This is a genomic window from uncultured Dokdonia sp., assembly GCF_947492815.1.
Lineage (GTDB): Bacteria > Bacteroidota > Bacteroidia > Flavobacteriales > Flavobacteriaceae > Dokdonia.
The window spans coordinates 57,672-115,342 of sequence record NZ_CANLOB010000013.1; the positions used below are offsets into that span (position 1 = coordinate 57,672).

Here is a 57,671-nt window from a genome sequence, read left to right on the forward strand (position 1 = left end):
AAGCCTTAGAAGTAGCTCTTGAAAATGGGAAATTAAATCCTAGTAAAGGAACGCACAAAGTGATGGCTGTAGATGCTTTTGTAGGATTACAACAACTTATAGACGAGCAACAAAAATTTGATATTGTTGTGATTGACCCTCCTAGTTTTGCAAAAAGTGCTAGAGAGATAGAAAGTGCTAAGCATAGTTACAGTAGATTAGCTTCTTTAGGCGTACAATTAGTCACTAAAAAAGGTATTTTAGTACTAGCTTCTTGTTCTTCAAGAATTACAGCACAGCAATTTTTTGATATTTCAGAACAGGCTATCGCAAAAAGTAAGCGTTCCTTCAAAGTAATAGAAAAAACATTTCATGATAGTGATCATCCTATTAGTTTTCCAGAAGGAGCATATCTTAAATGTGGGTATTACCATTTAGATTCATAAATTAGTAGTTTTTACCTATGAGAAAATATACATATATCATTGCTATTTTAGTATGCGTTTGTATACGCTGTACTCCTGATAAACCAGACGTTTTTATATCATTGGAAGAACGTTCGTTACTTCCGTATCCTAATGAGTTAGCAACATCTGAGCAAGGATTTCTGGTAGATGCCAATACAGTTATTTATGCCGGGGCTAGTTTAGAAAGTCAGGCAGTAGCACAAGGGTTTGCTGATCGATTTAAAAATGCTAGCGGATTTACATTACAAACGATACAGGAAAGTAAACTGGCAACCAATAGTATTCATTTTGTATTAGATAGAAATGCTAATAATATTTCTAATAATGAAGGGTATATTCTCAAGGCATCTAAAGATCGTGTTATCATTAGAGCACGTGCAATGGCTGGGTTGCATATGGGAGTTCAAACATTGTATCAATTACTTCCTGATCAAATTGCTAGTAATACAGTAATCCCTGAAACCGTATGGGCAATTCCTGGTGTTGAGATACAAGATGCTCCTACCTACGCTTATAGAGGGGCAATGCTAGATGTAGCAAGACATTTCTTTTCAGTACAAGATGTAAAACGATATATAGATTTAATCGCTAGTTATAAAATTAATAAACTACACCTACATCTTACTGATGATCAAGGATGGCGTATAGAGATCAAATCATGGCCTAAACTAACAGAAATTGGAAGTACAAGCGCTGTAGGTGGTGACCCAGGTGGGTTTTATACACAGGCAGAGTTTAGAGATATTGTGGCTTATGCAAAACTGCATCATATCACAATCATTCCAGAAATTGACATGCCTGGGCATACCAACGCTGCATTAGCGTCATATCCAGAATTAAATTGTGATGGAAAAGCAAGAGAACTATATACAGGTATGAGAGTAGGATTTAGTACACTTTGTGTAGATAGCGATGTTACCTATGAGTTCCTTGATGATGTTATTAGAGAATTGTCAGAACTTACCGATGGAGATTATATTCATTTAGGAGGAGACGAATCCCATGTTACTTCAAAAGAAGATTACAATGTGTTTTTGACAAAGGCACAAGCTATCGTAAAAAAATACGGTAAGAATGTGATGGGATGGGAAGATATTCAAAGTGCAGGTATTTCTGATGAAACGATTGTACAACATTGGACCAATAGTGAAATTGCTATCAAAGGAGCAAAACAAGGAGCTTCTGTGGTATTATCTCCAGCACCAAAAACGTATCTTGATATGAAGTATAGAAAAGATACTAAAATAGGACTTACGTGGGCGGGAGTAACACCTATTGATAGTGCCTATATATGGAATCCTCGTATGATATTAAAAGAGGTGCCTTCATCACAAATTATAGGTATAGAATCTCCTTTATGGACAGAAACAGTGAGAGATATGGATGCTATTGAATACTTGGTATTCCCTAGGTTGATAGGACATGCAGAATTGGGTTGGTCTAGCGAAGATAATATAGGTTGGGAATCTTATCTCATACGACTCAAAACACATTTGAAAAGATTAGAAATAAAAGAAGTAAACTACTATAAATCTCCGCTTTTAGAATAATATATTTTCATGTTAATGAGGTAATCCATTTTAAGGCACTATCTAATGAATAAAAATTACGGATTTTATGACCAAACATTTTCTTCTCACTCATAAAATTCATGAGACCACTTTTATTATAAGTAACAATGGCTAGTGCTTTTAAAGAGAAACCTTCTTTATAAAACTTTTTCCAATCGTCATATTTTATGTCATAGGTATTGTACCTATTTGATATTAATGAGAGGTTTATTTTTCTTCCGTAGTGGTCTATAGCAATATCTATAAGCTCTTGCGCTCTTTCCCAAGTAATATATTCTCCTTCATTTATCTGAGATATAATAAAGTCTTTATAAAAATGAAATGTGCCACATTGTAGAATATACGTTTGTTCAAAGTGGGGTAAGGCTTTGTAATCAACTGTTTTCATATAAGAAAAGTACAATTAATGTTTTTCTATATGCACTAGACTATGAGTAGAAAATACAATGCTAGATGAACGGCATTTTTGCATAGTTCAAATACAAAATTGGCACATAAAATATGATTACAATCTATTTTTTTGCTATCCTACCATGGAGGTATCCCTAATAGTAGGTTTATGTGTAGTTACCCATTCGGCAGCATCGTATAAATTTTCAAATGTCTTGATCTTAGATTTGAAAAATATTTTTTCCATCATCACATTAATCAAGCCACTCTTAGAATAAGTGACAACAGCAAATGATCTAAGCGTATGTCTTTTTTTGAAAAACTTTAACCAATCTTGTGCTTCAATAGAGTAAGAGTAAACTCTATTAGAAATATAAGATATTTTTGAACCACTTCCGTAGTGATTTAATGCAAGTTCTATAATATCTTGTGCAGATTCCCAATTAAAATGAACCCCCTCATTAATCTCAGAGATTATGAAGTTTTCAAAGAAATAGAACACACCTGAAGAAAGGATGTATACATCTTCTAATTCATATTTTAGGTTTGATTCAGCGACTAACATAGTATAAAGCTACAGATGATATCTGATATGATAGATGAAAAATACCCATTTTTCAATCAAAAAAGATGAAATGCATTTTTTTTTCGTTAAAATACACAAACAAACGTTAGTTTATTGACATCCACTACTAAAGCCAGTTGCATCAAAAGTAGCTTCTACAACGCCTGTTCTTGTATTTGATAGTGCTTGAATAACAAGATTATTCATCCCGCTACCATCACGTTTTGGGCTACAGTATTCGAATAAATAAAAACTATTTGCTTGATTAGCTACATTATTAGAAACTTGATTAAATACGGTTTCTAATTCAGAACTATCAGTAGCAAAAACACTTCCTGAAGTTCCTATTTGTGAAAGTGTATTTTCATCTATTTCATTACCTAATCCAATTGTGAAAAACGAAATATTCTCATCTGCATTTGCTACAGCAGTAAGGGCTTCTTGTTCTGTAAAACGAGCCGCTTGATCTGTACCATCTGTAAAAATAACAATAGATGCCGCTCCAAAAACATCTTGCGCTTCGGCATTTGTGATGAGGTTTTCAGCTACTTGTGTCGATTTGATGACAGCTCCATATAAGTCTGTAGATGGATCATTACTAATATCTGGTGTAATACTATTAATAGCATCTTGTAATACTGTAGCGCTAGAGGTTGGCGGTTGTAATTCGTGTAATATATCTTCTCCGTCAAACCAATAAATACCCATTTGAAAAGAATTTGTGGGAATAGATGGTACTACATTCGTAATAAAACTTATAGATGCATCTTTTAATTCTTGCAAACTTGAGCTCAACACACTATTACTTAAATCGAGTACTAAGATGGTATTATTTACAAAAATCTGTGAATTAGGAGAAATTTCTGCAGAAGATTCTGAACTTGATATTTCATTAAAACAAGCATCATTACGTCCTTGTTCAAAAATTCTAAAATCTGAAGGATTCAACCCAGGAACTCCATTGCCATCTAGATCTGTAACTCTAAAAAATACAGATACTTTAGAAGGAAGTGTTGTAAAGGAATCTTCTATAGTAAGGGTTAGTTCTTGTGCGCCTAAGTTAAGGCATTCTATACCACTAGTAGAGTTACCATCATCATCACGCGTACTACATGCCGTGGTTATAAATACTAAAAGTGCTAAAAAATAAAAAATGTTGATTTTCATAAAGGTTCGATTTGATTGATGCTAGCATAACGCTTCACATTCCTTTTTTATTTTAAACACATTCTGTTAAGAGAAGCATAATTTTACGACCTAATTAAAAAATATAGATCTATTGATACATGGTTTTGGTACAAAACTTGTTAATGAATATGTTAAGTATCACCCATTATTAAGACACATTTATTATCTTTACTCATCAAATAATTATTTTGAAAACTACACTTAAGACATCTATTTTAAAAAGCTCTCTAATATTACTTGCATTATTTTGCATGAGTGTAGGGTATACACAAGTAGATGCACCTCGTAAATCTATTAAGATAGATGGAACACAAAATAATGAAGCTCCAAAACCTATTTTGGTTTCTCCAGAGAATGCTTCTTCAAGTATTTCTTCCAATACATTATCTGTAAAGAGTAAAGTAAAATTAGGACAACCTGAAAGCGGTACGAAAAAACGTGAAGTTCGTTTTATGGAAGGTGAAGAGTTTGCAAAAAAAGATTATACAGCACTAGAAAATAAGCTTAATAACAAGAATAATTACACGAAAGATGCAGGTTTAAAACCAGAATATTATAACGATCAGCATTTTGGTGATTTTAAAAGTGGTTCTAAATTTGTACGTTTCTTATACAGAGATCACGAGTATGTAGATGGTGATAGAGTAAGTGTCGCTGTAAATGATACGATTATCCACCCTAATATTCACTTAGCTGGTGAATTTCAAGGGTTTTATATAGATCTTAAAACGGGATTCAATAAAATAGATATTACTGCTTTAAATCAAGGTACTTCAGGACCAAATACAGCTCAGTTTGTCATGTATGATGATAATAGACAAGTCATATCTTCTAATATCTGGAATCTAGCGACAGGTGTTAAGGCTACAGTAATTATCGTAAAAGACTAATTGTAGTACTATTCATTTTTTACACGCTTTCGCGAAAGCGTATAGAACCACACATCATTTTTAATTTATGAAAATAACCTTACTATCATTGTTTGCATGTGTAAGTATGATCTCATCTACTTTTGCACAAGAGAAAGAATTATTATTATCGATAGATGGACCCTGGCGAAGTGAGCAATTAACATTTCCTATCGCATTTGCACCATCCTTAGATTACAAAGGAATAGAAGAAGTACGTTTTGCAAAAGGGTGGGGAACACCAGAGAGTGAGGAGTTTTGGACTTATACATTCTTATGGTATCTGGATGAAGATCCAAGTGTAACAGCAACTCATTTAGAAAAGGATATTGAAGCTTATTTTAACGGACTAATGGCTTTGGTAGGTAAAGGAAGCGGACTAACTGATATTCCTAATGCAAACGTTGTTTTTGTACCAGAAAACAGTAATGAAGGATCGTATATAGGAAAAGCAAAGATCTTTGATGCCTTTTTTACAAAAGACATACAAACGCTAAATATAAAGGCAGTATCAGGTTTTTGTGAAAAAACAAATAAGTATACTGTACTTTTTACATTTTCACCAAAAACATTTGATCATTCTATTTGGAAAACATTAAATGGTATTACACTTTCTAAAACTTGTAAATAGGAATCATCTATTTTTCTGGTATATATACACCAGAACTTGGCAGTTCAAATAATTCTAAATCAAAATAAGAAATTGAAGCTAAAAAATGATCGAAGATATCGGCTATGATATATTCATAATTTTGCCATCGTTTATCACTGCTAAAACAATAGACTTCAAGGGGAATTCCATGTGAAGTAGGAGCTAACTGACGTGCCATAATCATCATATCCTTATTAACTGCAGAATGTTGTCCTATATACGTTTCCATATATTTTCTAAACACTCCAATATTAGTAAGATTACGTCCATTTAATTGAAGTTCTCTAGAAATTCCGAGAGCAGTATTTGAAGCCTCTATTTTTTCCTGACGACCTGAAAGATAGGTTGTAATGAGTTCGATTTTTTTAAGCTTTTCAATATCTTCTATTGATAAAAACTTAATGCTGTCTTGCTTAATATAGAGCGCTCTTTTTATACGCCTACCGTCAGAATCATTCATTCCTCGCCAGTTTTTAAAACTATCTGATATCAATGCATAGGTAGGTATAGTTGTAATGGTTTTGTCAAAGTTTTGAACTTTTACAGTGGCGAGATTAATTTCTATCACATCTCCGTCAGCGCCATATTTATCAAAGGTTATCCAATCACCAATACGTACAATATCATTGGTTGCTACTTGAATACTCGCTACAAAGCCTAGTATGGTATCTCTAAAGACTAAGATAATAACAGCAGAAATGGTTCCTAAACCAGCCAAAAATTTCCATAAATCAATATCAGAAACAACGGCTAATGCTAGGAATACTCCAGCAAACCAAGCAAAAATCATAAAGACCTGAATGTAACTATCTATAGGCTTGTCTTTAAGTCTTGGTTTTGTTTTAAAATAACTCTTAAGTGAATTTAAGAAAGCACGTGCAATACGTAATACGAGTACAATCCCTAGTAATTGTAAAAATTTAATGGCAAAAATCTCTAAATCTTTAAAATCTTGAAAAATATGTGGTACTGTCCAATAGGCAATAAGCAGTGGAATTAAATGTCCTACACGTCTAGGAACTCTGTTTTCTATGAGTAAGTCGTCGAGTCTGGTTTTTGAAGCTGCAGCAATCCCATTTGATACTTTGCGTAATATTTTTCGCGAAAGCATATCTACTATGAAAAGTACAATAACTAATAAAATACATAAAACAATCACATTGACATACGAAGCCACGCTGATTGATAGGCCTTTATCAATTAGAAAATTATAGAGCCAATGACTTATTTGTTTCATAAAGATGAATAACGATTTATGCAAAAATAGTATTTATTATATAGGGTTTTGATAAGATGTGTTATTAAAAAGAACAGGCAAGTAGATAGCTACTTGCCTGCGTGTAAAATTATAAAGATTGATTTTTACTGTTGCACAAATGATTTACCTATAATACACCTTATAATATATCCTCCATTTGCACACCCACCATTATTTGGGTCTATTAGATAGGTGCTTTCTAATACATAGGCAGTATATTCTTTTCCTTGATGAGAAAATGTTGTAGGCTTTCCTGTAGTTAACGGTATCTCTTTTCCGTTTGCAATAATTAGTAACGGAGCAGGGATATAACCAGACTCTATAGAAGATGTGCTCACTTGCTGTTGTATAATACGAAGGTTATTTTTTGTTTCATAAGCAAATGGGGTCATTTTAGTACCCCAAAAAAATGCGGTATCTAAAAGGTCTTGATCTACTATTTCTACACTTTTATTAGCGCCTTCTGGGCCACTTAAATTTGTATAACGTAATTGCGCATTTTCGAGAGCATAGTTAGCAGTAAATTCAATGCTATTAGGTAACGCATATTGTATCGTAAATGAACTATTCTCATGCTTTATATCAAGTATTCCTCTTTTACTTTCTTTTGTAATTGTTACTGGAACAAGAGTTCCCTCTGTAAGTACTTGATTTTCATTATTCAAAATATTAAAGTCTAGTGCAAATACTTGACTGTTGGTAGGTTTTGTGTCCTGATCATTTTTTATAGTTACAGGTTTTAATACTGGATTTAAAGGACCTACAGTTACATTTCCTTCAAAAAGATCATTGGTGTTTTGGTTTTGTTGTGCGGTCATAGCGCAGATAAAACAACTCGTTATGACGATGTATATATATAATTTCATGATGTTTAAAATTTAAAGTTACTAAATCAATTATTATTCCAGCTACTTCCAGAGGCTCTAAAGTCTAATCGAATAGCACCCCACTCATTATAATCTATAGAGATGTCTGTAGTATTACTGTCATTATTTAGGTTGATAGCACCTGTATTTGTGGTAGATCCATTACCATTAAAATCTAATCCTAAATTATCGCATATACCATTAGCTTCTGTAATATTATTTTCATTTAACGTTGCTAGCATCCCTTGCGAAAATCCAAAAGCATTGTCAGATGTTAAGTCGCAATCTGTAGATACAGCAGGAAATTGATACCTATAATTCATACTAGAAGGTTGATTTACTTTAAAAGTCTCATTCCAATCAACAGGAGTGAGACAAGCACCTCCATGACATAAATTTAAATTATGACCTAGTTCATGTATAAAGGTACCTACTTGATTTCTGGGTGTAGCAAAGGCTTGCGCGCCAGTAAAATTTGCAAAGGTGACCATAAAGTCATTGCCAAATACTTCTCCTCTTCCAGAAGATCCATTGGGCCTTGCTCTACCAAATATCCCATAATGGAATAGCTCTAGTCTATCTGTATTAAAGCTAGCCGCTTTATAGGTATAAAAATCAACATATCCTGTACTTGTATTCGTGCCAAAATCCATAGATGTATGATCTGTTAGTATGGTGCCACCACCAGTAAAAACACCTCCTTGACCTCTATCTAAATGCATTTCAATACCACTACTTCCATCTGGATTTAGAATAGGAGCTTGGTCAAATACAGCTTCTATTGTTGCCCAAATACTTGGATCTGGAGTCGCAGCAGTAACCCAATCTACTTCTACTAAAAGATCTTTGCGTTTTGGATCACAACCTAATGCTTTTAGGTCAATAACAGTACCACTGGCTGCTGTATATCCGTTTTCCTCCCAAGTATCTAATAATCCATCATTATCACTATCTACAGTAGCATTGCTACTTGGAAAGGTATAAGATTGTTGAGGACTTGTACTTCCATCATGATTACGTAAAGCCACTTGTATGGTACTTCCCCAATTCTGGTCCTCCAAAATTGCTATGTGTAAACTATAATGATATACAGGGTATCCATACGTAGCAGGCACATGGCCATTAAAGTAATCTGTAGGAATGGCAGATGTGAAAATAGTTGGAACATCAGTTCCATTAATCGTTACAATAGCATCTGCATCTCCATTAGCTACAGAAATAGCAAGAAGGTAATTTGCATCTATTGAAGTTTGCTCTGCTATATTATTAATCATAATTTCTTCTATTCTTGGATTTGGCCAAGTACCAGAAGGTGTTAATACATTTACATTAGTTACAGTATTAGAAGTTCCTTTAGAAGTTCTCAATGCAATAGGATGATTACCACTACTAGCGGCATCTGGTAATTGAAAATACCTTGCAGAGAGAAAAGCAGTATTTAAGTTTGTTTCGCTTGGTAAATTGTGATCCCATACCGCACTTGCTGCAAATAAACCACTTCCTTCTGTGCTTAAAATCTGTCTTGGATATGCTGTAGAAGGTTGAATAGCTGTTAGTGTAGGTCGCGAACAACTATAGAGCATTCCCAACAATAGCATACATACGAATACGTACTTTTTTTGTGTTGTTTTCATCGTCTTTGGTTTTATGTTTTGAGTTTTTCCAAAGCAAAACTAGACGAATCATATATTTGAATAAACAGGCATTCGACTGTTTATTAACACTTTAAAGACTATTTTTTTTTAAGCTAATATGGTATATAGCTATGCTATTAATTATATCTTTAACCATGGGAAACAAAATGACAAATGCGATACCTTCAAAAAACATAGAAACGCAACGTTTATGTCTTCGTGCGCCAAGACTAGAAGATCGGGAGACTATTTTTTATATGCGTTCAGCTCCTGAAGTAAATACATATATACAGCGTGTTCCCCCTACATCTTTACAACAAATAGATCTTTTTATTAAAGATCGTTTGCTAGATAGGCAAGTAGGCGCGAGTATCTATTGGGTGATTACCTTAAAAGAAGATCCAGATCAATATATAGGAGCTATCTCACTTTGGCAATTTTCAAAAGATCGGAAAACTGCCGAAGTTGGATATGATTTACATCCAGATTATCAAGGAAAAGGGTATATGAAAGAGGCATTAAATGCTGTTGTAAACATTGGGTTTGATACATTGGACTTACACGCTATAGAAGCATATACCCATCAGAATAATCAACCTTCTAAAAAACTACTAGAAAAGTTTGGCTTTTTACTTACAGATAAGAAAGATGATGGGGTAAAAGAAAACGTGGTGTATCTAATTAAAACCAAAAAAGCATTTTAAAAATTAACAATGACAATACCTGAAGATTTTACTGATTTCCTTTATTGGGTTAAAGAACGTACAGAAGCTTTTTGGAGTGTGAATCCTAAAAGTAATGATACTGAATTCGTATGTGAAGATTGGGCATATGGAGCTAAATGGATCGGAATGACAGATTCTGAAATAGACAAAGCTGAGAAAAAATATGCTATTAAATTCTCCAAAAATCATAAAGCGTTTTTAAAAATTTTACATACTATAGATAGAAAAAAATATATTCCTGATTGGGACTTTGACGAAGATGGAAATGACATCTCTACAGAATTTCCATTTTTTTATAATTGGAATGAAGATCATAAAGAGCTACAAGAATCTTTTAAATGGCCTTTTGAATCATTACGTAATGATTCAAAAGATCACTTTTGGTTAAAATCTTGGGGAGATAAACCAAGTTCTACTAAAGAAAAAGAAAAGATTTTTACTGATTGGTATTATCAAGCACCAAAATTAATTCCATTACGTAGTCTTAGATATGTTATTAGTGAACCTATAGATACTGATAATCCTATTTTATCCATTTATGGTATAGATACAATTATTTATGGAGGAACCTTTAGACAGTATTTATTAAATGAATTACAAGAAGAATTAGGCTTACTCGATTTCGTTTATGACAAAGAAGAAGATGTTTGGCATACAGAGCCAAAGAAAGAATTTAAGAACATCTACGATGCAGGATATACGTCTCTGAAAAATAGAGATATACCTGTTTGGAAAGAATTTTTAATTGCAAACGGAGCAAACGTTTATTTAAAAAAGTAATTTGATTATTCTTTCTGATCTAAAAAATCTCCTAATTGATCTAGTTTAGTATCCCAGAATTTTTCATAAAAATGTAACCAGTTTTTTACTTCCTGCAGAGGTTGGGCTTCTGCTTTACAAAACCGTTCTCTCCCCGAGGTAGTAATCGTAATTAAGCCTGCATTTTCTAATGTTTTTAGATGCTTTGTAATTCCTTGTCTAGTAATATTAAACTGTGCAGAAACCTGTGTAATAGGCAAAGCTGTTGCAGCAATGACTAAGGCGTGAAATAATTCACGCCTTGTAGGATCAGAAATCGCTTTTAATATTTTTGTAATATTATCCTGCATGTACGATATTTTTTAAATAGTTAGTAAGTCCTGCTAAACAACTGTCCCACCCAGCATTAAAACTCAGAAACATATCAATAGCAGTCTCTCCGTGATAGTTTGAAATTCCAGAATGTTCTAAATATAATTTTGTACCACCATCTACTTCTTCTAATACCCATTTTACAATAGTTTTCATAGGGTTTTCTGTAACAATCCAAGAGTAGATAAGGGTGTAAGGTGTTGCTTCTAACACTTCACCTCGTATAGGAGAACAGTCTCCTCCAGAAGCGTTAAATGTGTATTGAAATCCTTTTTCTGCTTTAAATGTAGCTGGAATAAACCATGTTGATATTTGCTCTTGATGGGTAATTGCATCCCATACTTTCTGAATAGGATGATTAAATAACTGTTCTTTTGAAATAATGTCTTTCATTGTTCTTGATTTTTTGATTAATGCAACTAATTGGTTGCTAATATACAAAAACTATTCTAATGTGCAACTTTTCGGTTGCATATTGTGATTATTATATTTAATAGCTTCGTTGTAGCCTTTTCTTTTTAGATAGAAGGGGAGTGGTTTTAATACTTTATCGATATGAATATTTTTTATAGGCTCATCATACTTTGTATATGTATTAGTATCACTAGCTGTAAAAAGCAAAAAAGTATAGGTAATTATAACCATTCTATTGTTCCTGTGCCGCACGAAATTGCTTTTACAGGAGATTTTATAGATCTTTAAAAACTTCTAAAAGAGCAGCATACAGCTGTTAAAAAATTTGGAGATTATCAGTATTTACTAAACCAAATTATCTTTAATCCCAATGCTTCATACCCTATCTTGGAAAGTCAACTATCAAGTAGGCTCGTACTTTCCATTGATATTCCAATGCCTGAAGAAGCCTATAAACTTGTTATTTCTGACGATGCTATTGTCATACAAGGCGGTAGTGATCGTGCTGTGCGTTATGGGATTATAACCTTATCTCAGCTTTTAGTAGAAACAAATAAAAGTCTTCTACTTCCTAAAGGAATCATTACAGATCAACCTGATCATGAATATCGTTCGTTAATGATTGATTTATCTCGTAATTGGCATTCGGTAAATACCTTGAAACAGCTTATTGTTTTAGCTGGGTTTTATAAGGTAAAATATGTGCATTTACATCTTACCGATGATGGTTTATTTACTTTTTCTAGTGATGCATTTCCAGAGTTACGTACTGAGAAGCATTATTCTAAAGAAGATTTGATGGTTTTAAACGCTTTCGCGAAAGCGTATGGAGTTACCTTAATTCCAGAAATTGATATGCTTGGACATTCAAACGCTTTTATTCGTGCTGATGCCCAACGTTGGGGTATTGAAAATAGCAAAGAAAACTACTATACGTTAAATATGGGAAGTGAGCAGGTGTATGAAGGTATTCAGACTTTGTTAGAAGAAGTTGCCGAAGCATTTCCTGAAAGCCCGTATATCCATATTGGAGGTGATGAGGTATATATGGGCGGGTTTGAGAATGACCCACAAGTAGAGGCGTATATGAAAGCACACGAATTAGAATCATTAACAGATCTATACCATCATTTTATTGTTCGCGTAGGAACGCAAGTGAAAGCTATCGGAAAAACTCCGATGATTTGGACAGGTTTTGAATTGGAAAGTGAGGTGAAGATTCCGAAGGATTTTGTGATTATGGCGTGGAATATGACCGATTATACCCCTCAAAAATTGGCACATGATGGGTATATTGTCATTAATGCTTCTTGGCAACCTCTATATGTTGTTAATAATCGTAAATGGTCTCCAGAAACAATCTATGATTGGTCACCTAACCAATGGAAAGGCGATCAAACACCTAAAGAATTACCAGGACATCGCGTTAAAGACAGTACATCTATGATTATTGGAGGAATCATGTGTGCTTGGGAACAAGGACAGTATAAAGAATTAATCACTTTACGAAAACGTTTAGCAGCTATGAGCGAACGTTTATGGAATACAAATGCCACTGATTATGGTACATATGCTTCTAGAAATCAAAAATCTGACCAACAGTTAGAAGCGATTTTGTTTCCTTTTACACTGACTGAAAGTGGATTAACTCAAGGGGATTGGGACGATGCAAATCGTTATGAGAATTTTGAATTTGAAGATCTATTGTCATTGCACATTAAGTCGGCTCACAATGACATAGAAGTTCGTTATACTCAAGATGGACGTATACCCACAAATACGGATCGTATGTATTCTTTACCTATAATATTAAAAGAATCGGGACTGGTTTCTTTTCAAGCTTTTAGAAATGGTACGCCTATCGGACAAACGTTAGAAAAGAAGTATTTCTTAGCACCTATTCAGGCTAAGGTTACAGGAATTGTTAATGATTTACCTCCTCATAGTTGGGAGAATCATAAGTTTGCCGATACAGCAACCTTTCATTTTTCTTCAAAACGCGATGGGGTTTTACGATATACTACAGATGGAAGTACACCTACAGTGACAAGTAGTATATATACAGATTCTATCCTACTTAAGGATTCTAAAACAATAAAGGTTGGCTTGTTTGATACGTCTGGTGATCAGATAGGTGCTTCTTGGTATGAAGAATACGTACAATTAGGATTAGAAACGAGTTTAACCACAGGGAAACCAGTGAGTACCTGTCATGGTGATAATGAGTTAGGTGTTCCTTCCCTTATCAATAATGGAGAAATTGCCCGCTGGGATCATTGGGGAACACATACCAATGGTGATAATTGGGTAATCATAGACTTAGAACAAGCTCATGAACTTACACGTTTTAAAACCTATACCTTTTGGGATGGGTATCGCTACTATGAATATACGATTGATGTATCATTAGATGGTATATCATGGAAACAAGTAGTAGATCAAAGTGAGAACAGAAAACTATCAGTCTCTGAAGGGCAAGAAGATATTATAAAACCCACAAAAGCTCGATATGTTCGTCTTAACTTGATTCGTAATAGTGCTAATCCAGGATTGCATCTAGTCGAATTTCAAGCGTTTGCGGATTAAATGGTACTAATTTTGGATTCTAGCCTTTTCACTATCGGCGCTAGATCTACTATTTCCTTCTTTTACTTTTGTATTTCCAAACGGATATGAGAAACTGAGTCGCCAGATACTTGATACGGCAGATTCTGGTAAAAAACGCACATCAAATACATTATCATAGGCTTCTCGTGTAAGATCACCTACTTGTGACTTAATATCAATGCTTTTAAAGATATCGGTGACACTTAGTTGTAAACTACTTCCATTTTTAAATTCTTTTTTAAGTCCTGCATTTACAGTTCCAAACCCTTGCACAGTGGCACTTCCATTAAAATGCTTTGATGTATACCATCCTGAGACTTCTAAAGATATTTTTGATGGGAATTGTATCGTCTGACTTCCATTAAAATTATAATGCACATAATCATGTGTGAGTTGCTCTCTTGTATGGAGTAATTTAAATTGTCGTACACCAATGGTTCCATTTACATTTAATTGCCACCAATTATTTATTTTGACAGGAATATTAGATTGGAAGTCTATACTATTCTGATATTTCAAGTTTTGTGGAGCAATAATAGCAAGATCACTTCGGTCATCTTCAGTAACCTGAAAACGCGCTAATGGATTATCTTCCTGTGTTGCTATTACAGAAAAACTATAGGCTTTATACGCATAGGTAATTGTGAGGCTATTGGTAATAGCAGGTGAGAGTTGCGGATTTCCACTAAAAACAGAGGTGGGGCTATTGTAACTTAAAAAAGAAGCAAGATCATTATAGCTTGGTCGTGTAATTCGGCGGTTGTAAGCGAGGTTCCAGCTTTTTGTATCTGAAAGTGTCTTGGTAACAAATACAGACGGGAATAATTGTCCAAAACTGCGATCTAAGCTTGCATCATCAAACTCTTGATTCCAATATTCATAACGTACACCTAATTGTGCATTTATAGAATTACTAAGAGCGTAATTTGCAATTCCGTAAATAGCACCAATCTGTTCTGTATTTTCATTGATATTTACAAACCTAAGATCGGTAATAAAAGTGTCGCCTTCTTGTATCTCAATACGTGCATTGTTGGTTGTTTTTGAGAGAGAGCCTTTTACACCTCCTTCTAAGGTGAGCTTTTCATTGATAGGTCTACTATAATCTATTTTTAAAACACCTACATCTATAGAAGTGCTATTGGTTCCTCGATTTCCATTGTTATAAATCTCACCTTCAGGTTGAAAAGGCATACCATTTTCATCAAGATATATGCTTTGTACGTTGTTTGGGGTATCATTCTTATAGTTTATATAATCTGCCGTAATACCAAAAGTATGATTGTCATTTTTAGTTTCATAGAAAGCAGAGGTATTGTAATTTTTCCATTGGCCATTAGCTCTAAGATTGATACGTGCATCCAGAAAAGGATTGATGGGGAAATTATACAGACCACGGTTATCTGTTCGAATAGATGGATTTGATTGATTGTAGGTGATACTTGCTCCAAAAAGCGAGGCCTTATTGAGTTGATATTCGATACCCGATGTTAGGTTATGACTTCTATTGAGTTGGGAGGTTTCACTGGTGAAATCAATAAATGTTTCTCCCCCAAATACGGGAATATTGGTACTCCCAAGACCATTCCAAGTACTATAGGTATCGTCATATGAGAATGAATAAGAACCATATAGCGTTGTTTTTTCGCTACCATAATTAAGCGATACACTTGATGTTTGTTTTACTCCTTCTCCATATCCTGCAGAAACGGTAGCATTACCACGTGTACCTAATGCTTCATTTTTAGTCATAACAATATTGATAATACCTGCATTCCCATCGGCATCATAACGAGCAGAGGGATTGGTGAGCAATTCTATTTTCTGAATATTGTCGGCACTCATTCCTTGTAACAGTGTAATAAGATCTGAAGTTGGGATGCGTTGTGTTTTTCCGTTGATCATAATGGTAGTGCCACTCTTTCCATTTAGAGAAAAACTATTGTTACGTTGATCTAAAATGACTCCTGGTGAACGTTCTAATACTTGTAAAGCAGAGCTTCCCTTGGTCAAAATACTACTTTGCACATTAATGACACTCCCTTCTTGAGTGCGTTCTATGAGTTTCTTTTTGGCGACAATAGCCACTTCGTCCAGTGCGGTTGCTTCCTCTAAAAGTATGATGTTTGGGAATGTTTTTGTATCCGCTTTCGCGAAAGCGAACGACTCTGAATTCCATGTTTGATATGAAATCAAATGTATTTGTACGGTATAATGTCCATCTGGGATATCATCTATATAAAAAGCACCAGTTTCACTAGTGATGACACCTTTTGTAAGTTCTTTTGTGAGGTCATTATAGAGTATCACATTGGCAAATGGAATAGGGGTGTTATTGGCATCTATAACTTGGCCACTTATTTGACTATAGCTTACATATGTGGTCATTAGCAGGATAAATAGAATACGAATTCTCATAATTTTAGGATTGTTTGTATCGCAATAACCATAGAGAATACGTAGAAAGAAAATAGGATTGCTAAGAGGTTGCAGATTCTTTATAAACGGCGTGCTATAGGAAAAACAAGTATTTGTAGCATGTATTTTTCGATAGGCTACCACTTGTCAATTATATCGTACCTGTTATCAAATATGATGTGGTATAAACGTATTGCTTATTGTATTTTTATGGGATGACTCAGAGATTAGAAACTATCATTTCTCAAATTACACGATATAAAGGACACCATATTATATTGTGGGCGCTATATCATTTTATATGGTGGTCTGTCTATGAGGGGAGTATGATTCGCATTTTTAATACATTATTAGAACCTCAAAATATTATTAAATATTTGGGATATGTTGTTTTCCAAGGCATAGGGGTTTACTTCTGTTTGTATGTGTTAATCCCAAGTTTTTTAGAAAAACGGAAGTATGTTTCTTTTTTGGGAAGTCTTATTACTACGTTAGTAGGAACTGCGTTATTGATCACATGTAACTATTATATAGCAGGTGCTATTGTAGGGATTTCTCCTTATGAATTGTTTAAAATATCTCCTGCTTCTCCAGTCGCTATCTTTAAGAATAATGCATTTCCATCTTGTGTTGCAGCGATGACCTTAGGAATGAGTATTAAATTGGCTAAAAATTGGTTATTATCCCAAAAGAAGCAACAACTTTTAGAAAAAGAAAAACTAGAAACGGAACTTAAGTTTTTGAAATCACAGTTTAATCCTCATTTTTTATTTAATACAATTAATTCCATTTTTGTACTTATCAATAAGAATACAGAAATGGCATCTGAATCTCTTGTGAAATTTTCTAGTTTACTACGCTATCAATTGTATGAGTGTAATACGCCAACCATTCAGTTAAGTAATGAAATACAATATATTAAGAGTTTTATAGAGTTAGAAAGCTTACGCCAGAATGATAATTTTTCTTTAAAAGAATCCTATCCAGAAACGGTCGGTACCGATATGATGATTGCTCCTTTTATTTTAATTCCTTTTATAGAAAATGCATTTAAGCACTTAACAGAAGATCATCAGTTAAAGAAATGGATTCAATTTGACTTGAGTTTGCAAGAGAATATACTCACACTCTTTATAGCGAATAGTGCTAATTTTCAGATACAGACACATACTTTAGAAAACACTTCATATAAAGGATTAGGACTTAAAAATGTAAAGCGTCGTCTTGATTTATTATATCCTGATATCTATACGTTGCTGGTTACAGAAAATAAAGATCAGTATACGGTACAGCTTACCTTAACATTAGCAAAGCAGACTCATGTTCAACTTCAAAAAGTAACAGCATGATTAAATGTATAGTTGTTGATGACGAACCTTTAGCTAGAGAGTGTATTACAAACTACATACACGAAATTGATTTTTTAGAATGTATAGGAAGTTATAGTTCTGTACTAGAAGTAAACTCATCAGTAATTATTAAGGATATCGATTTATTATTTCTAGATATTCAGATGCCAGTTATCAATGGGTTAGATTTTTTAAAAATGACAGTGCATGCTCCTATGACTATTCTAACAACGGCATATCCTAATTATGCTATAGAAGGTTTTGAATTGAATGTACTAGATTACTTACTAAAGCCCATTTCTTTTAATCGTTTTTTTGCAGCAGTTACCAAAGCAAAAAATCAATATGCTTTACAACAATCAGATACTTCTATAATTCTCCAGGAAGAACAAGATTGTTTTTTTATTAAGAGTGATGGAAAGTATGAAAAGATCTATATAAATGATATTCTTTTTGTACAAGCCATGCAAAATTATGTGATCATTCAAACTACGCAAAGACGCTATATTACATTACTGTTTCTTAAAAATGTCATTGAAAAATTAGATGAAACGGCTTTTATTAGGGTACATAAATCATATGTAGTTGCAATATCAAAAATAGATACTGTAGAGTCTCATGAAATTCATATCAAGGATTATAAAATTCCTTTAAGTAGAAACTATAAAAAAGAGGTAATTCCTATGATTATTGGGAATAAGTTATGGAGCGGAAATAAATAACTTATAATAACTACGTCATGTTATAGATATCAATAACACAACGTAGTTTAGTGATGACTTATTTAGTACGTTCTATGGCTAGTTTTACAGCTTCATAGGCATTAACTACTTTTCCTGTTTTAGATAATGTGTCAAAAGGAACCGTTTCTTCAGTTCCAGGTTGATGTACCTCTAACGATACAGATACCGCAGAATCTTCTATAATACTTTTAACTTCTTCTGGAGTTAATTCTGGAAAATAAGAAAGTAATAATGCAGCAATCCCTGTTACAACAGGAGAAGCCATACTCGTACCACTACGATTTCCATATTCATTATTAGGTAAGGTTGAATAAATATCAACGCCAGGAGCAAAGACATCCACTGCTTTTTTTCCATAATTTGAAAAACTAGCCACAAAATCTTCATTATAGTTGCCAGATGTAGCACCAACTTCGATCCAATTGGTCGCTACACTACCATCTAAGAGTAAAGAAGAAGGGAAACTGTAGTAATAATCAATATTTGTATGATCATTTCCAGCACCATGTATGAGTAGCACTCCTTTTTCTTGTGCATATTTTACGGCAGCATCTACCAATTCTTTTTGTGGAGAATAATCTTTACCAAAACTCATATTGATAACACGCGCTCCATTATCTACAGCATATCGTATTCCATTAGATACATCTATATCTGCTTCATCCCCCATAGGCGTGTTACGTATAGGCATGATAATACTTTCTGTTGCAATTCCTCGTATACCAATCTTATTATCACTTTGAGCTCCTATAATACCTGAAACATGTGTTCCATGCTCAGATCGTTTTGACACATCAGGATTTCCATATCCTGATATTGCTTCCCCAACGATAGAACGTCCATCAAAATCAAGACTGTAGTTATATTTAAGTCGAAGTTCAACTTCTTCTAGGCGACTTACTGATGAGGTGTATCTTTCAATAATACTCTCAGAAGTCATTCTACTATTTTGATCTAATACTCGTAAATAGGTTGCTTTCACTTTTTCAATAGAAGAAGAACGAGGTTTAAATTTTTCTACATCTTTTCTACTAAACGATTCCTTATCTAATGCTTTTTGTAATGGAGGAACTAATGAAGTTAAAAAATCAGCTTCTTCTTTAGAATTATTATATCGCTCTTGCCATGTCTGCTGTGCTTCTTCGTATTTTTCTTTAAAGCTTAGAAAAACTAAATACTCTTCTCTTTCTTCGGGTGTAATGGTATATTTGTCTTTTGTGCCAAAACGTTTTAAATATTCTCTATAAATTCGTGTCATCTCTAACGTTTCGGCTACTAAACTTTCTCCATTAGTGTTTCCTATAAAATTCCAACCAATAGTATCATCTATAAATCCATTACCGTCATCATCTTTATTATTTCCAGAAACTTCATCTTCATTTTTCCAAACACGATTTTTTAAATCTTCGTGTTCAATATCTAAACCAGAGTCTAAGACAGCAATAATCACAGGTTGAGGTGTTCTGTCTTTTAATAATTTATATGCCTTATCTAAGCTTATTCCAGGATATCCATCTTTTTTCTTATCTAATAAATGCCATCCATCTGGAATTTCTTGTGCCTGTAGCTGTATAGATGAACATAGAATGATAAAGCTTGTGAATATAAAAGCAATGTTATTTTTAATCATAGAATTTATGTTATAGGTAATTTGTACTGTATTACTGTTTTAGACCCTGAAAATAAGTATTTTTTATCGGTTTTAAAATGAACTGTTTATTTTAACCTACATAATTTATAGTAAAGTATATCTATGATAAACTTTGCTATAAATAGTTAGAACTATACCTATCTTTGAGATACTATTTACAGGGATATTATACATGAGAGAATTTGCACAAAACGTTTCAAAAGATTCTAAAAAAGATAAAAAATCAAGAATTACTATTGGGAAAGCTTTTAAAACGATTATATGGCCACGTCGTAAGCTCGTTTTTATTGGATTGATTCTTATTGCAATTAGTCGAATGGCAAGTTTAGTATTGCCATGGCAAACGCAAGTATTAATTGATGAGATTGTATTCTGTAAATATATGGATAGGCTAGATAATGTTTTGTGGCTTGTTGGGGCGGCGTTATTAGTACAAGCCATTACCTCATTTTTATTAACTAGAATTCTAAGTGTACAGGCACAATACGTAATCTCAGAATTACGAGCACAAGTACAGAAAAAAGTATTATCACTTCCTATTAGTTTTTTTGATAATGAAAAGTCTGGTGCTTTAGTATCGCGTATTATGAGTGATGTAGAAGGCGTGCGTAATTTAATTGGTACAGGATTGGTACAATTGGTAGGCGGCACTATTACGGCTATTGTTTCGGTTGTGTTATTAATACAAATTAATCCGTGGATGACACTTTTTGTGTTTTTGCCTGTTGGGATTTTTGGATATGTAGCGTTACGTGCATTTAAGTATATCCGTCCTATTTTTAGAAATAGAGGAAAGATCAATGCAGAAGTAAAAGGAAGGTTAACAGAAACACTAGCTGGAGTTCGTGTGATTAAGGGTTTTAATGCAGAAGATCAAGAAAATAAATCATTTGAAAAAGGAGTAGATCTTTTATTTCAAAATGTAAAAAAGAGTCTTACAGCAACAGCAGTAATGTCTAGTTCTTCTACATTTTTACTGGGATTAGCTTCAGTAGGTATTATGGGAATAGGAGGATACTTTATGATTCAAGAAGAAATGACAACAGGACAGTTCTTATCGTTTACATTGTATTTAGGATTAATGATCGCGCCTATTGTTCAGATGAGTAATATTGGGAGTCAATTGACAGAAGCGCTTGCAGGATTGGACCGTACGGAAGAACTGATGAATATGACACCAGAAGATGAAGTAGGGGATCGTACGGTGGCTTTAACAGATTTTAAAGGAGACTTACAGTTTGATAAGGTCTCATTTGCATATGAAGAAGGAAAAGAGGTCATACATGATATAAGTTTTAAAGCGCCAGCTGGTTCTGTGGTAGCGCTCGTAGGGAGTTCTGGTTCAGGAAAATCTACGATTGCAGGATTGAGTGCTACGTTTTTAAATCCAGATTCAGGTACTATTTCTATAGATCATCAAGATCTATCTAACGTGAAGTTAAGTAGTTTTAGAAAACATCTAGGGGTCGTTCTACAAGATGAATTCTTATTTGAAGGAACGATACGTGAAAACATCTTATTTCCTAGACCTAATGCAAGTGAAGAACGCTTACAACAAGCTGTAAAAGCTGCATATGTAAATGAGTTTACAGATCGGTTTGAAGACGGATTAAATACATTGATAGGAGAACGAGGTGTTAAACTTTCTGGAGGTCAACGACAGCGTATTGCCATTGCAAGAGCTATTTTGGCAGATCCTAAAATCATTATTCTAGATGAGGCTACTTCAAATCTAGATACAGAAAGTGAAGCATTAATACAGAAATCACTCACTGAACTTGTTAAAGACAGAACGACGATTGTGATTGCACACCGTTTAAGTACCATCAAGAAAGCAGATCAGATTTTAGTGATAGAAGCGGGTCGTATTGCTGAGCAAGGTACCCATGAAGAACTCATAGCCAAAGAAGGCAGGTACTTTGATTTATATACCTATCAAGCTAAGATATAATCTTAATGGGTACGCTTTCGCGAAAGCGTATAAAGTATCATTATATTTTATGTAATTAGATTTTTCTTTTCTTTTAATCTTTTTAGAGTAATTTTTATTTGTCCTTGATGATTAATCTCATCATCTATGATGTGTCTTAAATGATAATAATAATTCCCCATATTTTTGCCATTAGCACGAATTATTTCTTTAAATAGCCATTCATCGTTTAGATTTTTTAAATAAGACAACGTATTTTTTCTAATTGATTCTAGTTCTTCCAAATAGAAATCTAAATTATTTCCAAATACAAGTCGCTTATCCATCATAGACGGCATAGCATTACCATACACTTTGAATTCCTCTTTTGTTATATTTCTTTTATAAAAATGATTTAATTGAAACTTAAACTCATGACTAGCAATATGTAATAATAAGGTTCCAATACTATTACTATAGTCATCAAAATTAAAATCTAAACCTCTCATGGTGAGGCCTTGTTCTTTTAATAACCAATAAGTATCATTTCTAATATATTCCATTTCGGAAACTAAAATTCCTATTTGAAAATCAAAACCTTGTTTAGAAATTATACGAATACCCATTTTATTTCTTTTTAAGTTTTTAAAACAGATAAGGTATTTTTAAATACCTTATCTGAATACATTTTTAACTATGCAATTTCAATACATGATTAACAAAATGCATTTGATGCATCAGCATTGCCTTTAGACCAATAGCATTCTTCTTCATTAAATGATTGAGGAAGTTCTTCTGGATCTGAGGATGATCCTCCTCCTCCTATGATAGTTCCAATAGCGAGTTTAGAAATTATCTCTTTTTTAAATTTTAATTCATTCAGATTCTTTTTTCTCATAATAGTATATTTTAAAAATTAAACAGTGTATACTAAGGTTAAAATATTTGATTTACAGATGGTTACGTCCGATCGTGTCTTACTGGTGGATATATCGAGATTCATGAATATAGAATGTGTTAATGTAAAATATTGATAATTAGTATTATATGATTAATAAGCGTTTCATAATACGATACTAACAGATACACTTACTCAATCGCTTTGTACACTTACGAAACGATATAAATTTTAAAGTTAAATGTCTGTATATTAATGTGTTATTAATTTTAAAAATATACTATTATGTTAAAAAATGTGCAAAATTTAGGAGATGTTCTAACAAAAAAAGAGCTAAGTACAGTTACGGGAGGCGGAATGGTTCATTGCTGGATGGTTGGACAAATTATTTGGAGTGCAGTATCAAATTCTAGTGCTGGTGATTTACGTGCGATGAATCTTTGTATTTCTGGAGGTGGTAGTACGATTCCTAATGCTTAAAAAGAACCTTAGTATACTATACATAGTAATAAAAGGCTATATATTATTTGTATAGTCTTTTGTTTTTTAGAAAGATTAATAAGAATTAGTTTTAATACATAAAATGTCACAAAAAACAATAAAAAGCGTCTATCTTAGTATACTTAATGAATGTCTATGTTATTTGAACCTCAAATTCCAGAACTGCAACGTCACATCGACCACTATTGGATTGTAGAGGATATTACACAGTTGTCTTTTGGAAATAACCAGTTATATGCATATCCTGGTATTACACCAGATATGATCATCGTATTGGATGGGTATTATACGATAGATTATATGGGAAAACGTATCAAGTCTAATAAAAGTCAGCTATTTAGCTTTATTCATAAAGAAGTAGTGATGGATTTGACACATCTTACCTCCTGCATTATTATTAAATTTAAGTCTAGAGGCCTTTCTTCTTTAAAACCCTTTTTAAATCTTGATTCAGATGCAATCATGAGAGATTCTATTGCATATACAGACGATGTGTTTGACTCTCAAATAGAGCAATTTAAAACACACTTACAAACCCTTACAGCAACAGAAATAGCAGACGAGTTAGACCAATGGTTGGTTACGCATTATAAAAAGGAACGCGAAGGCTTTGTTATAGAAATGGCACAAGAAATAAGTGCGACCTGTGATCTTAAAACGATTATGGAAGCTACAAAATATTCTTATTCGACTTTAGAACGTCATTTTAAAAGGGATACGGGATTGACTCCTAAAAAATTCCAATCATTGCAACGCTATAAACAAGCGGTACGTGAACTGTATACTACTCAAAATGCAGATTGGCAGCATTATATAGATGCATATGGGTACTATGATCAGAGTCATTTTATCAAAGAAATTAAACGGTATACTTCGTTTACACCTGCACAATTATTGAAAACTCCAGCCTTTATACAAGTCCGACCAAAGTATTCATGACGAATTTTTACAATGGTAGCTTTCGCGAAAGCATCATCTTTGTAAAAAAATAATAGAATGACAATGAAATATTATGTATTTGGCTTAGTACTATGTCTTTTAAGCTGCAAAAGTCAAAAAGATGCTGTAAACTATACAGGTTCTCATGAAGAAATCCTTACTCGTATTTTAGAAGAAGAAGTACAATCTACAGATGCAACTGTTACTGGCGTATCCCTTACGGTGATTTCTCCTCAATTAGGTATTGATTTTTCAGGCGCATCGGGATATGATAGTATGACAAAAAATCATGTACTTACTCCTGATCAACCTTTTCGAATCGCAAGTTTAACAAAAACTTTTGTAGCTACAAGTATTTTACGCTTACGCGAAAAAGGACTCGTGTCTATAGACGATCCGATTACAAATTATATTTCTAAGGAGCATATTGCCATTTTAGAAAAAGGAGGATACACACCCTCTCATATTACTATAAAACAATGTATGACACATACGAGCGGTCTTTTTGATTATGCCGAAGGAAATATGGATTATATCACCGAAGCAGCTAAAGATCCTTATAAACGCTGGACGCGTACCGAACAAATACAATGGGCGATGGATCACGGTGAGCCGAAAGGAGCTCCAGGAGAAAACTATCATTATAGCGATACAGGCTATGTTTTGTTAGGAGAAATTATAGAAAAACAAACAAACAAAGGACTAGCGGAAGGTATACGGGAATTATTAAAATTTGATACACTTGGGATGACTTCTACATGGTTAGAATCTTTAGAAGACCGTCCTGATGGATTGCCAACATCAGTAAGGAGATATATGGAAACTCTAGATGCATCAGATTGGGATAACTCTGTAGATTTATATGGTGGTGGAGGATTGCAGTCTACTACAAGAGATTTAGCAGTATTCTTGCAAGCATTATTTTCAGGTAAAGTCTATGAAAAACAAGAGACATTACCGGTAATGCTTTTAAAATCTGAATTTTCTGGAGATCCACTGACGGAGTATCGTCTAGGTTTTGGTTATATTAAAGGAAAAAAATCAGACATAGAAGCTTATATGCATTCAGGATTTTGGGGCACACTATTTATACATTTCCCTGCATACAATTGTTCTATAGCTATTAATCATACCAATGATGAAAGTAATGGTGCCTTACAAAAAGTTATAAATTATATACAATGGCTAGCTGAGCAGCAATAATGATTTTATGTATTTAGTTTTACTCTACACGAAAAGAACGTTCTAGGATAGGAGCCATCTTTTTGGTAGTAACATCTTGGTCGAATAATCGCTCTAAGTTGTTACCAGATAAGTCTTCAATAATAGGTTTACATTTTAAGATGTAAGTTTCTTTATTCCAAACGTTTAAAGGTTTGAATAAAATGCTATTTTGATTTGAAAGAATAGTAAAGTCACCAGCTATAATATTACCAGATGCAGTTATAATCTGCAAGTTGTTTTGAAGGCTTCCATAGTCTAAAGATTCTTTATAAGTTATGACTAGTAGATCTTTTGTATTTGCTAGAGGAGGCTGTAGCTCCCAAGATGTAATAGATGGTTTTTTACGATCAGCATTACTGATCGTAAAAGAATGTTTAAAATCCATTTCCATGGGAATTCCTTGACGATCTTTTAGGTTTTTGTCAATTAATAGTGTGTAGGATTCATTTGGGATAAGTACTTCTCCGAGACGTTTATTAGGACCCAAATCTCTTTTTTGACGTCCAGGTTCAATCCATAATGTAAGTAAGGTTCCGTCATCTGAGACTAAAGGTGTTTCAAGCGGGAGTAATGCGCGATCTACTTCGGTTCCATCTCGATTATTGATTAGTGTAATATGGTCGTATACTTTTGTAGGGTTTATGGGTTTTGAAAATTGTACATACCATTTTAAAAAGTTGGATGGTACTGTATCAGTATTTGGATATAAAGTAGTTATCGCTAGTTTTTTATACGACGGATTTAGCGCTATTGTAAAAGGAAAGACTTCATTACCATAAATTACTGTATAATCACTATTTTTTTGAAAAGGAAGCAATGGAATAAAGTTTATAGTAGTCTCATTTTGCGTATACTCTCCTAGGATTGCTTTTTTATGGATCGTTTGGTCAATAGTAGTATATGCCCCTTTATAAACCGTAAATGGTGTTTTTTTTGAACCGTTAGCTTTTTTTAGCGTTAGGGTATCACTCGCAAAAGAAAACCTTGGAGATTGTGCATTCATCTCCAAGGCTAGTAGTATAAGAAGTATGCTAATGACACTTCTTCTTATATATAAATAACTTATAACCAACGGTTACTACTTGTTTTTAATGCTAATTTACCAGAGGCTTCTCGTTGAATAAATACAAATTCTGTATCATTCAGTTTATCTAGTTGTTGCACATTTACAAATGGAAGATTGATAAAGTCAACACCAGCAGTGTCGGCACGTTCAGTAACTCGAGTTGTTAATGAATTTCCAAACGATTCAATATCGGCTACTTTAATTTTCATTAAGGCTCTATTTGTATTTGCCATTAAGATATAGCGAGCACCTTCTTTTTCCATTTCGATAATATCTAAAGGAGTATTCCAGTTTCCTAATTCAGCAACAGTACGACCTTTTGTATGGGCTCCTGATTTTAATTCACTTAACGGAAACACCACTAAAGGAGTACATGTGTAACTTGCAATAAGATGTGATTCATTATTGATTTGTGTCGTTGTAAATGCTTTTATAGGAGATGCTGTTTCATATTTTCCGTGAGCAGCGTGATAAATCTCTAACGAGCTTGCGTCTTGTTGTTGTGTAAAAGGAAATGGTATAGATCGAAATGTAGAAGCAAATTCAGCATTACTTAACCCAGATACCATTACGTGTCCGTTTGCATATTTTAAATCAGAAATAGCCCATTTACGGAGTGATCTTCCACGTCTGTCCTTTGCCTCAGCGGTAACCGCATTGGAAACATCAGTTGCCGTATAGGAAACGGACTGTAGAGGTACCATTTCTAGTGAATTATTATTGACAACAAAGAGTACTGATTTACCAGAACTATGTTGCGCGCCGATGTAAATATTCTGATTTGCAGGATTTACAACCATATCTATAATTTGTAATTGGTCGCTATCAGCTCCTAATAGTTCACTTAAAAGGAGTTCCACATCTGGAATGTTTAATTTCTCATTGGTCGCTTTTGGAGCCGTACTCATATCAATAGCAACAATTTGAGCACCTTGGCTATCACCTATGAATAGAATGTTTTCTGGACCAAACGTCATTGCGTTTATAGTCCCTATTTCAGGGTTTCCAGTAATAAACCCATCAGTAAGCGAAGTGTTTGCAAATAAAGGAGTGCATAGTACTGCTAATACGATTGTAAGAAGTGTCTTTCTCATTTTGGTGATTTTAGTATAAAAATACTTAAAAACCCTCAGTAGTATAGTGAAAGAAATGTTAAGTGTTTATAGGCTTTACATGGGTTTGGGTAATATGAATTCTTCATACTACGGATTTAACAAATACTTGAGACTTATTTATCATAACATTGGCAGGAGGCTTGGTTTGTGTTAAATATTTTCGCTCCAACTAAAAACCACATCATGAAAAAAGTTATTTACTACGCATTAGCACTATGTTTTAGTATGTCTCAAGCGCAAATTTCTACAGAAAGCGCTTATGAAGTTATTTATGAAGCTGATAGAGATGGAAACAAATTATCAGGAGATTTACAAGAATTAATAGCATTGGTACAAAGCGGAAACCCTGTACGCGTAGGTTGGGAAATGGAATTACAAAATCCAACAGATGAAAGTACCTATGTCTTGGAACATTGGTCTGATGCTGGTTTTATGTCCATACATCAAGGACATTTGTTTGCTCAAATTCCATCTATATATGGACAAGGTTCTTCTGCTGTACAACCTGAATTTGATCAAGACCCCTCTATATTCCTTGTGAACAATAAACCGCATGGTTGGGTTGCTGTTGTGGGAACTACTGGTGTACTCAGACAAAAAATGTTACGAGACGAACGTACGGTTTCATATATGAAAGAAGCAGGAATGACTGATGAACAAATAGAAGAACAACTTCTGAAAATGGAAACAAGTCATTTTAAGACGAAATGGGCAGTAGCCGTAAAATAGTAAATTGTTATACCAATATTATTCTAGGAATTAGGATGCTTATTTTATCTTCAATTTTTTAAAAAAATATACGAATGGCATAGTACTTGATTTAGAGACCGCAACCATCCAAAGCTTTATTTTTAAAACCATCAATTATGAAAAAAGCGATTCTCTTAGGACTGTTATGTCTTTACTCCATTTCTTATGCTCAAAAAATTCCTGTTGTTACTGTAAATAATAAACCGCTAGGCCTTTCATCTTTAGATATAGACGTTGTTGTGACGGGTAATATTGCCACAACTACCTATGACATGCAATTTTATAATCCTACCAATGCTGTCTTAGAAGGTAGTTTAGATTTTCCTTTAGGAGATGGGTTTTCCGTATCTCGTTTTGCATTAGATGTCAATGGAAAACTAAGAGAAGCTGTTGTTGTAGATAAAGAATTAGGACGTGTTGCTTTTGAAGCTGTTGTACGTAGACGTGTAGACCCTGCATTATTAGAAAAAGGAACAGGCAATAATTATAAAGCACGTATTTATCCTATTCCAGCAAAAGGGTATAAACGTATTGTATTAGCCTATGAGCAAGAACTAAAACTTACAGAAGGAAACCATTACTATGATTTACCATTAGCCTTTCAAAATGAATTAGAAAACTTTGATCTAAAAATTACCGTTTTTGATCAAAAGACAAAACCTATTGTAGCAAAGGGTACTATTAATGGATTAGGGTTTACACCTTGGAAACAAAATTTTACGACTACCGTACATAAAGACAACTATAAACCTGATACACCTATACGTATTCAAATTCCTATAGAAGAAACAGCACTGAAACAATTGCAAACAGCAGCGTATTTCTATGCATACACAACAATAACCCATAAGAAACGCACTAGAAAGAATCTTAAAAAGATTACGTTGTTATGGGACGCTTCTTTGAGTATGAAAGGGAGAGACTTTAAAAAAGAAGTCGAACTTTTAGATGCATATTTCAACAAACTTTCAGAGGTAGAAGTAACTCTTATTACATACAGTAATACGATTAGATCTATGGAGAGTTATGTCGTGAAAAATAGACAATGGACTGCTCTCAAAAATACGTTAGAAAACATAGTATATGATGGTGGAACAGATTATTCAATATTAACCGACAAGCAATTGAAAGGAGATGCTATCTTATTGTTTACGGATGGGATGCACACCTTGAGCACATTTAATGTATATAGTAACACACCTGTATTTACTGTAAATAGTGTAGTAAAAGCAAATCATCAGGCTTTGCGCCAACTAGCAACTACAACACACGGCGGATATATCAATCTTATAGATTCAGATACAAATGAAGGAGTAGCAACACTTACTGAGGAATCTTTTCAATTCTTAGGGTATACCACAACAAATACAGAAGCAGAAATCTATCCCAATAGACCGCAAGCAGTGACAAATGATTTTTCAATGGCTGGGAAAAACCTCAAAAATGGAGATTGTATTACGTTACAATTTGGATATGATGGTACAGTGACTCAAGAAGTTGAGATTGTTGTTTCTAACGCTTTCGCGAAAAGCGATATCGTAAAACACCTTTGGGCAAAAGAAAAGCTCCAAACATTGTCACAAAACGTAAAAGAGAATAAAGAAGCCATTACAACACTAGGGACTACCTATCAATTAGTAACAGATTATACCTCTCTTATTGTACTAGAAGATGTGAGAGATTATGTACGTTATAAAATTACACCACCCGAAGAGCTGTTAGAAGAATACAACCGAATTCTTTCACAAAAAAAGAATGTTGAAGCTGTAGAAGTAGCTGCTGCTGATAATCGAAGTGCATCTCAAAGAAGAACGAGCAATACTTCTGCTAATGATTTGCCTTTGGAAGATGGTATTATAGAATCAGAAGATGCATTTGGTATTGATTTATCATCACCTTCGGCACCTGAGATTATAGAAATAATGGAAGAAGAAGAGATCATTGACGAAGTACTATTGTTAGAAGAATCAAAAATTGAAACTACAACGTTAGATGTAGAAACTTTTACTGAGGGTATACCTTTTATGGTAGTAGAACAAATACCTCAATATCCTGGTTGTGAAGATGCGACTAATAAGAAAGATTGCATGAGTCAAAAGGTTAGTGCATTTGTACATGAAAATTTTGATATATCTGTTGCCGAAAATGATCCAAGACAACTTTCAGGTACTATTAGAATTATGACTCAATTTACCATAAATGAAGAAGGTATTATTGAAGATGTGAAAGCACGTAGTGCCAGCCCTATTTTAGAAGAAGAAGCTAAAAGAGTCATTGCACTTCTTCCTAGAATGACTCCAGGGGAACAACGTGGTAAAAAAGTCAGTGTTATTTATAGTTTACCAATAGCTTTTAGACTTTCTGGGAATGGTCAGACTCCTAGTGTAACGCCAGATCCTATAGTAAGACCTACGTATACTAAGTATAGAGGAAAACTTATGGTAAAAGATCGTAAGATTAGCACTTCATATCTGAATGAGTTACGAGAGATTAAAAATGTAGAAAGAGCGTATGAGTATTATCAGATACAACGTACTTCATATCAAAAAGAGCCTGCTTATTTTATAGATGTGGCAAACTTCTTTAAACATACATTTAATCATCATGTATATGCTAGACGAATTGTATCTAATATTCCAGAAATGGATGGCGATAATTATGAACTTTTAAAAGTATTTGGCTACCAAATGCAATTAGAAGAAGCTCATGATATCGCAGCTTATATCTTTGAACGTATTCTAGAGTTACGCCCTGAAGATTCCCAATCGTATAGAGATTTAGCACTAGCTTATGAGACTATTGGAAAATGTCAAGAAGCATTAGATCTATTAATCTCTATTGTAGATGGAAGTATTTATAAGAATAACCAACGACGCATTTTTGAAGGTGTTAAAACCATTGCTAAAAATGAAATTAAACATTTGGTAGACGAATATAAAAATGATCTTATCATAGATAGTGTTCCTAAAAGCCTTAAAGATATGAATCCTATGGATGTTCGGGTGGTAGTAGATTGGAATCATAATGATACCGATATCGATTTACATATTATAGATCCTAATCTTGAAGAGTGTTATTACAGTCACAATAAAACGCAGATAGGAGGGAGGATGTCTCAGGATATGACAGAAGGGTTTGGTCCAGAAGAGTACACCGTAGAAAACGCTATCAAGGGTGATTACTTTATTAAAGTTCGCTATTATGGAGATCGATATCAGAAAGTAGAGAATCCAACATTTATGAAAGTAACTATATTTAAGTATTACGGAACGAATAAAGAAACTAAAGAGACACAGTTATTACGTCTTACCAAAGCAGATAATCAACAAATTATTGCCAAGCTTTCGTTTTGAGAAAATTGTGTTATGTACTAAAGAAGGTACACGCTTTATTATTTAGCTCTCTCTGTGGTCATGAACCTGCCTAATGGCAGGCAGGTCTCACAAGTTCGCTTTCGCGAAAGCGTATACATACATATACAAAGTTGAAAGAATACTATAATTTTATTATGATACAAGTAACTATTTATAGGTATTTACTAGTAGTATATAGAAATTAGATATTTTTATGAGTATAACTAACCGAACCTTATATGATGAAGAAATATATACTCTTGCTATGTATGGCACTCTTTTTTATAAACACGAGTGTTGCTCAAGAAAAGAAGTCTAGAAAAGAAATTAAACTCGAAAAGAAAAAAGCAAAATTTGAAGCCCAAAAAAAAGCCATGGAAATAGGGCAATTTGGTTTTGCTATTCGTAAAATGCTTTCTTCAAATAAAAGCACTAATGATTTTGCAGCAGGTATTTTATATGTAAGAGGAGATAAAGGACAATTTGATGAGGTGGTATGGTATAAAGGAGTTGGAGAAAAAATACGTTTAAATAAAGATTTTAATGTCACAAATTATTATGCTGTAGTAGACAATAATGGACAAAAAATGACAGCATCCTATCAAGGGATGATTGACGGGATACGTTATTCATTTATAAATGAAATTGCTTTTGGAGAAAAGCCTAAACTCAAAATAACAAGTAGTGATGGTATTGAAATTTGGTATACAGGCATTTTTGATACTAGAAATTAACCATATGCTATAGAGTAATAATACATATTGAACGTTTTTTTAACCCTATTTATCGTTTTACTAAAGTAGGTATATCGTAAAATGAAAAATAGAGTCTTATTTTTAGAGGGTGATTTCGCTCAAGTTTAATAAATCGGATTATAAGCTTCTCGCTTTCTTCACTATTTTTATGGTGATCTGGTTAACGTTAAAGTTTTATACAGAAAACTATACACTACATCAAATTCTGTTTGATGTACCTATTATTGTACTTAAAACACTTGCAGCTATATTTCTTATACGTTGGATTGCACAAAAGTTTTTTGTAGAAAGGCAACAATATATACTTTTTTTACTATTTAGTGTCGCTGCACTTACAATTACAGGATTTGTTGACTTATTGCGTGATTATTTAGGTTCTGGTCGAACATGGAGTGATTTGCCATCTACAGGATATATTATCATACATAGTTTTTATTATTCTTCTGCAGATCTTGCGGCGCCCTTTTTAATGATTATGATTAAGAAATATTTCGAAAATCAAACCTCACTTGCAGTTATAAAAGAACAACAAAAAGATGCAGAACTAAAGTTACTCCGATCTCAGTTAAGTCCGCATTTCTTATTTAATAATTTAAATACGGTAGATGCACTTATAGATTCAGATACTCAGAAAGCAAAGACATATATTGCGCGTCTATCATCATTATATCGTTATTTTATCAAGACGAGAGAAGATGATATTGTTCCTCTGGAAGATGAGTTAGCAATGGCACGAGATTATTTCTATTTAATAGGAACTAGATATGGAAATGCCTATACATTTAAAATAGAGGAGGAGTATGCTTTTAAGCAACATCCTGACAAAAAAACTCATACAGCGCATAGAAGTATGAAAGCGTATATACCATCAGGAGCGCTGCAAACGGTTATAGAGAATGTCGTAAAACATAATAACGTTTTACATGATACATCTATTCATACATACCTTATTATTACAGAAGATACGATCACTCTCACAAACTCTAAAAGTAGTAAAGTAAAGAACACTATTGAATCTATGGGTACAGGACTCAAAAATTTAAAAGAACGTTATGAACTATTAGTTGGAAAGACTGTTTTAGTAACAGAAACTACTACGCATTTTGAAGTGAGTTTACCACTTGTAAATTTAACTACTAAAGAATGATGCATATTCTAATCATTGAAGACGAGATTCCAGCTTTTGAGAAGTTGCGCATGCATATATCGCATCACTTAAAAGGAAATTTCACGTATGATTGGGCTAGATCGATTACAGAGATGCAGCATTTTTTAGAAACACAAAACTATACGATTATCTTTTCTGATATACAGTTATTAGATGGTCTCTCTTTTGAAGTCTATGAAAAATTAACAATTACGACGCCCATCATTTTCTGTTCTGCATATGATACCTATCTATTAGAAGCTTTTAAGGCCAATGGAATCTCCTATATTTTAAAACCTTATAATCAAGAAGATGTAATTCAGTCATTTGACAAGTATTTGTCCTTGTTTGACAAATCCATAACCCCTCAAGTGTATCGTGATATAAAATCTTCTATTCCAACTACAGCTACCACGTATAAAAAACGCTTTGTTATTAAAAGTAAAAAGGGATTGCATCTTTTAGAAAGTGCCAATATTGCTTTAATTCAAGCAGAAGGAGATTTTTGTAAACTTATAGATTGTGAAGGTAATACTCATTTATATTCTCAAAATATTGGTACTATTTATGCAACTATAGATCCACATCAGTTTTTCAGAATTAATAGAAGTCAAGTCATACAATTACCATACATCCTAGAAATGGAAAGTCATTTTAAAAATAGGTTGTTGTTGCGTATGAAAGGTATTAAAGAAAAAGTCATGACAAGCTCTGGAACGACTGCAAATTTTAGACTTTGGTTAGACCGATAAGATGTACATTGTTCTCGTTTATCTTAATTTTAACCCGATTCACCTATTCTTGCTTTCCTAGGGATATGTATTTATTGATTTTTGAAGTATGAATCAAAAATCGATAACATGATGACAACACTTATTAAATGGTTAATACTAGGGCTTGTGAGTTTTTCCATGACTGGACAAACTATAAAAAACCCCATAGGTCAAGCAATTGCTATAAAGGATATTAATTCCTTTTTTGATAAACAAATGGAGGCTACAGGCACTCCTGGAATTTCTTTAGCTATTATAAATGACGGGGAAATTGTATACCACACAGTAAAGGGGAATAGCGCACCCAATATTGCTGTGAGTTCAAAAACTATTTTTGAAGGAGCTTCCTTGTCTAAACCACTGTTTGCTTTTTTTGTGATGCAACTTGTAGAACAAGGCATACTTGACTTAGACACCCCTTTACATACGTACCTTCCTTATAAAGACATTGCGCATGATGAACGCTATAAAAAGATAACAGCGCGTATGGTATTATCACATACAACAGGATTTCCTAATTGGAGAGATGAAAATGGAAAAACAGGGCTTACCATTGATTTTGAACCAGGAACGCAATTTCAATATTCTGGTGAAGGCTATCAGTATTTAGCATTAGTACTACAAAAATTATTAGATACGGATGTAAAAGGTCTTCAAAAACGTTTTCATAAACAAGTAGCAAAACCATTTGATCTTACAGTAACTCGTTATATTCCCAATGCTAAAAACCAAAAGAATAAAGCACAAGCATTTAAAAATGATGTATGGCTTCCAGTTAACAATCAAGGAAATGATGAATTTGGAGCAGCATATGGCGTAAATTCTGAAGCAAGAGATTGGGCTAAGCTTCTCATTGCTTGGATGCATAAAGAAGGTTTAAGTGAAGAAGGATATGCAGAGCTTTTCAAAAAACAAACAGCACTTCCCGATGATAATCCAAACAAAGCTTCTGGAATTTCTCACTTGACTTTAGGGTTTTATAATGGAACATTTCCTTTTGGAGATGTATATGGGCACGGTGGTAATAATAACAAACGTTTTACCTCTTTATTCTTCTTTATACCTGAACGTAAATGGGGAGCAGTTTTATTTACAAATTCAGGATTTGGAGAACAAATGGGGATTGAGTTTTTTCAATATATACTTTCAGTAGGAAATTAAAATAAAGTGAAAGAGCAACATATCTTTAGATATGCTGCTCTTTCTATATATAGTGGACCTATTTTTATCGTATAGCAGTAATATCAGAATCACCTTTAGAACTCTGCTTTACTTTTGAAGGATTTCCTGCATAGCGTAATTCGCTATCTCCGCTAGCAACAGCATCTAGCGTATTGGTTACAGTAACTACAGCTTCACTATCCCCATTCAATACAATCTTTAAATCCTGTACTGTAAAGTCTTTATTCTTAAACTCACTGTCAGATTTTAAGTTAGCAGTCATTGTTTTTGCAGATCCAGTTACTTTTACCTGTGCGTCAGATTTTGCATTCACTATGAGGGTATTAGCTGTAATATTTCCTTTAAATATAGCATCTCCTTTACAATTTATATGTACAGTCTCTGTTTTTAAAGGTGTATTTAATGTTACAACTGCATCAGAAGAGGCATTATAATAGTTGATCATATCTGTAGTAAGTGTTACATCTAAAACCATTTTTCCTTTAAACCACGTATTTTTCTTAAGTCTTAGAAATAGTGTGTTTCCTTCTTTATAGATATGTACATATTCCATAAGATTGCTATTTGCATTTACGGTAATTGCATCCTGTTGTCCTAAAGAAATATTCACATGAAAATCACTTGCTACATCTAATTTTGTATAGCCAGAATAATCGAATGATTTTGTGGTGGTATCAGAAGAAAGTTTTACGGGCTTTTGTGCAAAAGCTTGCATACTTAGAAAACTTACTAAAACGAAGGTAATAATTGATTTAAATGTCATAACTATAAAATTTGAGATTGATGTTTTGTGTTTGTTTGTAGTAGAGACCCTCTTAAAAATAAAGTGTTACAGTTTTACTTAAAAAAACGTATGTATACGCTTTAACGCTTGGCTTTCTTTTTGGTTATGAACCTGCTGGCTGGCATATCTCATGAGTACGCTTTCGCGAAAGCGAACCCAAGAAACAATTTTTAAGGAATGATTTTTGATTATAAATTAGTAATTTTAATAAATTCATCTGCTATGAAAATATATTTGCTTGTCATTAGTTTTGTGTTTACCATTTCTCAAGTCACATGGTCACAGTCACGATCAGAAAGAAAAGCACTAAAAATAGAAGCTGAAACAAAAGCATATCAAGATGTAAAGTCATTATTAGATAGTGGTGCTTTTTTCTTTAATGCCGATTGGGTGTATCCCCGCATAAGCAGTCAAATAAATCTAGTAGACAATCCTGGGATTATTAGATTTAAATCAACCGATTCTGTAAAAGTACATTTACCATATTTTGGAGTTATACGAATAGGAGGAGGGTTTGATCAATCTACAGCGATACAACATAATGGTGCGATAGCTGATTATAAGATTGAACATAATGATAAAAAACGATCTTCCATGGTTACATTTACGGCAAAATCTCCTTCTGAAACCTACGATATAAGTATGACTGTATTTAGTAATGGGAGTACGTCTATTTTTGTAAATAGCACAAAGCGAGATGGTATACGGTATAGAGGTGTTATAACACTTTTAGAAGAAACATCGCTTACAAAGAGTTAATAGCTATAATTTGAGATGCAATAGTAGTAGTCGTTATTTTCTCAACTTCTGAGGGTTGTAGTTCACCTAATGTGATATTTCCTACACGAATGCGTACCAGTCTGAGCGTTGGATATCCTACTGCAGAAGTCATTTTACGTACCTGTCTAAATTTACCTTCTCTAATCACAACACGTATCCAAGTAGTAGGTCCATGACGGTCATCTCGTAACTTTTTAGAGCGTTCTGGTAAATCAGGAACTGTAGTTAGCTTTGAAACTATACAAGGCTTGGTTAGGTATTTCTTTCCATTAAATCCAATTTGGACTCCTTTAGATAACGCTTCAATGGCTTCTTGGGTAATCATGCCATCTACTTGTGCATAATATTCTTTTTCTATACCCGATCTATTTATAGTATCACTTAGTTTTCCATCTGTAGTGAGTAGTAATAAACCTTCAGATTTTTCATCTAATCTTCCTATGGCCATAATCCCTTTCGGGAAATCATATAATGAGCGTAAAAACTTCTTTTTACGGGCTTGTCGTTCATCATTACTAAGCATCTGACTGATATAGCCATATGGTTTGTACAATTTGAAATGGGAATGATCTGACATGATTTATAAGTAAATTACTAAAGGTAATAGTATACTTTTTTTAATTTAAAAATCGCTGTAATACTTTACTAATTGCAGCTGGATCTACAGGTTTTGAAATAAAATCATCACATCCTGCTTTAAAAGCTCTTTGAATATCAGCCTGTGTAGAATATGCTGTTTGTGCTATTATAGGTAATTGAGGATTTATTTTCTTTAATTCTTTTGTGGCATCATGTCCATTCATAATGGGCATTTGAATATCCATAAAAACAAGATCTATCATATTATTTTCTGTATATATATTGACAGCTTCTTTTCCGTTTTTAGCTCTGTAGATAGATAATTTATGATCATCGTATCTTTTTAAAATTGTTTTTAGGAACAAATAATTTACCTCTCCATCTTCGGCAATAAGAATAGAGTATTCATCATTTTTTGATGTTGTCATCATTCTTTCATCTGTGGTTGCTGTAGTCGTGTTGGATGGATTGTAAGGAATGTCTATGATAAAAGTAGCTCCTTCTCCTGGTTTTGACTTTACCGAAAGATGTCCATTCATGATGGTACAGTATGACTTCGTTATGGAAAGACCTAATCCTAAACCTTCAAAAAGATTAACATCTTCTTTGTCAGATTTAGAATAGTTTTCAAATATAGATGATTGATGCTCTTCAGAAATTCCAATTCCAGTATCTTCAATAGTAATATAGATGCGATTTTCTGCTTTGCGTACACCTATCTTAACATGTCCTTTCTCCGTAAACTTTATAGCATTATCTATCAGATAGTTGATTGATTTTGATAATTTCATCTTGTCAATAAGAATACCGCTATCTTCTTCAGAAATTGTGTCTAGCAGTTCATAAGTGATTCCTTTTTTTAATGCTTTGTTTTTGTAAGTATCAAACGAGTTTTTAACGAGTTGTTTTATATCTGTATTTCGTTTTTTTGAAATCACTTGACTACTTTGTAACAATGAGATTTCGAGTACATTATCCATCATTTCCATGAGCCTATCACATCCATCTGTAATAATACTGGCATATTCTTCTTGTTCTTCTAAAGTAATTCCTGTTTTATTAAGTAGCCCAGTAAATCCCATAATAGCATTCATAGGCGTACGCATTTCATGAGAGATATTATTAATAAATGATGTTTTTAGTTTACTACTTTCTTCAGCTTTCTTTTTTGCCTTTTCTAACTCTACAGTTCGTGCAGTGACTTTCCATTTTAGAAAGCGATTTATGGCAGTAATAATAACCATTAATAAAGCTATAATACTCGCAATAGCAATCCAAAATTGTAATTGCATATAAAAGGGAGTTGCAACATTATATAACCACTCTTCTCTAATAGCACTTCTTTCTTTATACGTAATACTTTCAGTTCCTTTGTATATAATATTATTAAGTTCAGGGTGTGTTTTTGTAACAGCAATACCAGGTTTATACTCATAATCTAGTATAGAAATAACATGTAACCTATTAAGCTGATTTGATTTTATAAAAAAACTAGTAACCGCTTTCGGACCTATATAAAAATCTGCTTTCCCCTGCTGAACCCATTGCAGACATTCAAGATCATTTTTACAACCATCTTTAACAGTAATCGTTGGATGTTTTTCTTTTACATAATCAATGATAGCAAAGCCTTTTGGCATCGCAATTTTTTTTCCAAGAAGATCTTCTAGTTGTATACCAAAAGATTGGGTTGTGTCTCCTACAATCACATATGGAGAGTGATAGAGTTTTTCGTAAAAATTTAAATATTTTTCACGAATATCATTTCTTTGAATTTCTAGAATGAGATCGATTTTTTGATCTTTTGCATCTTGGAGAACTTTAGAAAAGTTTTGGTATTCTACATATTCAAATTTATAATTAAGTTTTTCTTCTAACTTTAATAAGTAATCCATTAAAATTCCTTCTAATTCACCAGATTCATCTTTGAAATTGTAAGGTGGATAGTAGGGAAAAACAGCAATTTTAATAGGCTCTGCGGTAGTTAACCAATCTTGCTCCTCTGGAGTTAAAATGGAAGAATCATTACATGAGATAGCAATAATTGCTAAGGTAAATATGAGCAGAACCTTTTTAGGAACAGTCATCCAATATTTCATGATTATTTAGTTAGTTGAACTAAATATAAAGAAAAATATATTGACCAAAGTGCTAACTATCTCTGTAGTAGATTGATGGTTAATTTTAAGTAGGGAAATACCACGTAAGAATGCGACTTTTTTTATGTCCTTGATGCATTTCAATTACTTGATGCGTCGCTGTAAGCTTTTGTAATTGCTTTAAAAGTTTTGGAAGATTCTCTTTTTTAGAAATTAAAGTTGTAAAAATACCTACTTGATCTTTGAAGTCAACACTTTGTTTGATCATTCTCTTTACAAATAATGCTTCTCCACCATTACACCATAATTCATTAGATACACCCCCAAAATTACGAGAGGTTGCTTTGGTAAGTTGTAGTTTTTTATTTTTCTGAGTGTTTGCTTTTTGAGCGTCCTTAGCAGAAGTATAAAATGGAGGATTACACATGGTGAAATCAAAATACTCATCTTTTTGAATAATCCCTTTAAAAATATGAGCCGGTGCTTCTTGTAGTCGTATTTCGATATCAGTAGAAGCCTCAGTTGCATTTTGCTTTGCAATAGCAACCGATGACTTACTGATGTCTGCCCCAACCATATGCCATTTGTAGATTTGTGTTGCTAGTAAAGGATAGATACAATTTGCACCTACCCCTATGTCTAGCCCCCTACAGTATTCCTTTGTTTTTATAATGCCTGCTATATAATGTATATAATCAACTCTGTTAGGGATAGGAGGGCAGAGGTAGCCATCAGGTATATCCCAATTATTGATGTTATAATACTGACTTAATAATGCTTTATTAAGTGCTTTTACAGCTAGCGCATTTGAAAAATCAATTGTTTTAATGTTGTATTCATTTACAAAAACATACTCTTTTAAAAGTGAATTAGATTTTTGTAACGACTCAAAATCATATGAAGTATTATGAAGGTTATTGGGATGCAAAATAGATACTGTTTTATAGTTGCAAGATACTCAATAACCTTAGAGGTTATCTAATATAAACTTCTACCGTCATGTTTGCATTTCCCCAGTTATAATTAGCTCCTGATTCAGCATACCTATTAAACACATAGGTAATATCATCTATTTCTTCATTTTGCTCTATATATCCATTTAGAGTGTATGTAAAACTACGATCTGAAGAAGTAGCAGAAATTATTTCTGTATATAAAGCAGAAAGTGTATTCATTTTTGCAATTTGAGAGGTGTGACCAGCAGCATCTCCCTGAAGTGGTAGCGAAAACTTTCTGGAACCAGCAGTAGCTTCAATACCATTTTTTAAGAAACGAATACCCATGTATGTGCCCAATGGCATTTCTTCTACTTCAGCACCCATAGGAACCGAATATGTTACTTTTATAACGGCTTCTCTGTTAGCCGGGATGGTAATCGTTTGGGCCATTCCAATATTTATATTGCTTACGGTACTGGTACCAAAAGGGCGCGTAACTCTTACACTATTTGGAGCTTCTAAAGTGAAAATTTCATAAAGAGATAATCTATTTGACTTTACCACATTACCACTATCATCTACCGCAAGTGTAGTAGCTGGGGTGGAACCTTCTGTAGGTGTAGTACGAATTCTTAACTCACCATTTACATCAAGTGTTTTGGTAGGTGCTGTTGTATTAATTCCAATTTGAGCATTTGCAAAAGATGCAACAGCTAACATAGTAACTATAAGTAACTTTTTCATTTTAATCAGATTTGGGTGAGACAAAACTATGTAAAACAAAAGGCTCAATTTTAGTATTATACTCACTTTTCGATAAGAGCAATAAAAAAATCGTTTAACTTCACAGTTTTTATAAAAAATTCTTACAAAAAAAGGAAAAAACGTATCGATTTTATGGTAATTTTAGTGTTTGTTTACGGTTTTACCATTGCAAAAACGACGGTTTTTTGTTAAAAATCTATCATTTTTCAGTTACTATAATGATGATTTCAATATCTTAAATAGATGAAATTCATAGTTTATTTTATCGCTTTACTCTCTTTAAAATATTGAATCTCACAATTTCGCTTTCGCGAAAGCATATATAAAACAATAGATTTCATACTTATAATAGCAGTATCTTAACATTAAAATAGTACGGTTCATACTAAATAAAGAGGGGATGATTGTTTATTTTTGCAGGGCTATATTAAAGAATGAAACATCCTATTTTATTTTTATGTTCTCTTTTTCCGCTTTTTATGTTTAGTCAAAGCATACAAGTGGATAGTCAGAGCTTTACTCCTCAAGAATTAATTGAAGATATTCTTATAGATAGTAATTGTATAGATGCTGTTGTTGTGACAAATGTAGTAGGAGGTGACTTTGGAGGAAGCGATCAGAGCTATGGATATTTTGATGCCACTAATACTTCATTTCCTTTTGAAGAAGGCATCTTACTTAGTACTGGGCGTTTACAAAACACACAGGGGCCTAATACAAGCTTAAGTGATGATGATGCACCAGGTTGGGCAGGAGATGCAGATTTAGAGATGGTTCTTAATGAATCTAATACTATAAATGCAACTATATTAGAGTTTCAGTTTAGTTCGTCGGCTTCAGAAATAAGCTTTCGCTACATATTTGCTTCAGAAGAGTATCAAGAAGGAAATCCTAATACATGTCAGTTTTCTGATCTTTTTGGTTTTTTAATACGTCCTTTAGGAGAACAGCAATACGAAAATATAGCTTTAGTACCAGATACAGATACACCTGTAAAAGTAACCACAGTACATCCAGAGATTCCAAATGGGTGCCCGGCAGAGAATGAATTCTTTTTTGAAAGCTTCAATGGAGCTAATGTTCCTATTAACTTTAATGGACAAACAAAAGTTATTGAGGCAACAGCGCAAATCATACCTAATACAACGTATGAAGTAAAATTAGTGATTGCAGATGAACAGAATTTTAGATTTGATTCTGCAGTATTTTTAGAAGCGGGTAGCTTTGAATTAGCAACAGAACTCGGACCAAATCGATTATTGAGTACGGGAAATGCTTTATGTGAAAATGAAACCTTAACATTGGATGCTACTGAAGCAGATGTTACAGGATATACTTGGTTTAGAGATGGGATTGTATTACCCGCAGAGACTTCAGCAATGTTAGTCGTAGATACTCCAGGTTTTTATGAAGTAACTGTTGGATTACAAAATGGATGCGAATCTTTTGGAGAGATTGTGATTGAGTTTGCAGACACCCCTATAGTAGTAGATGTCTCTGTAGAAGTTTGTGATATAGATCAAGATGGAAGTCTTACCTATAATCTATTTAGTACGAATGATGCTGTTACCAATAATGATAGTTCAATTTTTATTTCAGATTTTTTCTTAGATGTTTCAGACGCTATGTTGGATGTGAATTCGATTCCAACACCTACTGCTTATGAGATCACGAATCCTGGTGAAACATTATTTGCTAGAGTAGAGAATCAACCGGGGTGTTTTGCTATTGCAGAAGTTACCATTACTTTAACAACTACGGTTACACCATTACAGATTGATCCTTTTCAACTATGTGATGAGACACCTATTGATGGTTTCGCTAGTTTTTCTTTACCAACGATTACTGCTACCTTTAATAGTCAATTGCCTGCTGATGCTGTTGTACAGTATTATGAGACACAAAATGATGCTTCCTTAGATGAAAATCGTTTGAGTTCTCCATTTATAAATACGCTGGAAAATAATCAGGAGATCTTTGTTAGAGTGTTTAGTGAAACGGATTGTATTGCTATTAGTTCAGTATTACTTGAAGTATTCGATACTCCTGTACTTGCTGATGGGGTATTACTTAATTATTGTTTGAATGATTTTCCAAGTACTATAGAACTTGATAGTGGAGTACTAGGAAATACAAATGGTCTTTCCTATAGTTGGACATTTAATGGGAGTACTTTAGCTGCTACTACCTCTTCTATAGCGATTAATGAGCCCGGTAATTATATGGTAACTGTAACAAATAATAATGGGTGTAGCTCCACACGTAGTATCTCTGTACAAGCGTCTGATGTGGCAACTATAGAAAGTATTACAGTCGAAGATCAGAATCAAAGTACCACGGTTACAGTGATGGTTTCTGGTCAAGGAGATTATGAATATGCATTAGATAATGTGTTTGGACCTTATGTTGAGCTACCGGTCTTTACAGATGTTTCTTCTGGCTTTCATACCGTATATGTAAGAGATAGAAATGGATGTGGTATTATTACGGGAGAAGTTGCTGTGATTGGTTTTCCAAATTTCTTTACGCCTAACGGTGATGGCATACACGATACTTGGAAAGTAGATGGTGCTACTAATACTTTAAACCCAACAGAGCAATTTGTGATTTTTGACCGTTATGGTAAAATCTTATTCTCTAGACGTCGTATGGGGAATGGGTGGGATGGTACCTATCAAGGTGAAATCATGCCTTCTAATGATTACTGGTACTTAATTACATTTACAGATGGCCGTACCTTTAGAGGACATTTTTCTTTGATTAAAAGGGGAGGGTAATTATTCTATGCCTTCCTATGTTCTTTAGTATAATGCATAAGAGCTTTATACTGGTTTAACCCCATACCTAATACTATAATAGCAACAATGCTAATGCTATAAATACCTGTATTCGTAATATGAAAGGGATTTGTAATCATAAGTATAATACTTCCTAAAACCCATAAAAAGTCTTGAACGATAATAGCTATCACACCAGACTTACGTAATTTGAATATTTCATAAGTTATTGTTGCAGAAAAAAATAATAGTAAACTACCTATTATCCAAAATATGCTATTATTCCCTGTCCCAAATTCATGCGCTATTCGTTGATTTGCTATAATCAAAATGAGACCTGATAAAGAGGAAAATACCGCGTTTAGAGTTAATGCTTTTTGTAATTTATTCATCTTAAAATACTTTATTCAAAAGTATTTCTAAGACAAATAAAAACTCTTGACATTTGTTAAGAATTTGATCCTATCCCTTTTCTTAACCTACTTAATGATTCTGGTGTAATACCTAACATAGAAGCTATATATTGTAATGGTACATGATTAAAAAGAGATGGTTCTTCTTGTAATAGTTTTTCGAATCGTTGTTTTGCCGTAGTATGTAAATGTGAAAACATTTTTTGCTCTAAAAGCGCAAAAGAACTAGCTAATAATAGATTGTCAAACTCTAACCATTTTGGTTGACTTTGACATAAATAAAAATGATCTTCTCTACTTAGAATATATACTTCGGAGTTAGTGATTGCCGTAATATTCCAATAATTTGATGTTTGAAAAACAAAACTAGATACTGATGTAATAAACTTGCCTTGACTTCCTATCCAGAGCGTAATTTCTTTCCCGTCAGAAATGTCATACATTCTTAGATAACCAGATGCAATAAAAATTAATTGATTTGAAATGCTCCCAGATTCTAGTAAAAATGTTCCCTTAGATACTGTAACTGGCTCAAAGAATGATACAATTGTATCTAGAGTTTCGTTTTGAACTGGTACGTGTTTTGTGATACAATCTTTTAATTGTTGCATACATTATTATTTCTCCCCAGGATGGTATGTTTTCTTAGCTCTTTTTAAAACATCTTCTTTATAGAAAGCCACTTCTTTAAATTCACCATTTACATACGGGTTTATTTGATCATCAAAGTGTGGAGAGTCTGGATTACCACTTTGTCCACCAGCAAGACTTGTTTTTGCTTTTACTTTATCACCAAATTCAACCACAGCAACAAAACTATTCCCACGAGTACCGTATATTTTTTTAGTACCATTGTTATACCGTTCTCCGTAGGCTGCAAGTGCTCCCCAACGACCGGATGCTAAACCAACAGGCGTACTTGGAAGGTCATCATTAAAGGGTTGACGTATGTCGCCATTAATACGCTGAAAACGATTCACTTCTCCCCAAGGTATAAGAACACGTCCAAAATCTGCTTCTAATTGGGTAATTACATTTGTGAAAATTTCCATGCGCTCTTCTAGTGGTGATTCCTTTCCAAAGTAGGAGAGGAGATTCATTGTAGATAATTTCTGTTCAGGACGTTTTCCGTTTTTAAAATATGCTGTTCCGTAATAATGGGCCAGTGTCATCGCTGTAGATGTTGTAGATGTTCTATAATCCCAATTACGAAGTATTTCTATATAAGCTCCCGTCTTTTTAGTACGATCTATTTTGTCATAGGCTTCTACGAGTCCCGGAATTAATGCTTCAAATGCGGGTAGGTAAGAATCATATCCTAGGTCTATCAAGCTCTCTAACGTATAGTCTTTGCCTTCTTTTAAAAGTTCAATGGCATGTATCCCTCTAAAATTCTCTCTATCTATAGACATATAGTTTGGGTAGTCTTCTTTTTTAGGACTGTATGCTAAAGCTGCTGTAAAGGGTGTCGAATTACAGTTTTGTAACCACCCATTTTCAGGATTTAAAAGCATAATCGTTTCATCTACGGTATGTAATCCTTGCCAATCTGTTTTAGGGTTACTACCATCTATAGGTTGTGTATAGTCAAAAGAAGTATCTCGTTTAGGAATATAATTCCCATGGAAGTAGGCAATATTTCCTTCGGCATCTGCATAGACAGTATTGTTTGAAGAGTTGGTACGGATATCCATCATTTCCCTAAACCCTTTGTATCCATCTTGCTTAGATCTAATATAAGATTGTTTTAAAGCATTCACAGGTTCCCACATTAATGCAGAGGCCACCCATTTACCATTTTTCATATGTGTAATAGGTCCATGATGCGTTCGGTAGGCAGGAATCACTTTTTCCTTCATCTCAACTCCATCTTTATATCGTATGGTCATATCATATTGTTCTACAGGTTTCATTTCATCTCCATAGCGATATACCAAATTTCCATTATGATCTTCTTCTACGGTTTCAACAAACTCATCTATAACATCTGTATAGGTGGAGGTATGCATCCAACCTGTTTTTTCGTTAAATCCTTGGTATACAAAAAATTGCCCCCAAGTTACAGCGCCATAAGCATTGAGACCTTCTTCACTTACCACATGTACTTCTCCTCTAAAGTAAAAAGAAGTATGCGGATTGATTAATAGTAATGGATTTCCAGATTTGGTAAGTTTTCCAGAAATAGCAATACCATTAGAACCTTGTGGTTCTTGCATTTCTTGCTCTTGCATCATAGCTACTTCGAGTGCTTTAGGGATTTCCATTCCACTTTCATACATCGCTGCTATTTTTTTAGTGGATACACGTTCTATATCACCACCTATAGAGCCTTCACTAAAATACATAGGCATCCAAGGTTCAAAATGTGTAATCACTCTAGGAGTTACTTCGGGATGTGTCTCTAAATAGTAGTTGATCCCATCTGCAAAAGCGACACATAACTTTTTTAGCCATTCAGGACTGCGTTCATAATTGGCAATGGCTTCTTCTTGTGTCATATATAATTTAGCACGCACATCACTATAGATAGCCTTTTCACCTTCAACTTCAGCAAGACGTCCTGTTGCCCAAATATAATTTTGTTCTACACGATTAAAATCATCTTCACTTTGTGCATAGAGTAATCCAAAAACAGCATCGGCATCCGTTTTTCCATAAATATGAGGGACTCCAAAATCATCTCTAATAATGGTAGTGTTTTGAGCATGTGTTTCCCATCGTTGCTGTTCTGCAGTTTTAGTAGGTTCGGTCTTACAGGAAACAATAAGTAAAAATGTAGTGCAAAAAAGTAGAGAGTATAATCGCATGGTTGTATGTTATAAATATAATGGTGACTGTATACGCTTTCGCGAAAGCGTATAAAACATTAATCTAATAATTGATGTACACCTTTTTCTAATGAATATAGCGTCGTAATTTCTTCTTGTGACAAGTGTTTATTATAAATAGAAAGCTCATCCATTAATCCAATATAGCCAAGTCCAAGGTAGATATTAGATTTCTCTAGTTCCCATGTAAAAGGATCTTTGATGTCTTTTCTAATTCCTTTAAGTTCTCCATTCATATAAAGTGCTGCTTTGCCTTGATCTGTATTTAACGCTGTATAATTTATAAGGATGTGTGTCCACGTTCCTTTTGCAAAGGGAGGATTTGAAACTCCTTTTAATTGTTCAATAAAAATTGGGTTTTCATTATCAGGACCTTTTGGTTCTGGGTTCCAACTATTTCTATCTCCTATGACACCTAATCGGAAATCTCTAGGATTTTCTTTGGTAAAATCTACCCAAATGGCGGCATCATTATAACTTACATCTGTAATTTGAATAGGATCGCAATAGCCAGGATCTAAATCGGTAGCAGGATCAAGACTTAACCAAAATGATATGGCTCCTTCCCAATTTTCTGTATTATATGCAATATTATTTTTACTAGGGTAGTAAATGTACCCTTCACTATCTTCTGCATATATTAACCCGTCTCCAAAACGTCCTGTACCTTCAGCAATACGAACGCCTTGTTTATGGAGTCCTACCTGTGCAGAATCTCTTGCTTTTCTATTGGGCACAGAATATAATTGCGCATCTCCTAATGCAAAATCGGCATTGATGCCATTGTCAAAAGATGCATATAGTGTTAATGCATTTTTTAAGGATGCGTTTACTGGATTTACTTTCGTTTCCTCTGGTGTTATGGTTTCTTTTTTTGCAGTATCATTTTTGCAAGAAACACTTATTATTAATAGGACTGTAGCTCCTAAAAATAATGTGTAAGGAATTTTAAAGTGGTTAAAAATCATAGCGGTTGTTTTATAGGTGTAATTTTTGATTTAAATGTACGAAAACAAAAGCTATAATGATGTATTGTTTTAATCGATAAGCGGTGCTAGATTGATATAGCTATAATTTACAATTCCAATGTGTTTATACTTATCATCACCATCTTTGAGAGTTCCCCAGCCAAAATTACGTTCTATCACATCATCTTTATATTGATACATGATGTCTTGTGAGAGTAATAAATATTCATCTTGTGAGATGTCGTTTTTAAGTAAACGATGTGCTATAATAACATCTTCTCCAAGAAGTTTGATGTTTTTACCAATCTGAACAGAACCAATTTCATTTCCATAATGTAAAACAATTTTAAGTCCTAGGGTAGCTGGTATCTTGTTTACTTGTTCATGATCTTTATATACTACTTTTAGGCGTTTCATTTCTGTATAAAAGGCAATATAAAAAGCTCGGCATTGATGTATTAAGTCTTTAAAAGTGGGAAGTTTACCAGTTTTATAAAAGAAAATAGCATCTCCTTCTATTTCAGAAACTTTTAAATCTATAGTATTAGCATAAATGATTTTGTTTAATAGTGATGGGATCACTGCAGCACTTAATTCAAAGTCGGTGTCACTCATAAATTTGGTAAATCCACTTATATCTGGGATACATAATAATGTGGGAGAAGCTTGAATTTGGCTGTCTTTATTCATCGTATTTTATTCTATTGTTGTACCATCTGTAGTGAATGAAAAGGCATGTTGTCCAATCATTCCAATCATTACGGCCTGAAATACAGGAGTTATTTTATTTTTTGCTCCCCAGTCTATTAAAAAGTTTGCCCCACTACCGCCTTCTGCATCTTCTTCTTCAATTACATAATCTATAGTTTCTAGGGGTTTTAAGAAAATAGGAGATTTGATGTAGTTTCTTACTAATGTTCCTTCGGTATTATAATACTCTATAGTATTGATAAATAAAGAATCCTTTTTACTTGTATTTCGAATACTTAAGGTAGCCGTAAGGAGTATTTTAGTATTTCGATTTTTGCTATAAATATCTGAATAAATAGGCACATATACTTCAGCATTAATAGGATAGGTTAGTGCTGCATTTTTTGCTTTTACTAGGTTTTCTTGTTGGATTTCTTTTTCAGTTATTGTATTGGGATTTTTATCTACGCAGGAGTAGAAAGTGCCTAATAAGATAAAGATCAATATGAATATTTTGTATTTCATAGTGAGAGTTATATTGTTATGAGTAAAGATACTTGTTAATTTGTAAATTGGTCACGCTTATTGAACGAATTTTAATGATTAAAACCATCATTGTTTTATAAAAACGAAAAGAGTCAGTTCTCACTGACTCTTTTTCACTGCAAAATACTAACCATTATTTTGCAGTATTTAAATTTTCTATTTTTATTTTAGTGTCGTATACTTTATAAGTGCCTATATCTGTCAAGAATATTGGATTTTCAAGAGTTTTTGATGTATTAATAATAATACCATCAGGCGTATTTGTATAGTTTATATTCTTCTCAACATTTTCATCTTTAGCGTAACTTATGGTAACTTTTTTGTCGTAGAATATATCTTCATCGTTATCTATTAGAATCTCTTTAGTTATTATAATTGATGTTTTTTCTGGATGTTGGTTTACTTTTTCACTATCAGTTTCTTGTAACTCTAAATTTTGAGTTTGACTTTCTATGGTTTTAATAGTGATTATTTTTTCATTGTTGTTATAATTGTATTCTTTTATTGTTGTTTCTTTTGACATATTTGTGAGTGACTGAGCACTTACAGGTATTGTGATTAGTAAAGAAAATAGTACTGTTGTTATGATAAATTTCATTAGTGTTTTTTTAGTGTTATTAATAGTTTTCTAGAGTAGATGTTTCCTTATTTAGTAGCATCATCTATTTCGTCTTTTACTTCTTCAACGCCTTCTTCTATGGTATCTTCTACTTTTTTGGTAGTTGTTTTTTCTCGACAACCATATGTATCCTCACAATAGTTATTTATGTAACTTATGCTTTGAGGTATTATATATGCCTTAGTTTAATTCTGCTTCTGCGTGACGCTTTGATATAGTGAGAGTAGGGGTATTATCAAATTGAAGTGTGCGTATAGGAAATGGAATGTCTATGTTTGCTTTCGCGAAAGCTTTCTTAATTTCAATAATCGCTTTACTTTTTGCTTTAAGTTTTTGAAGACCTGATGTGGCGTCTATCCAAAAACGTGTCATAAAGTTGATAGAGCTATCTCCAAATTCTGTATAGTAAAATTCTACTTCCGTATTTAATGAATCTTGATTAAAGTTATTATCTATAGTGTGTTTTGTTAGGGATTCTACTAATTCTAAGTCAGAATTATAACTAATCCCACAGTGAATAGTCACACGCATTTTTGAAGTTAAAGAATAGTTTTTAAATGGGTTCTCGATGATAGATTTATTGGGAAGCACTACAATATTATTATCTGCTTCCTTCATAACAAAATAGTTTGTATTTATATCTACCACTTCACCAGTGTATCCATTTGTTTCAATCCAATTTCCGATTTTAATGTTTTTTCTAAATGAAAGTATAATACCAGATATTGTATTAGAAAGTGTACCTTGAAGAGCAAGTCCTATTACTAATCCTGATATTCCTGCTGCAGATAATATGGTCTTTAATGTACCACTTAGATTAAGTACACTTAGCGTTAAGAAAAGACCTGTCGCAACAATTACCACAGATGAGAATCTTGCAATTAATCTTGTAATTGATGTTTGTTGTATTCGTTTGTAGATAAGTTTTAGTACGATATTATAGACAAATTTTGAAGAAAAATATGTTGCTATCATTACTAAGATTGCTAGAAATATATTTGGTGCATTTAGGATTAGGATTTCTCCCCAATTACTTACTTTATCTACTATTTGTTGTATTTTTTCTGTCATGTAGTTATTTATGGTTATTGTCAAAAGTATTTTGAAAGACTCAATCATTGCTGATATTATCCTGTTTTAGGATCATACTTCAAAAGAATAAAAGTGATTGAGAAAATGGTATACGTATCAGGGAACAATGTAGAATTGCTTTGATTTTAAAAAATTAATTAACGTATTTATTGAGAACCATTATTGTATTTGATTTATTTTAAATATATATCACATTTAAATTTTGTCAAGTGATTTAACATGCTTTAACGCTTATTGGATTCTATTAACATAAAAAAATCTTAATTCTCTTAAGAATGTTAAAAAAATACGACTACTAGTATTATACGTACTCGTAAGTACTATTTTAGCAATCTAAATCTAACATTTCTTATGATAGCCCCAAGCATACCTCATAATGAACGTAAACGTCAAAAAGCTGTTGATAGCTATGGTTTACTAGATACGCAAGAAGAAGAGAAATATGATAATATTACAAGTATTATATCTCAAATTTGTGATGCTCCTATTGCATTAATTACTTTATTAGACAAGGATCGAAATTTTTTAAAGTCCCATTTAGGAGTTCCTTTTAATGAATCACCTCGTGAGATTTCCTTTTGTGGTCATACTATTAATGAGGATGGTCCCATGATGATCGTAGAAGATGCAAGAAAAGACGATCGTTTTCATGATAATCCTTTGGTAAAGGATTACAATGCTATTTTTTATGCTGGCGTTTCTCTTGTGAATAAAGAAGGATATAAACTAGGAACTCTTTGTGTATATGACCATAAGCCTAGAACTCTAAATTTAGAACAGAAAAATGTGCTACAGAGTCTTGCAAAACAAGTCGTAATGCTTTTTGAACAGCGTGTTCAAAATGATGAATTACGATTACTCAGAGATAGTCTTGAGCGTAAGAATAAGAACTTGGAAAAATTTGCGGCAGTGGTATCTCATGACTTAAAATCTCCGGTCAATAATATTATTAGTTTAACGAATTTATTAAAAGAAGAAAATCAAGATCTTTCTGAAGATTCTCTTTTATATATTGATTATCTACAGCAATCGTCAGCATCTTTACGTAATTATATAGATGGAGTTTTGCGTTTTTATAAAAGTGATGAAGTTGTAGGATTAGATAAAAAAAACGTTGTGCTTCCTGAGCTTATAGAAGATTGTAAGCATATAGCAGATGCAAATAATCAAGCTAGTATTCGTTTGCATACTGCTCTTGATATTGTTTTTATAAATGAAACAGCTATTAAGCAAGTCTTGATTAATTTACTGACCAATGCTATAAAATATAATGATAAGGATCACATACAGATTGACATACACTGTAAAGAAGATGAAGACTTTTATTATTGGGAAGTAGTAGATAATGGCATTGGAATTCCAGAGCAAGACCTTGTTAAAATCTTTGGCCTTTTTGAAAAGTTAGGTGTTGTAGATCGATTTGGAAATCAAGGAAATGGTATTGGTTTAGCCACTACTCAGAAGATAGTTACTAGGCTAGGGGGAAAAATTACTGTTAGTTCAACACTAGGTAAAGGCACTACATTTAAATTTACTGTAGAAAAAGATTAAGTAGTTTCTTTCTTGTCTTTAGAGAGTAGTAACTCGTTTTGTTTTTCTAATTGATTACTAATCTTGTCTAGTAATTCAATTTCTTTAGGCGTTTTAACCTTTTCGTTTGTAGGGTCTTGTGCTTTACTTTTTAGCCTGTTCATAAACTTAACGATTACAAACACTGTAAAGCCAATAATTAGAAAATCAATACTTACTTCTAACAATTTACCATATTTAATAGCAATCTCTTCGCTTACAATGGTTCCGTTATCCAGAATAGCTTCTTTTAAAACCCATTTTTTATTCTCTACAGTGACTCCATCTGTCAAATAGGTAAGTGGTGGTAAAAAAACTTCTTTTACTAAAACATCTATCACTTTATTAAATGCAGCACCTATAATAACACCAATAGCGATGTCTATCATATTTCCTTTTACGGCAAATTCCTTAAACTCTTGAAATAGCTTTATCACGATATGAGTATTGTTTAGATAATTTCAGTTCAAAAATAAGAGAATAGATATTTATAACCATTTCTTCTTTCTAAAAAGAATAAGTAGTATTGTAAATATGGTAAGCATTACTCCCAATAATACAAAATAGCCATATCTGTATTGAAGTTCTGGAATATATTCAAAATTCATCCCATAAATACCTGCCAGAAATGTTAATGGAATAAATATTACAGAAATTAGTGTAAGTAATTGCATTACTTTATTCATTTTGAAACTTACTTCTGCAATAAATAAATCCTGTAAGCTAGTAAGCATATCTCTATATGAATCGATACTATCAGTTATTTGTACTGTATTTTCATAAAGGTTTCTAATAAATATCTGTGTAGTATTCTTAATGACTTCACTTTCACTTTTTGAAAATTTACTAATAACCTCTCTTAGCGGAGCAATAGATTTTCGCAATACAACAAGTTCTTTTTTTAGTTGATGTATGACTGCTTTATCAGAACTAAGCTGTTCTTCTGTAATACGATCTTCTATCTCTTCAATAGTTTCTTCAAAACGATCTAAAGTGATATGATAATTATCAATAAGTGTGTCTAATAAAGCAAATAGGAGATAATCAGCCCCTCTTTGACGAACTCTACTCATAGTATTACTCATTCTCTTCCTTACTGATTCAAAAAGATCAGAAGGAGTTTCTTGAAAAGTAAGTAGCACATTATGTTTTAAAAATATGGCAATATGTTCTTTGGATACACTTATCGTATTCTTATCAAAAGAAAGTGCTTTTACAATAATAAAAATACCATTCTCATACTCTTCAAAACTAGGCCTTTGGAATACATCTACAATACTTTCTTGTAACAAAGGGTGTATTTTAAATAAAGAAGAAATGGAAGATATAACCTCAATATTTTGCATCCCGCGTAGATCAATCCAATCTATTAAATCGCTATCAGAATTTTTATTGATTTTAATCTCTTTCTTATTTTTGACAACACTGTCTTTGATTGAATCATTGGTGAATTGTAAATGATGAATCATAGTATCGGTTATCGCTTTATCTCCTGTATAAATAATAGCCCCAGGAGCCATACCTGTTTTGATTCTTTTATTTTTTGCCATGTTGTTATGGTTCAAATATGAATAGTCAATAGAATTAAAATAATAAACAAGATAGAAAATCTTATAGTTACATAGTAATATAAGATGTACATAATATGATTTGGTTGTAATAAGTTTTGTATTTTATTACTTCTATGGAAAACAAAAAACGAATACTTCTTACAGGAGCCACAGGGTATATAGGTAAGCGATTACTTCCTATACTTGTAGAGCAAGGTTATCACGTACTCTGTTGTGTAAGAGATGTAAAACGATTTTCTCCTCCACAGTCTTTAAAAAGCTCAATTACAGTGCTTAAAATAGATCTTCTAGATAAGCAATCCTTACAACATATACCCAACGATATTGATGGTGCCTATTATCTAGTTCATTCTATGTCTAGTAGTGATAATTATAAAAAATTAGAGTTAGAATGTGCTATAAATTTTAGAACTGCTTTAGAAAAAACAAAGGTGAAGCACGTGATCTATTTAAGTGGTATTGTAAATGAAGATAACCTTTCTAAACATTTGTCATCTCGTAAAGATGTAGAAATAGAATTAGCGAAAGCTAGCTACAATTTCACAGCATTGCGCGCAGGAATTATTATTGGCTCGGGTAGCGCATCTTTTGAAATTATACGTGATATAGTAGAAAAACTACCCATTATGATCACACCTAAATGGCTGAATACAAAATGTCAACCTATAGGAATTACAGATGTACTTGCATTTTTATCAAAAACCTTATTTCATAAAGATACCTACAATCAAAATTTTGATATCGGAGGCTCAGATATATTATCCTATAAGGAAATGCTATTAGGGTTTGGAGAGAAACGTAATTTAAAGCGGAGTATTCTTATCATTCCAGTGATGACGCCTAGACTATCTTCTTATTGGTTGTATTTTGTAACCTCTACTTCTTATAAACTGGCTACAGCTCTTGTCAATAGTATGAAAGTGGAAGTTGTTTGTAGAGATAATAGACTAGCAGACATCTTATATATTCAACCATTATCGTATCAAGAAGCATTAGATAAAGCATTTGTAAAAGTTAAAAGTAATCAAATTGCTTCCAGTTGGAAAGATGCACTTATCAGTGGTGGAATGAATATGAAAATATCAGATTTTATAGAGGTACCTAGTTTTGGTTGTTTTATAGATAAACGCTCAAAATCTTACACTAATAGACAAAACACGGTTGATAAAATCTGGCGTATTGGAGGGAAAACAGGATGGTACTATGCCACTTGGTTATGGAAACTTAGAGGATATATAGATAAGATTTTTGGAGGCGTAGGACTTCGCAGAGGCAGAACCAATGAAAGTAAACTTATAGCTGGTGATTCAGTCGATTTTTGGCGTGTTTTATATGCAAATAAAGAAGAAGGTAGATTGCTGTTATTTGCAGAAATGAAATTACCAGGCGAAGCTTGGCTAGAGTTTAAAATAGAAAATGATCAATTAGTACAAACGGCTACGTTTAGACCTTTAGGACTCTCAGGACGACTATATTGGTTTTCAGTTTTGCCTTTTCATGGATTTATTTTTAAAGGAATGCTCGCTAAACTTACAGTATAAATTTTGCCTTCAAAATGCATATGCTTATTTTCAAGCTTTCAAAGCTATGTGATCTATAAATTATCATATATCATTAGACCTAATATTACATGAAAACATTTCTTTATATGCTATTTTTTTTGTGTGTCATTACGATGTCAGCACAAGAAGATACTCGTTGGAAAATTACTGACACGAATGCTATTCAATGGACTATAAAAAATAGTGCACTACCTCATAGTGATAATATCGAAATGGCAGGCACTAAAGTTGCTGGTATTGTATCATATGATGTAGATAAAGATGGAAACTTGCAAATAGCACGTCAATTGTTTTATCCACAATTGCATCCGCATATTAAAGAATCTGATCCAAGTTGGTATGTGTTTAGAGCCTATCTTAAAGAAACGTATACAGATGCGGTATTACCAACATTCTATATCAATGATAAACAGTTTACTCCGGGGGCTTTAAAAGTCATTACCATCAATGGAGTAATTACATTTGAACATATGGAAAGTGTGAGTGGTATTACGCTTTCGCGAAAGCTATATCCGTCTCCAGACCAACGTTTATTTATAGAAGAATTACATCTTGTTAATACATCAAATACGGCTATTACTATAAACTATGAAGGAATTTCAAACACACAATCTAAACAAGGAATAGGAGGGGCGTTTACATATGGCGTACAAAGTCATGGAAATAAAAATATGACATTGCAACCCGGTGATGCTACTACGTATCAACTTCATTTTACAGCACAACTCAATGAAGAACCAACTGTAGTAGATGATCATAGTCTTGAAAAACGAACACGTTTCCTAGAAGCAATGCAACAAAATTTAATTTTAGAAACACCCAATCCTGTGTTTAATCAGCTATTTGAGTTTTCTAAAATTCGAGCTTCCGAAAGTATTTTTGATTCAAAATTAGGACGTATACACTCACCAGGAGGTGGACGCTATTATGTTGGGATATGGGCAAATGATCAAGCCGAGTATG

Annotated in this window: 53 protein-coding genes (2 of these 53 cut by a window edge); 24 read left to right on the top strand and 29 right to left on the bottom strand. The window is 33.2% G+C overall.

All coding sequences use genetic code 11. The annotated features are described in order from the left end of the window. Together Q1A01_RS13115 and Q1A01_RS13120 are read left to right on the top strand one after the other, a co-directional pair. Positions 1-425: the end of a class I SAM-dependent rRNA methyltransferase gene (locus tag Q1A01_RS13115; RefSeq protein ID WP_299681485.1), read on the top strand. Its footprint begins 787 nt before the window's first position; only the last 425 of its 1,212 coding nucleotides appear in the window; the start codon falls outside the window, past its left edge; it ends in the stop codon at positions 423-425. A 17-nt stretch (positions 426-442) separates the two neighbouring features. Beyond that, positions 443-1,996 (top strand): family 20 glycosylhydrolase, encoded by a 1,554-nt coding sequence (locus tag Q1A01_RS13120; RefSeq protein WP_299681488.1) that lies wholly within the window; start codon positions 443-445, stop codon positions 1,994-1,996. Positions 1,997-2,003: 7 nt separating this feature from the next. On the opposite strand, the gene Q1A01_RS13125 is transcribed toward Q1A01_RS13120, so the two are convergent. From Q1A01_RS13125 to Q1A01_RS13135, 3 genes are all read right to left on the bottom strand, one after another. After that, the gene (locus Q1A01_RS13125; RefSeq protein ID WP_299681491.1) at positions 2,004-2,405 is read right to left on the bottom strand and encodes a hypothetical protein; all 402 of its coding nucleotides are present in this window, start codon (positions 2,403-2,405) and stop codon (positions 2,004-2,006) included. Between the two features lie 135 nt (positions 2,406-2,540). Then, a complete protein-coding gene (locus Q1A01_RS13130; protein WP_299681493.1) occupies positions 2,541-2,972 on the bottom strand; it encodes a hypothetical protein in 432 nt (143 codons plus the stop codon). A 111-nt stretch (positions 2,973-3,083) separates the two neighbouring features. Then, positions 3,084-4,139, bottom strand: coding sequence for a VWA domain-containing protein (locus tag Q1A01_RS13135; protein WP_299681495.1), 1,056 nt, complete (start codon positions 4,137-4,139; stop codon positions 3,084-3,086). Between the two features lie 209 nt (positions 4,140-4,348). Here Q1A01_RS13135 and Q1A01_RS13140 point away from each other — a divergent pair, with 209 nt between their 5' ends. Next, positions 4,349-5,050 (top strand): hypothetical protein, encoded by a 702-nt coding sequence (locus Q1A01_RS13140; RefSeq protein ID WP_299681498.1) that lies wholly within the window; start codon positions 4,349-4,351, stop codon positions 5,048-5,050. A gap of 67 nt (positions 5,051-5,117) precedes the next feature. Beyond that, positions 5,118-5,699, top strand: coding sequence for a hypothetical protein (locus Q1A01_RS13145; protein ID WP_299681499.1), 582 nt, complete (start codon positions 5,118-5,120; stop codon positions 5,697-5,699). Between the two features lie 7 nt (positions 5,700-5,706). Here the strand turns inward: Q1A01_RS13145 and Q1A01_RS13150 are convergent, their stop codons facing one another. The 3 genes from Q1A01_RS13150 to Q1A01_RS13160 form a co-directional block, all read right to left on the bottom strand. Next, the gene (locus tag Q1A01_RS13150; RefSeq protein WP_299681502.1) at positions 5,707-6,957 is read right to left on the bottom strand and encodes a mechanosensitive ion channel domain-containing protein; all 1,251 of its coding nucleotides are present in this window, start codon (positions 6,955-6,957) and stop codon (positions 5,707-5,709) included. A 125-nt stretch (positions 6,958-7,082) separates the two neighbouring features. Next, positions 7,083-7,844 (bottom strand): hypothetical protein, encoded by a 762-nt coding sequence (locus tag Q1A01_RS13155; protein WP_299681505.1) that lies wholly within the window; start codon positions 7,842-7,844, stop codon positions 7,083-7,085. 26 nt (positions 7,845-7,870) lie between these two features. Beyond that, positions 7,871-9,478 (bottom strand): hypothetical protein, encoded by a 1,608-nt coding sequence (locus Q1A01_RS13160; RefSeq protein ID WP_299681507.1) that lies wholly within the window; start codon positions 9,476-9,478, stop codon positions 7,871-7,873. Between the two features lie 155 nt (positions 9,479-9,633). Here Q1A01_RS13160 and Q1A01_RS13165 point away from each other — a divergent pair, with 155 nt between their 5' ends. Both Q1A01_RS13165 and Q1A01_RS13170 read left to right on the top strand, forming a co-directional pair. Continuing rightward, positions 9,634-10,182 carry a GNAT family N-acetyltransferase gene (locus Q1A01_RS13165; protein WP_299681510.1) on the top strand — a complete coding sequence of 183 codons (549 nt, stop codon included), beginning with the start codon at positions 9,634-9,636 and terminating at the stop codon, positions 10,180-10,182. 9 nt (positions 10,183-10,191) lie between these two features. Continuing rightward, positions 10,192-10,983, top strand: coding sequence for a hypothetical protein (locus Q1A01_RS13170; RefSeq protein ID WP_299681512.1), 792 nt, complete (start codon positions 10,192-10,194; stop codon positions 10,981-10,983). 5 nt (positions 10,984-10,988) lie between these two features. Here Q1A01_RS13170 and Q1A01_RS13175 read toward each other — a convergent pair whose 3' ends face one another. Further along, the gene (locus Q1A01_RS13175) at positions 10,989-11,312 is read right to left on the bottom strand and encodes a metalloregulator ArsR/SmtB family transcription factor (RefSeq protein ID WP_299681515.1); all 324 of its coding nucleotides are present in this window, start codon (positions 11,310-11,312) and stop codon (positions 10,989-10,991) included. Beyond that, positions 11,302-11,727 carry an SRPBCC domain-containing protein gene (locus Q1A01_RS13180; RefSeq protein WP_299681518.1) on the bottom strand — a complete coding sequence of 142 codons (426 nt, stop codon included), beginning with the start codon at positions 11,725-11,727 and terminating at the stop codon, positions 11,302-11,304. The genes Q1A01_RS13175 and Q1A01_RS13180 overlap by 11 nt, the downstream gene beginning before the upstream one ends. A 408-nt stretch (positions 11,728-12,135) precedes the next feature. Here Q1A01_RS13180 and Q1A01_RS13185 point away from each other — a divergent pair, with 408 nt between their 5' ends. Then, entirely contained in the window at positions 12,136-14,334 is a 2,199-nt protein-coding gene (locus tag Q1A01_RS13185) for a family 20 glycosylhydrolase (protein ID WP_299681521.1), read from the top strand. A 6-nt stretch (positions 14,335-14,340) separates the two neighbouring features. Here Q1A01_RS13185 and Q1A01_RS13190 read toward each other — a convergent pair whose 3' ends face one another. Continuing rightward, complete coding sequence (locus tag Q1A01_RS13190) at positions 14,341-16,773, bottom strand: outer membrane beta-barrel protein (RefSeq protein ID WP_299681523.1); 2,433 nt, start codon at positions 16,771-16,773, stop codon at positions 14,341-14,343. Between the two features lie 215 nt (positions 16,774-16,988). Here Q1A01_RS13190 and Q1A01_RS13195 point away from each other — a divergent pair, with 215 nt between their 5' ends. Together Q1A01_RS13195 and Q1A01_RS13200 are read left to right on the top strand one after the other, a co-directional pair. Next, positions 16,989-18,122, top strand: coding sequence for a histidine kinase (locus Q1A01_RS13195; protein ID WP_299681526.1), 1,134 nt, complete (start codon positions 16,989-16,991; stop codon positions 18,120-18,122). Next, on the top strand, positions 18,119-18,844 hold the full coding sequence (locus Q1A01_RS13200; RefSeq protein WP_299681528.1) for a LytTR family DNA-binding domain-containing protein: 726 nt from the start codon (positions 18,119-18,121) through the stop codon (positions 18,842-18,844). Before Q1A01_RS13195 ends, Q1A01_RS13200 begins: the two co-directional genes overlap by 4 nt. A 58-nt stretch (positions 18,845-18,902) precedes the next feature. Here Q1A01_RS13200 and Q1A01_RS13205 read toward each other — a convergent pair whose 3' ends face one another. Beyond that, the gene (locus Q1A01_RS13205; protein ID WP_299681530.1) at positions 18,903-20,495 is read right to left on the bottom strand and encodes a S8 family serine peptidase; all 1,593 of its coding nucleotides are present in this window, start codon (positions 20,493-20,495) and stop codon (positions 18,903-18,905) included. Between the two features lie 193 nt (positions 20,496-20,688). On the opposite strand from Q1A01_RS13205, the gene Q1A01_RS13210 reads away from it, so the two are divergent. Then, a complete protein-coding gene (locus Q1A01_RS13210) occupies positions 20,689-22,467 on the top strand; it encodes an ABC transporter ATP-binding protein (RefSeq protein ID WP_299681533.1) in 1,779 nt (592 codons plus the stop codon). Between the two features lie 47 nt (positions 22,468-22,514). Here the strand turns inward: Q1A01_RS13210 and Q1A01_RS13215 are convergent, their stop codons facing one another. Together Q1A01_RS13215 and Q1A01_RS13220 are read right to left on the bottom strand one after the other, a co-directional pair. Further along, entirely contained in the window at positions 22,515-23,051 is a 537-nt protein-coding gene (locus tag Q1A01_RS13215; protein WP_299681535.1) for a hypothetical protein, read from the bottom strand. Between the two features lie 89 nt (positions 23,052-23,140). Next, positions 23,141-23,323, bottom strand: coding sequence for a hypothetical protein (locus tag Q1A01_RS13220; RefSeq protein WP_299681538.1), 183 nt, complete (start codon positions 23,321-23,323; stop codon positions 23,141-23,143). Positions 23,324-23,608: 285 nt separating this feature from the next. On the opposite strand from Q1A01_RS13220, the gene Q1A01_RS13225 reads away from it, so the two are divergent. From Q1A01_RS13225 to Q1A01_RS13235, 3 genes are all read left to right on the top strand, one after another. Further along, positions 23,609-23,803 carry a bacteriocin gene (locus Q1A01_RS13225; RefSeq protein ID WP_299681541.1) on the top strand — a complete coding sequence of 65 codons (195 nt, stop codon included), beginning with the start codon at positions 23,609-23,611 and terminating at the stop codon, positions 23,801-23,803. 156 nt (positions 23,804-23,959) lie between these two features. Continuing rightward, positions 23,960-24,763, top strand: coding sequence for an AraC family transcriptional regulator (locus Q1A01_RS13230; protein WP_299681544.1), 804 nt, complete (start codon positions 23,960-23,962; stop codon positions 24,761-24,763). 63 nt (positions 24,764-24,826) lie between these two features. Further along, a complete protein-coding gene (locus Q1A01_RS13235) occupies positions 24,827-25,966 on the top strand; it encodes a serine hydrolase (RefSeq protein ID WP_299681547.1) in 1,140 nt (379 codons plus the stop codon). Between the two features lie 19 nt (positions 25,967-25,985). Here the strand turns inward: Q1A01_RS13235 and Q1A01_RS13240 are convergent, their stop codons facing one another. Next, a complete protein-coding gene (locus tag Q1A01_RS13240) occupies positions 25,986-26,990 on the bottom strand; it encodes a hypothetical protein (RefSeq protein ID WP_299681549.1) in 1,005 nt (334 codons plus the stop codon). A 59-nt stretch (positions 26,991-27,049) separates the two neighbouring features. Beyond that, positions 27,050-28,147, bottom strand: a complete 1,098-nt coding sequence (locus tag Q1A01_RS13245) for a hypothetical protein (protein ID WP_299681552.1) — start codon at positions 28,145-28,147, stop codon at positions 27,050-27,052. 204 nt (positions 28,148-28,351) lie between these two features. Between Q1A01_RS13245 and Q1A01_RS13250 the strand changes: the two genes are divergently transcribed. From Q1A01_RS13250 to Q1A01_RS13275, 6 genes are all read left to right on the top strand, one after another. Continuing rightward, on the top strand, positions 28,352-28,897 hold the full coding sequence (locus tag Q1A01_RS13250; RefSeq protein ID WP_299681554.1) for a hypothetical protein: 546 nt from the start codon (positions 28,352-28,354) through the stop codon (positions 28,895-28,897). Positions 28,898-29,034: 137 nt separating this feature from the next. Next, the gene (locus Q1A01_RS13255; protein ID WP_299681557.1) at positions 29,035-32,271 is read left to right on the top strand and encodes a VIT domain-containing protein; all 3,237 of its coding nucleotides are present in this window, start codon (positions 29,035-29,037) and stop codon (positions 32,269-32,271) included. Positions 32,272-32,510: 239 nt separating this feature from the next. After that, positions 32,511-33,005: a hypothetical protein gene (locus Q1A01_RS13260; protein WP_299681560.1), complete on the top strand. Its 495-nt coding sequence runs from the start codon at positions 32,511-32,513 to the stop codon at positions 33,003-33,005. A 169-nt stretch (positions 33,006-33,174) separates the two neighbouring features. Further along, positions 33,175-34,173, top strand: a complete 999-nt coding sequence (locus Q1A01_RS13265) for a sensor histidine kinase (RefSeq protein ID WP_299681563.1) — start codon at positions 33,175-33,177, stop codon at positions 34,171-34,173. Beyond that, a complete protein-coding gene (locus tag Q1A01_RS13270) occupies positions 34,170-34,925 on the top strand; it encodes a LytTR family DNA-binding domain-containing protein (protein WP_299681566.1) in 756 nt (251 codons plus the stop codon). The genes Q1A01_RS13265 and Q1A01_RS13270 overlap by 4 nt, the downstream gene beginning before the upstream one ends. 108 nt (positions 34,926-35,033) lie before the next feature. After that, on the top strand, positions 35,034-36,107 hold the full coding sequence (locus tag Q1A01_RS13275) for a serine hydrolase domain-containing protein (RefSeq protein WP_299681569.1): 1,074 nt from the start codon (positions 35,034-35,036) through the stop codon (positions 36,105-36,107). A 64-nt stretch (positions 36,108-36,171) separates the two neighbouring features. Here Q1A01_RS13275 and Q1A01_RS13280 read toward each other — a convergent pair whose 3' ends face one another. Then, entirely contained in the window at positions 36,172-36,891 is a 720-nt protein-coding gene (locus Q1A01_RS13280; protein ID WP_299681572.1) for a head GIN domain-containing protein, read from the bottom strand. 243 nt (positions 36,892-37,134) lie between these two features. Between Q1A01_RS13280 and Q1A01_RS13285 the strand changes: the two genes are divergently transcribed. After that, positions 37,135-37,671, top strand: a complete 537-nt coding sequence (locus Q1A01_RS13285; protein ID WP_299681575.1) for a DUF4251 domain-containing protein — start codon at positions 37,135-37,137, stop codon at positions 37,669-37,671. On the opposite strand, the gene Q1A01_RS13290 is transcribed toward Q1A01_RS13285, so the two are convergent. From Q1A01_RS13290 to Q1A01_RS13305, 4 genes are all read right to left on the bottom strand, one after another. After that, positions 37,658-38,269, bottom strand: a complete 612-nt coding sequence (locus tag Q1A01_RS13290; protein WP_299681578.1) for a pseudouridine synthase — start codon at positions 38,267-38,269, stop codon at positions 37,658-37,660. The two genes, Q1A01_RS13285 and Q1A01_RS13290, sit on opposite strands and share 14 nt — an antisense overlap. Positions 38,270-38,309: 40 nt before the next feature. After that, positions 38,310-40,370 carry a transporter substrate-binding domain-containing protein gene (locus Q1A01_RS13295; RefSeq protein ID WP_299681581.1) on the bottom strand — a complete coding sequence of 687 codons (2,061 nt, stop codon included), beginning with the start codon at positions 40,368-40,370 and terminating at the stop codon, positions 38,310-38,312. A gap of 85 nt (positions 40,371-40,455) precedes the next feature. Beyond that, the gene (gene rlmF, locus Q1A01_RS13300) at positions 40,456-41,298 is read right to left on the bottom strand and encodes a 23S rRNA (adenine(1618)-N(6))-methyltransferase RlmF (RefSeq protein WP_299681584.1); all 843 of its coding nucleotides are present in this window, start codon (positions 41,296-41,298) and stop codon (positions 40,456-40,458) included. 46 nt (positions 41,299-41,344) lie between these two features. After that, entirely contained in the window at positions 41,345-42,052 is a 708-nt protein-coding gene (locus Q1A01_RS13305) for a hypothetical protein (RefSeq protein WP_299681587.1), read from the bottom strand. Between the two features lie 455 nt (positions 42,053-42,507). Here Q1A01_RS13305 and Q1A01_RS13310 point away from each other — a divergent pair, with 455 nt between their 5' ends. Continuing rightward, a complete protein-coding gene (locus Q1A01_RS13310; RefSeq protein WP_299681589.1) occupies positions 42,508-44,850 on the top strand; it encodes a choice-of-anchor L domain-containing protein in 2,343 nt (780 codons plus the stop codon). 5 nt (positions 44,851-44,855) lie between these two features. Here Q1A01_RS13310 and Q1A01_RS13315 read toward each other — a convergent pair whose 3' ends face one another. The 8 genes from Q1A01_RS13315 to Q1A01_RS13350 all read right to left on the bottom strand — a co-directional run bounded on the left by Q1A01_RS13315 (position 44,856) and on the right by Q1A01_RS13350 (position 51,985). Further along, the gene (locus Q1A01_RS13315; RefSeq protein WP_299681592.1) at positions 44,856-45,242 is read right to left on the bottom strand and encodes a hypothetical protein; all 387 of its coding nucleotides are present in this window, start codon (positions 45,240-45,242) and stop codon (positions 44,856-44,858) included. A 56-nt stretch (positions 45,243-45,298) separates the two neighbouring features. After that, positions 45,299-45,874 (bottom strand): Crp/Fnr family transcriptional regulator, encoded by a 576-nt coding sequence (locus Q1A01_RS13320; protein WP_299681595.1) that lies wholly within the window; start codon positions 45,872-45,874, stop codon positions 45,299-45,301. 6 nt (positions 45,875-45,880) lie between these two features. Beyond that, on the bottom strand, positions 45,881-48,070 hold the full coding sequence (locus Q1A01_RS13325) for an acylase (protein WP_299681598.1): 2,190 nt from the start codon (positions 48,068-48,070) through the stop codon (positions 45,881-45,883). A gap of 59 nt (positions 48,071-48,129) precedes the next feature. Continuing rightward, positions 48,130-49,059, bottom strand: coding sequence for a LamG-like jellyroll fold domain-containing protein (locus Q1A01_RS13330; protein ID WP_299681601.1), 930 nt, complete (start codon positions 49,057-49,059; stop codon positions 48,130-48,132). A gap of 69 nt (positions 49,060-49,128) precedes the next feature. Next, positions 49,129-49,749, bottom strand: a complete 621-nt coding sequence (locus Q1A01_RS13335) for a DUF2652 domain-containing protein (RefSeq protein WP_299681603.1) — start codon at positions 49,747-49,749, stop codon at positions 49,129-49,131. A 6-nt stretch (positions 49,750-49,755) separates the two neighbouring features. Continuing rightward, positions 49,756-50,274, bottom strand: coding sequence for a DUF3124 domain-containing protein (locus tag Q1A01_RS13340; protein WP_299681606.1), 519 nt, complete (start codon positions 50,272-50,274; stop codon positions 49,756-49,758). 154 nt (positions 50,275-50,428) lie between these two features. Continuing rightward, entirely contained in the window at positions 50,429-50,893 is a 465-nt protein-coding gene (locus Q1A01_RS13345; protein WP_299681609.1) for a hypothetical protein, read from the bottom strand. Between the two features lie 201 nt (positions 50,894-51,094). Further along, complete coding sequence (locus Q1A01_RS13350; protein WP_299681611.1) at positions 51,095-51,985, bottom strand: mechanosensitive ion channel family protein; 891 nt, start codon at positions 51,983-51,985, stop codon at positions 51,095-51,097. Positions 51,986-52,357: 372 nt separating this feature from the next. Between Q1A01_RS13350 and Q1A01_RS13355 the strand changes: the two genes are divergently transcribed. Then, entirely contained in the window at positions 52,358-53,557 is a 1,200-nt protein-coding gene (locus tag Q1A01_RS13355) for an ATP-binding protein (RefSeq protein ID WP_299681614.1), read from the top strand. Here Q1A01_RS13355 and mscL read toward each other — a convergent pair. Beyond that, the gene (mscL, locus tag Q1A01_RS13360) at positions 53,554-54,009 is read right to left on the bottom strand and encodes a large conductance mechanosensitive channel protein MscL (RefSeq protein WP_299681656.1); all 456 of its coding nucleotides are present in this window, start codon (positions 54,007-54,009) and stop codon (positions 53,554-53,556) included. The genes Q1A01_RS13355 and mscL overlap by 4 nt on opposite strands. 54 nt (positions 54,010-54,063) lie before the next feature. Next, complete coding sequence (gene corA, locus Q1A01_RS13365; RefSeq protein WP_299681617.1) at positions 54,064-55,125, bottom strand: magnesium/cobalt transporter CorA; 1,062 nt, start codon at positions 55,123-55,125, stop codon at positions 54,064-54,066. Between the two features lie 134 nt (positions 55,126-55,259). On the opposite strand from corA, the gene Q1A01_RS13370 reads away from it, so the two are divergent. After that, positions 55,260-56,687: an SDR family oxidoreductase gene (locus tag Q1A01_RS13370; RefSeq protein WP_299681619.1), complete on the top strand. Its 1,428-nt coding sequence runs from the start codon at positions 55,260-55,262 to the stop codon at positions 56,685-56,687. An 89-nt stretch (positions 56,688-56,776) separates the two neighbouring features. Continuing rightward, positions 56,777-57,671, top strand: the start of a protein-coding gene (locus Q1A01_RS13375) for a six-hairpin glycosidase-like protein (RefSeq protein ID WP_299681622.1). It continues 1,118 nt past the right edge of the window; the window shows 895 of its 2,013 coding nt (coding positions 1-895); the start codon lies at positions 56,777-56,779; the stop codon falls past the right edge of the window.

Coding starts and splice junctions, on each gene's coding strand:
- Q1A01_RS13120 (WP_299681488.1), top strand. CDS start 443: ATGAGAAAATATACATATATCATTGCTATTTTAGTATGCGTTTGTATA.
- Q1A01_RS13215 (WP_299681535.1), bottom strand. CDS start 23,051: ATGGGTATTCGTATAATTTCTAAACAAGGTTTTGATTTTCAAATAGGA.
- Q1A01_RS13340 (WP_299681606.1), bottom strand. CDS start 50,274: ATGAAATACAAAATATTCATATTGATCTTTATCTTATTAGGCACTTTC.
- Q1A01_RS13210 (WP_299681533.1), top strand. CDS start 20,689: ATGAGAGAATTTGCACAAAACGTTTCAAAAGATTCTAAAAAAGATAAA.
- Q1A01_RS13190 (WP_299681523.1), bottom strand. CDS start 16,773: ATGAGAATTCGTATTCTATTTATCCTGCTAATGACCACATATGTAAGC.
- Q1A01_RS13165 (WP_299681510.1), top strand. CDS start 9,634: ATGGGAAACAAAATGACAAATGCGATACCTTCAAAAAACATAGAAACG.
- corA (WP_299681617.1), bottom strand. CDS start 55,125: ATGGCAAAAAATAAAAGAATCAAAACAGGTATGGCTCCTGGGGCTATT.
- Q1A01_RS13290 (WP_299681578.1), bottom strand. CDS start 38,269: ATGTCAGATCATTCCCATTTCAAATTGTACAAACCATATGGCTATATC.
- Q1A01_RS13280 (WP_299681572.1), bottom strand. CDS start 36,891: ATGACATTTAAATCAATTATTACCTTCGTTTTAGTAAGTTTTCTAAGT.
- Q1A01_RS13220 (WP_299681538.1), bottom strand. CDS start 23,323: ATGAGAAAAAAGAATCTGAATGAATTAAAATTTAAAAAAGAGATAATT.
- Q1A01_RS13200 (WP_299681528.1), top strand. CDS start 18,119: ATGATTAAATGTATAGTTGTTGATGACGAACCTTTAGCTAGAGAGTGT.
- Q1A01_RS13240 (WP_299681549.1), bottom strand. CDS start 26,990: ATGAATGCACAATCTCCAAGGTTTTCTTTTGCGAGTGATACCCTAACG.
- Q1A01_RS13295 (WP_299681581.1), bottom strand. CDS start 40,370: ATGAAATATTGGATGACTGTTCCTAAAAAGGTTCTGCTCATATTTACC.
- Q1A01_RS13235 (WP_299681547.1), top strand. CDS start 24,827: ATGAAATATTATGTATTTGGCTTAGTACTATGTCTTTTAAGCTGCAAA.
- Q1A01_RS13315 (WP_299681592.1), bottom strand. CDS start 45,242: ATGAATAAATTACAAAAAGCATTAACTCTAAACGCGGTATTTTCCTCT.
- Q1A01_RS13350 (WP_299681611.1), bottom strand. CDS start 51,985: ATGACAGAAAAAATACAACAAATAGTAGATAAAGTAAGTAATTGGGGA.
- Q1A01_RS13320 (WP_299681595.1), bottom strand. CDS start 45,874: ATGCAACAATTAAAAGATTGTATCACAAAACACGTACCAGTTCAAAAC.
- Q1A01_RS13270 (WP_299681566.1), top strand. CDS start 34,170: ATGATGCATATTCTAATCATTGAAGACGAGATTCCAGCTTTTGAGAAG.
- Q1A01_RS13310 (WP_299681589.1), top strand. CDS start 42,508: ATGAAACATCCTATTTTATTTTTATGTTCTCTTTTTCCGCTTTTTATG.
- Q1A01_RS13345 (WP_299681609.1), bottom strand. CDS start 50,893: ATGAAATTTATCATAACAACAGTACTATTTTCTTTACTAATCACAATA.
- Q1A01_RS13225 (WP_299681541.1), top strand. CDS start 23,609: ATGTTAAAAAATGTGCAAAATTTAGGAGATGTTCTAACAAAAAAAGAG.
- Q1A01_RS13195 (WP_299681526.1), top strand. CDS start 16,989: ATGACTCAGAGATTAGAAACTATCATTTCTCAAATTACACGATATAAA.
- Q1A01_RS13330 (WP_299681601.1), bottom strand. CDS start 49,059: ATGATTTTTAACCACTTTAAAATTCCTTACACATTATTTTTAGGAGCT.
- Q1A01_RS13255 (WP_299681557.1), top strand. CDS start 29,035: ATGAAAAAAGCGATTCTCTTAGGACTGTTATGTCTTTACTCCATTTCT.
- Q1A01_RS13305 (WP_299681587.1), bottom strand. CDS start 42,052: ATGAAAAAGTTACTTATAGTTACTATGTTAGCTGTTGCATCTTTTGCA.
- Q1A01_RS13335 (WP_299681603.1), bottom strand. CDS start 49,749: ATGAATAAAGACAGCCAAATTCAAGCTTCTCCCACATTATTATGTATC.
- Q1A01_RS13175 (WP_299681515.1), bottom strand. CDS start 11,312: ATGCAGGATAATATTACAAAAATATTAAAAGCGATTTCTGATCCTACA.
- Q1A01_RS13355 (WP_299681614.1), top strand. CDS start 52,358: ATGATAGCCCCAAGCATACCTCATAATGAACGTAAACGTCAAAAAGCT.
- Q1A01_RS13230 (WP_299681544.1), top strand. CDS start 23,960: ATGTTATTTGAACCTCAAATTCCAGAACTGCAACGTCACATCGACCAC.
- Q1A01_RS13135 (WP_299681495.1), bottom strand. CDS start 4,139: ATGAAAATCAACATTTTTTATTTTTTAGCACTTTTAGTATTTATAACC.
- Q1A01_RS13265 (WP_299681563.1), top strand. CDS start 33,175: ATGGTGATCTGGTTAACGTTAAAGTTTTATACAGAAAACTATACACTA.
- Q1A01_RS13155 (WP_299681505.1), bottom strand. CDS start 7,844: ATGAAATTATATATATACATCGTCATAACGAGTTGTTTTATCTGCGCT.
- Q1A01_RS13285 (WP_299681575.1), top strand. CDS start 37,135: ATGAAAATATATTTGCTTGTCATTAGTTTTGTGTTTACCATTTCTCAA.
- Q1A01_RS13160 (WP_299681507.1), bottom strand. CDS start 9,478: ATGAAAACAACACAAAAAAAGTACGTATTCGTATGTATGCTATTGTTG.
- Q1A01_RS13245 (WP_299681552.1), bottom strand. CDS start 28,147: ATGAGAAAGACACTTCTTACAATCGTATTAGCAGTACTATGCACTCCT.
- Q1A01_RS13145 (WP_299681499.1), top strand. CDS start 5,118: ATGAAAATAACCTTACTATCATTGTTTGCATGTGTAAGTATGATCTCA.
- Q1A01_RS13325 (WP_299681598.1), bottom strand. CDS start 48,070: ATGCGATTATACTCTCTACTTTTTTGCACTACATTTTTACTTATTGTT.
- Q1A01_RS13125 (WP_299681491.1), bottom strand. CDS start 2,405: ATGAAAACAGTTGATTACAAAGCCTTACCCCACTTTGAACAAACGTAT.
- Q1A01_RS13205 (WP_299681530.1), bottom strand. CDS start 20,495: ATGATTAAAAATAACATTGCTTTTATATTCACAAGCTTTATCATTCTA.
- Q1A01_RS13180 (WP_299681518.1), bottom strand. CDS start 11,727: ATGAAAGACATTATTTCAAAAGAACAGTTATTTAATCATCCTATTCAG.
- Q1A01_RS13170 (WP_299681512.1), top strand. CDS start 10,192: ATGACAATACCTGAAGATTTTACTGATTTCCTTTATTGGGTTAAAGAA.
- Q1A01_RS13275 (WP_299681569.1), top strand. CDS start 35,034: ATGATGACAACACTTATTAAATGGTTAATACTAGGGCTTGTGAGTTTT.
- Q1A01_RS13150 (WP_299681502.1), bottom strand. CDS start 6,957: ATGAAACAAATAAGTCATTGGCTCTATAATTTTCTAATTGATAAAGGC.
- Q1A01_RS13370 (WP_299681619.1), top strand. CDS start 55,260: ATGGAAAACAAAAAACGAATACTTCTTACAGGAGCCACAGGGTATATA.
- Q1A01_RS13250 (WP_299681554.1), top strand. CDS start 28,352: ATGAAAAAAGTTATTTACTACGCATTAGCACTATGTTTTAGTATGTCT.
- Q1A01_RS13260 (WP_299681560.1), top strand. CDS start 32,511: ATGATGAAGAAATATATACTCTTGCTATGTATGGCACTCTTTTTTATA.
- Q1A01_RS13130 (WP_299681493.1), bottom strand. CDS start 2,972: ATGTTAGTCGCTGAATCAAACCTAAAATATGAATTAGAAGATGTATAC.